The sequence below is a fragment of the Bacillus sp. V3B genome (genome assembly GCF_024494465.1).
Taxonomy (GTDB): domain Bacteria; phylum Bacillota; class Bacilli; order Bacillales; family Cytobacillaceae; genus Bacillus_BD.
This window is the reverse complement of the sequence record NZ_JAETXM010000001.1, coordinates 230687-288357: the sequence shown is the minus strand read 5'-3', so window position 1 is coordinate 288357 and position 57671 is coordinate 230687. Positions and strand designations below refer to the sequence as shown.

General features: G+C 36.8%; 61 protein-coding genes and 1 pseudogene (1 of these 62 cut by a window edge). 8 read left to right on the top strand and 54 right to left on the bottom strand.

Translation table 11 applies throughout. The annotated features are described in order from the left end of the window. Positions 1–272 precede the first annotated feature (272 nt). The 18 genes and pseudogenes from yqfC to gpr all read right to left on the bottom strand — a co-directional run bounded on the left by yqfC (position 273) and on the right by gpr (position 18829). Positions 273–557 (bottom strand): sporulation protein YqfC, encoded by a 285-nt coding sequence (gene yqfC, locus JMM81_RS01415; protein WP_256239721.1) that lies wholly within the window; start codon positions 555–557, stop codon positions 273–275. A 72-nt stretch (positions 558–629) separates the two neighbouring features. Then, the gene (locus tag JMM81_RS01410) at positions 630–1085 is read right to left on the bottom strand and encodes a hypothetical protein (RefSeq protein WP_256239720.1); all 456 of its coding nucleotides are present in this window, start codon (positions 1083–1085) and stop codon (positions 630–632) included. A 35-nt stretch (positions 1086–1120) separates the two neighbouring features. Continuing rightward, positions 1121–2122, bottom strand: a complete 1002-nt coding sequence (gene floA / locus JMM81_RS01405; protein WP_256239719.1) for a flotillin-like protein FloA — start codon at positions 2120–2122, stop codon at positions 1121–1123. Positions 2123–2134: 12 nt separating this feature from the next. After that, positions 2135–2800 (bottom strand): annotated as a pseudogene (locus JMM81_RS01400) (NfeD family protein); the annotation flags it as partial. 321 nt (positions 2801–3121) lie between these two features. Continuing rightward, positions 3122–3565: a GatB/YqeY domain-containing protein gene (locus JMM81_RS01395; protein ID WP_256239717.1), complete on the bottom strand. Its 444-nt coding sequence runs from the start codon at positions 3563–3565 to the stop codon at positions 3122–3124. A 15-nt stretch (positions 3566–3580) separates the two neighbouring features. Further along, positions 3581–3754 (bottom strand): 30S ribosomal protein S21, encoded by a 174-nt coding sequence (gene rpsU / locus JMM81_RS01390; protein ID WP_015595024.1) that lies wholly within the window; start codon positions 3752–3754, stop codon positions 3581–3583. A 250-nt stretch (positions 3755–4004) separates the two neighbouring features. After that, complete coding sequence (mtaB, locus tag JMM81_RS01385) at positions 4005–5354, bottom strand: tRNA (N(6)-L-threonylcarbamoyladenosine(37)-C(2))-methylthiotransferase MtaB (RefSeq protein ID WP_256239716.1); 1350 nt, start codon at positions 5352–5354, stop codon at positions 4005–4007. A gap of 7 nt (positions 5355–5361) precedes the next feature. Further along, positions 5362–6111 (bottom strand): 16S rRNA (uracil(1498)-N(3))-methyltransferase, encoded by a 750-nt coding sequence (locus tag JMM81_RS01380; protein WP_256239715.1) that lies wholly within the window; start codon positions 6109–6111, stop codon positions 5362–5364. Between the two features lie 143 nt (positions 6112–6254). Further along, positions 6255–7193: a 50S ribosomal protein L11 methyltransferase gene (gene prmA, locus JMM81_RS01375; RefSeq protein WP_256240288.1), complete on the bottom strand. Its 939-nt coding sequence runs from the start codon at positions 7191–7193 to the stop codon at positions 6255–6257. Positions 7194–7214: 21 nt separating this feature from the next. Beyond that, on the bottom strand, positions 7215–8339 hold the full coding sequence (gene dnaJ, locus JMM81_RS01370; protein ID WP_256239714.1) for a molecular chaperone DnaJ: 1125 nt from the start codon (positions 8337–8339) through the stop codon (positions 7215–7217). Positions 8340–8797: 458 nt separating this feature from the next. Next, a complete protein-coding gene (dnaK, locus tag JMM81_RS01365) occupies positions 8798–10627 on the bottom strand; it encodes a molecular chaperone DnaK (RefSeq protein ID WP_256239713.1) in 1830 nt (609 codons plus the stop codon). A 27-nt stretch (positions 10628–10654) separates the two neighbouring features. Beyond that, entirely contained in the window at positions 10655–11260 is a 606-nt protein-coding gene (gene grpE, locus JMM81_RS01360; protein WP_256239712.1) for a nucleotide exchange factor GrpE, read from the bottom strand. 113 nt (positions 11261–11373) lie between these two features. Further along, positions 11374–12405: a heat-inducible transcriptional repressor HrcA gene (hrcA, locus tag JMM81_RS01355; protein ID WP_256240287.1), complete on the bottom strand. Its 1032-nt coding sequence runs from the start codon at positions 12403–12405 to the stop codon at positions 11374–11376. A gap of 195 nt (positions 12406–12600) precedes the next feature. Next, positions 12601–13734, bottom strand: coding sequence for a radical SAM family heme chaperone HemW (gene hemW / locus JMM81_RS01350; protein WP_256239711.1), 1134 nt, complete (start codon positions 13732–13734; stop codon positions 12601–12603). Positions 13735–13838: 104 nt separating this feature from the next. Beyond that, entirely contained in the window at positions 13839–15677 is a 1839-nt protein-coding gene (gene lepA, locus JMM81_RS01345; protein WP_256239710.1) for a translation elongation factor 4, read from the bottom strand. A 214-nt stretch (positions 15678–15891) separates the two neighbouring features. Next, positions 15892–16236, bottom strand: a complete 345-nt coding sequence (locus JMM81_RS01340) for a DUF3679 domain-containing protein (protein ID WP_256239709.1) — start codon at positions 16234–16236, stop codon at positions 15892–15894. 17 nt (positions 16237–16253) lie between these two features. Then, positions 16254–17459, bottom strand: a complete 1206-nt coding sequence (gene spoIIP / locus JMM81_RS01335; RefSeq protein WP_256239708.1) for a stage II sporulation protein P — start codon at positions 17457–17459, stop codon at positions 16254–16256. A 245-nt stretch (positions 17460–17704) separates the two neighbouring features. After that, the gene (gene gpr / locus JMM81_RS01330) at positions 17705–18829 is read right to left on the bottom strand and encodes a GPR endopeptidase (protein ID WP_256239707.1); all 1125 of its coding nucleotides are present in this window, start codon (positions 18827–18829) and stop codon (positions 17705–17707) included. A gap of 225 nt (positions 18830–19054) precedes the next feature. Between gpr and rpsT the strand changes: the two genes are divergently transcribed. Then, the gene (gene rpsT / locus JMM81_RS01325; protein ID WP_256239706.1) at positions 19055–19321 is read left to right on the top strand and encodes a 30S ribosomal protein S20; all 267 of its coding nucleotides are present in this window, start codon (positions 19055–19057) and stop codon (positions 19319–19321) included. Positions 19322–19362: 41 nt separating this feature from the next. Here the strand turns inward: rpsT and holA are convergent, their stop codons facing one another. Then, positions 19363–20379, bottom strand: a complete 1017-nt coding sequence (gene holA / locus JMM81_RS01320; RefSeq protein WP_256239705.1) for a DNA polymerase III subunit delta — start codon at positions 20377–20379, stop codon at positions 19363–19365. A gap of 439 nt (positions 20380–20818) precedes the next feature. On the opposite strand from holA, the gene JMM81_RS01315 reads away from it, so the two are divergent. Beyond that, entirely contained in the window at positions 20819–20953 is a 135-nt protein-coding gene (locus JMM81_RS01315) for a YqzM family protein (RefSeq protein WP_256239704.1), read from the top strand. A 175-nt stretch (positions 20954–21128) separates the two neighbouring features. On the opposite strand, the gene JMM81_RS01310 is transcribed toward JMM81_RS01315, so the two are convergent. The 3 genes from JMM81_RS01310 to JMM81_RS01300 form a co-directional block, all read right to left on the bottom strand. Next, on the bottom strand, positions 21129–23456 hold the full coding sequence (locus JMM81_RS01310) for a DNA internalization-related competence protein ComEC/Rec2 (protein ID WP_256239703.1): 2328 nt from the start codon (positions 23454–23456) through the stop codon (positions 21129–21131). 115 nt (positions 23457–23571) lie between these two features. Continuing rightward, positions 23572–23988: a deoxycytidylate deaminase gene (locus tag JMM81_RS01305; RefSeq protein WP_256239702.1), complete on the bottom strand. Its 417-nt coding sequence runs from the start codon at positions 23986–23988 to the stop codon at positions 23572–23574. Positions 23989–24119: 131 nt separating this feature from the next. Continuing rightward, a complete protein-coding gene (locus JMM81_RS01300; RefSeq protein WP_256239701.1) occupies positions 24120–24758 on the bottom strand; it encodes a helix-hairpin-helix domain-containing protein in 639 nt (212 codons plus the stop codon). A 112-nt stretch (positions 24759–24870) separates the two neighbouring features. Here JMM81_RS01300 and comER point away from each other — a divergent pair, with 112 nt between their 5' ends. Next, positions 24871–25695: a late competence protein ComER gene (comER, locus tag JMM81_RS01295; protein WP_256239700.1), complete on the top strand. Its 825-nt coding sequence runs from the start codon at positions 24871–24873 to the stop codon at positions 25693–25695. Positions 25696–25883: 188 nt separating this feature from the next. On the opposite strand, the gene JMM81_RS01290 is transcribed toward comER, so the two are convergent. The 8 genes from JMM81_RS01290 to JMM81_RS01255 all read right to left on the bottom strand — a co-directional run bounded on the left by JMM81_RS01290 (position 25884) and on the right by JMM81_RS01255 (position 31042). Beyond that, the gene (locus JMM81_RS01290; RefSeq protein WP_256239699.1) at positions 25884–26630 is read right to left on the bottom strand and encodes a class I SAM-dependent DNA methyltransferase; all 747 of its coding nucleotides are present in this window, start codon (positions 26628–26630) and stop codon (positions 25884–25886) included. Then, positions 26627–26983: a ribosome silencing factor gene (gene rsfS, locus JMM81_RS01285; RefSeq protein ID WP_256239698.1), complete on the bottom strand. Its 357-nt coding sequence runs from the start codon at positions 26981–26983 to the stop codon at positions 26627–26629. The genes JMM81_RS01290 and rsfS overlap by 4 nt, the downstream gene beginning before the upstream one ends. 14 nt (positions 26984–26997) lie before the next feature. Beyond that, on the bottom strand, positions 26998–27552 hold the full coding sequence (gene yqeK / locus JMM81_RS01280) for a bis(5'-nucleosyl)-tetraphosphatase (symmetrical) YqeK (protein WP_256239697.1): 555 nt from the start codon (positions 27550–27552) through the stop codon (positions 26998–27000). After that, positions 27542–28108 carry a nicotinate-nucleotide adenylyltransferase gene (locus tag JMM81_RS01275; RefSeq protein ID WP_256240286.1) on the bottom strand — a complete coding sequence of 189 codons (567 nt, stop codon included), beginning with the start codon at positions 28106–28108 and terminating at the stop codon, positions 27542–27544. Before JMM81_RS01275 ends, yqeK begins: the two co-directional genes overlap by 11 nt. 54 nt (positions 28109–28162) lie before the next feature. Beyond that, complete coding sequence (gene yhbY, locus JMM81_RS01270) at positions 28163–28453, bottom strand: ribosome assembly RNA-binding protein YhbY (protein ID WP_256239696.1); 291 nt, start codon at positions 28451–28453, stop codon at positions 28163–28165. After that, positions 28447–29286 (bottom strand): shikimate dehydrogenase, encoded by an 840-nt coding sequence (aroE, locus tag JMM81_RS01265; protein ID WP_256239695.1) that lies wholly within the window; start codon positions 29284–29286, stop codon positions 28447–28449. Before aroE ends, yhbY begins: the two co-directional genes overlap by 7 nt. A gap of 132 nt (positions 29287–29418) precedes the next feature. Beyond that, entirely contained in the window at positions 29419–30522 is a 1104-nt protein-coding gene (gene yqeH / locus JMM81_RS01260) for a ribosome biogenesis GTPase YqeH (protein WP_256239694.1), read from the bottom strand. Between the two features lie 4 nt (positions 30523–30526). After that, on the bottom strand, positions 30527–31042 hold the full coding sequence (locus JMM81_RS01255; RefSeq protein WP_256239693.1) for a YqeG family HAD IIIA-type phosphatase: 516 nt from the start codon (positions 31040–31042) through the stop codon (positions 30527–30529). A gap of 524 nt (positions 31043–31566) precedes the next feature. On the opposite strand from JMM81_RS01255, the gene JMM81_RS01250 reads away from it, so the two are divergent. Then, positions 31567–31710, top strand: coding sequence for a sporulation histidine kinase inhibitor Sda (locus JMM81_RS01250; RefSeq protein WP_305367667.1), 144 nt, complete (start codon positions 31567–31569; stop codon positions 31708–31710). A gap of 65 nt (positions 31711–31775) precedes the next feature. Here the strand turns inward: JMM81_RS01250 and JMM81_RS01245 are convergent, their stop codons facing one another. Next, entirely contained in the window at positions 31776–32579 is an 804-nt protein-coding gene (locus JMM81_RS01245; RefSeq protein ID WP_256239691.1) for a phosphatidylserine decarboxylase, read from the bottom strand. Positions 32580–32702: 123 nt separating this feature from the next. Between JMM81_RS01245 and pssA the strand changes: the two genes are divergently transcribed. The 3 genes from pssA (at position 32703) to JMM81_RS01230 (ending at position 34676) form a co-directional block, all read left to right on the top strand. Further along, the gene (gene pssA / locus JMM81_RS01240) at positions 32703–33242 is read left to right on the top strand and encodes a CDP-diacylglycerol--serine O-phosphatidyltransferase (protein WP_256239690.1); all 540 of its coding nucleotides are present in this window, start codon (positions 32703–32705) and stop codon (positions 33240–33242) included. Positions 33243–33510: 268 nt separating this feature from the next. Then, the gene (mtnN, locus tag JMM81_RS01235) at positions 33511–34212 is read left to right on the top strand and encodes a 5'-methylthioadenosine/S-adenosylhomocysteine nucleosidase (RefSeq protein ID WP_256239689.1); all 702 of its coding nucleotides are present in this window, start codon (positions 33511–33513) and stop codon (positions 34210–34212) included. A 206-nt stretch (positions 34213–34418) separates the two neighbouring features. Further along, complete coding sequence (locus JMM81_RS01230; RefSeq protein WP_256239688.1) at positions 34419–34676, top strand: YrhC family protein; 258 nt, start codon at positions 34419–34421, stop codon at positions 34674–34676. A gap of 60 nt (positions 34677–34736) precedes the next feature. Here the strand turns inward: JMM81_RS01230 and sigK are convergent, their stop codons facing one another. Then, positions 34737–35456, bottom strand: coding sequence for an RNA polymerase sporulation sigma factor SigK (gene sigK, locus JMM81_RS01225; RefSeq protein WP_256239687.1), 720 nt, complete (start codon positions 35454–35456; stop codon positions 34737–34739). Between the two features lie 159 nt (positions 35457–35615). Between sigK and JMM81_RS01220 the strand changes: the two genes are divergently transcribed. After that, positions 35616–35819, top strand: a complete 204-nt coding sequence (locus JMM81_RS01220; protein ID WP_256239686.1) for a YrzA family protein — start codon at positions 35616–35618, stop codon at positions 35817–35819. 84 nt (positions 35820–35903) lie between these two features. Here the strand turns inward: JMM81_RS01220 and JMM81_RS01215 are convergent, their stop codons facing one another. The 22 genes from JMM81_RS01215 to JMM81_RS01110 form a co-directional block, all read right to left on the bottom strand. Beyond that, the gene (locus tag JMM81_RS01215; RefSeq protein WP_256239685.1) at positions 35904–36590 is read right to left on the bottom strand and encodes a YrrS family protein; all 687 of its coding nucleotides are present in this window, start codon (positions 36588–36590) and stop codon (positions 35904–35906) included. A 117-nt stretch (positions 36591–36707) separates the two neighbouring features. Beyond that, positions 36708–38477, bottom strand: a complete 1770-nt coding sequence (locus tag JMM81_RS01210; RefSeq protein ID WP_256239684.1) for a peptidoglycan D,D-transpeptidase FtsI family protein — start codon at positions 38475–38477, stop codon at positions 36708–36710. Positions 38478–38537: 60 nt separating this feature from the next. Beyond that, positions 38538–39014 (bottom strand): transcription elongation factor GreA, encoded by a 477-nt coding sequence (gene greA, locus JMM81_RS01205; RefSeq protein ID WP_256239683.1) that lies wholly within the window; start codon positions 39012–39014, stop codon positions 38538–38540. Positions 39015–39316: 302 nt separating this feature from the next. Continuing rightward, entirely contained in the window at positions 39317–40585 is a 1269-nt protein-coding gene (locus JMM81_RS01200) for a peptidase U32 family protein (RefSeq protein WP_256239682.1), read from the bottom strand. 289 nt (positions 40586–40874) lie between these two features. Then, positions 40875–41804 (bottom strand): peptidase U32 family protein, encoded by a 930-nt coding sequence (locus JMM81_RS01195; protein ID WP_256239681.1) that lies wholly within the window; start codon positions 41802–41804, stop codon positions 40875–40877. Between the two features lie 5 nt (positions 41805–41809). Further along, entirely contained in the window at positions 41810–42448 is a 639-nt protein-coding gene (locus tag JMM81_RS01190; RefSeq protein WP_256239680.1) for an O-methyltransferase, read from the bottom strand. Positions 42449–42661: 213 nt separating this feature from the next. Next, entirely contained in the window at positions 42662–43807 is a 1146-nt protein-coding gene (gene mltG, locus JMM81_RS01185; protein WP_256239679.1) for an endolytic transglycosylase MltG, read from the bottom strand. 278 nt (positions 43808–44085) lie between these two features. Beyond that, on the bottom strand, positions 44086–44379 hold the full coding sequence (locus JMM81_RS01180) for a DUF1292 domain-containing protein (protein ID WP_256239678.1): 294 nt from the start codon (positions 44377–44379) through the stop codon (positions 44086–44088). A 14-nt stretch (positions 44380–44393) separates the two neighbouring features. Continuing rightward, on the bottom strand, positions 44394–44810 hold the full coding sequence (gene ruvX, locus JMM81_RS01175) for a Holliday junction resolvase RuvX (RefSeq protein WP_256239677.1): 417 nt from the start codon (positions 44808–44810) through the stop codon (positions 44394–44396). A gap of 309 nt (positions 44811–45119) precedes the next feature. After that, complete coding sequence (locus JMM81_RS01170) at positions 45120–45383, bottom strand: IreB family regulatory phosphoprotein (RefSeq protein ID WP_256240285.1); 264 nt, start codon at positions 45381–45383, stop codon at positions 45120–45122. 128 nt (positions 45384–45511) lie between these two features. Then, positions 45512–48145 carry an alanine--tRNA ligase gene (alaS, locus tag JMM81_RS01165; protein ID WP_256239676.1) on the bottom strand — a complete coding sequence of 878 codons (2634 nt, stop codon included), beginning with the start codon at positions 48143–48145 and terminating at the stop codon, positions 45512–45514. Positions 48146–48610: 465 nt separating this feature from the next. Continuing rightward, positions 48611–49690 (bottom strand): AI-2E family transporter, encoded by a 1080-nt coding sequence (locus JMM81_RS01160; protein WP_256239675.1) that lies wholly within the window; start codon positions 49688–49690, stop codon positions 48611–48613. Positions 49691–49792: 102 nt separating this feature from the next. Further along, the gene (locus tag JMM81_RS01155) at positions 49793–49924 is read right to left on the bottom strand and encodes a YrzQ family protein (protein ID WP_256239674.1); all 132 of its coding nucleotides are present in this window, start codon (positions 49922–49924) and stop codon (positions 49793–49795) included. An 18-nt stretch (positions 49925–49942) separates the two neighbouring features. Further along, positions 49943–50134, bottom strand: coding sequence for a DUF2797 domain-containing protein (locus tag JMM81_RS01150; RefSeq protein WP_256239673.1), 192 nt, complete (start codon positions 50132–50134; stop codon positions 49943–49945). A 15-nt stretch (positions 50135–50149) separates the two neighbouring features. Beyond that, positions 50150–50623 carry a PRC-barrel domain-containing protein gene (locus JMM81_RS01145; RefSeq protein ID WP_256239672.1) on the bottom strand — a complete coding sequence of 158 codons (474 nt, stop codon included), beginning with the start codon at positions 50621–50623 and terminating at the stop codon, positions 50150–50152. A gap of 108 nt (positions 50624–50731) precedes the next feature. Next, entirely contained in the window at positions 50732–53128 is a 2397-nt protein-coding gene (gene recD2, locus JMM81_RS01140; RefSeq protein ID WP_256239671.1) for an SF1B family DNA helicase RecD2, read from the bottom strand. 34 nt (positions 53129–53162) lie between these two features. Next, positions 53163–53831: a tetratricopeptide repeat protein gene (locus JMM81_RS01135; RefSeq protein WP_256239670.1), complete on the bottom strand. Its 669-nt coding sequence runs from the start codon at positions 53829–53831 to the stop codon at positions 53163–53165. Between the two features lie 133 nt (positions 53832–53964). After that, a complete protein-coding gene (gene mnmA, locus JMM81_RS01130) occupies positions 53965–55077 on the bottom strand; it encodes a tRNA 2-thiouridine(34) synthase MnmA (RefSeq protein ID WP_256239669.1) in 1113 nt (370 codons plus the stop codon). A 24-nt stretch (positions 55078–55101) separates the two neighbouring features. After that, complete coding sequence (locus tag JMM81_RS01125) at positions 55102–56250, bottom strand: cysteine desulfurase family protein (RefSeq protein ID WP_256239668.1); 1149 nt, start codon at positions 56248–56250, stop codon at positions 55102–55104. 72 nt (positions 56251–56322) lie between these two features. Beyond that, the gene (gene cymR, locus JMM81_RS01120; RefSeq protein ID WP_256239667.1) at positions 56323–56742 is read right to left on the bottom strand and encodes a cysteine metabolism transcriptional regulator CymR; all 420 of its coding nucleotides are present in this window, start codon (positions 56740–56742) and stop codon (positions 56323–56325) included. Positions 56743–56753: 11 nt separating this feature from the next. Continuing rightward, complete coding sequence (locus JMM81_RS01115; protein ID WP_256239666.1) at positions 56754–57434, bottom strand: YczE/YyaS/YitT family protein; 681 nt, start codon at positions 57432–57434, stop codon at positions 56754–56756. 133 nt (positions 57435–57567) lie between these two features. Further along, positions 57568–57671, bottom strand: the end of a protein-coding gene (locus JMM81_RS01110; RefSeq protein WP_256240284.1) for a replication-associated recombination protein A. It continues 1183 nt past the right edge of the window; only the last 104 of its 1287 coding nucleotides appear in the window; the start codon falls outside the window, past its right edge; it ends in the stop codon at positions 57568–57570.

Genomic DNA, 57671 nt, shown 5'->3' with positions numbered 1-57671 from the left:
CGACTCGCTTTTTTATAGCTTTTAATCTTATCCAGCTTTGCCACCTAGCCGCTCGAGGTCTGAAGTCAATCACTTCTAAAGGCAAAGTTTTCTTCTACTAGTGCTTGTCTTAAGTTAGTCGCACTTGTACAGGCTGTGTGGACGTCGACGTTCGCCATAAGATTTTTCCTTGGACTGTTAAATGTTAGAGCCCTTAGAAAAACCAATCAGGCTCTGCGTGACAGGACGTGGCAGGTTTTAGTCGATGTTCCTCGATTTAGGTCCCAAAGCTTTTATTCTTGAATGTAAATGACTTGGTCTATTTTTCCTTCTAATAAGATTTCTTCCGGCATTATAGCCTTGATGATGAATGCTTTTCCTTTTATTAATAGCTGCCCTTGTTTCAAAAGCAGTCTAAGTTCTTTATCTGAAAAGGTAATCAGTCCACGATGGTTTTCGATATAAATATGTATATGTCCAATCATCGTTATACGGGGTAAGTCCATCATGACATCCTGAGGAAGTTCCATATTTTTTGTTACCCAATTTCGGAGGTAATGTCCCCACTTTTTCGCCATAAAAAAGAACCCCCTTTCATCTCATATGTATGAAATGAAAAGGGGTTCTAGCACCTTTTTTTCTCCACGACCCTAATTTCTATATCTCGATTTCATATAAGGTTTTTTTGCACGTGGGGGGCCTAGAATTTCGGACCAAATAACCGCATCCACTAATTTCGTTTGATCAAGATCAATTTCTTTACTTTCTGGCTTTTCTTGAATAGGCAATGATTGTGGCTCCACTGATTTTAATTGTTTATCAGTAGCCATTTGCTGATATAACTCCTCAGTTTTCTGGTGTACTATTGGCTTCTCTATTTTTCGATCTGAAGAGGTTGTTTCTTCTGAAAATGAACGAGTCACTTCCTTAAATATTTCTTTTACTTCATCAAAAGAACTGATTGGTTTTGTTTGCTTATTTTCCTTAGGATGATAGGTTCTTTCTTTGCTTTCTGTTTTCCCTTTCCTCTTTTTAAATAATGAAGAAAGCACAGCAATCAATATAATGAGTATAAAAGGATTATCGAAGAAGAATTCAAAACCCACTAGAGAACCTCCCTTCTACCTGTTTAACCATAACCTCAATCCCTATTAGGCTTATCGTCTTTAGAGCCTGACATTCTTCCAATGGAATCCCGCATGTCTGTGTCAGCAGTAATATTTTGCAAATTCATATAATCCATCACACCTAGATTTCCTTCTTTAAGTGCTTCAGCCATAGCTAATGGGACAGTTGCTTCTGATTCAACAACTTTAGCTCTCATCTCTTCGACCCGTGCTTTCATTTCTTGTTCTTGTGCTACTGCCATTGCACGACGTTCTTCCGCCTTCGCTTGAGCAATCTTCTTATCAGCTTCAGCCTGTTCTGTTTGTAAATTTGCACCAATATTTTTACCGATATCCACATCTGCAATATCGATCGATAATATTTCAAAAGCAGTACCTGAATCTAAACCTTTAGCAAGGACTGTTTGTGAGATCATATCTGGATTTTCTAATACTTTACTATGATGTGCCGATGAACCAATCGTTGAGATAACACCTTCCCCAACACGAGCTATAATCGTATCTTCTCCTGCACCACCAACAAGTCGATCGATGTTGGCTCTAACCGTTATTCTTGCTTTTGCTTTCACTTCGATCCCATCCATTGCAACACCGGCAATAAACGGAGTCTCAATCACTTTCGGGTTAACACTCATTTGCACCGCTTCTAATACATCTCTACCTGCTAGATCAATAGCAGCACATCTTTCGAAACTCAATTCAATATTTGCACGATGAGCTGCAATTAAAGCATTAACAACTCGGTCAACATTACCACCTGCTAAATAATGACTTTCAAGATGGTTTGTTGTTACATTTAACCCTGCTTTATGCGCTTTAATTAAAGGGTTAATCACACGATTCGGAATAACCCTTCTAAGCCTCATCCCAATTAATGTAAAAATACTTACCCGTACCCCAGCAGCAAGAGCTGAAATCCATAGCATAACAGGGACAAAAGTAAATAAAATAGCCAATAAAATAATTCCTAAAACAATAGCTATTATTAATATTGCTGATCCTGCATTTATGACCATTATAATCCTCCTCTAATCTTTTTTTAAATTCATTACTTCTCGAACAACAATTCTGGAACCTTCCACCTTTACAACCTTTACTGTGGCACCTTTCTTGATAAAGCCACCTTCTGAAACAACATCAACTCTTTCATCCTCTAGAATAATCGTACCAGAGGGACGTAAATCTGTTAAAGCATAACCACTAATGCCAATTAGTTCTGTTCGATTTCGGTTGGACACATATCCACTTTCTGTACTTGTTGAATCTGTTAAAATTAACTTTTTAAAAAACTTCATTTTTTTATCATACACCTTTATCATAACCACTGAGGCTAAAATCGAAATCACAAACGCAATAAGTAAAGAAATGCCAGTATGAACGAAATCCTCAGCCGCAAGAAAAAAGCTAGCTAAAAAAGCCGCAAATCCCAAAATACCAATAATCCCACCTGGTAATACTAATTCTAATAAAATAAGAACAATTCCGACAACAAATAATATGACCGTGTTTAGGTCTGCCAACCCTACAACTAAATGTCCATAGAAAAACAAAAGGAATCCTAAAAGACCAATTATTCCAGGAAGTCCAATCCTTGGGGTAAACAATTCAACGACAAATCCTAAAAAACCGATTGTTAATAAAATAGGGATGACAATTGGATTGGTGATAAACTCAGCAAGTTGATACAGAAAAGTACTGTTTGTTTGTCCATCTCTAATTACCGTAAAAGCGTTAACATAAATTGGATAAGCAAGCAGAAAAACAGCCAATAAACTAGATATAAATGCACGGTATCTTCTTACCATCCATAGTATCCTCCTTTCATTATTTTAACCTAATATACATTACGTTTATAAAATGAAATAGTTTCATTTTTATTAAAATGTTGGTTTTATTAAAAGATCAAGCTTACCTACACAAAAGGCAATTTTCTAAGCGATCATCATTAACACGGTAAAAATGTTAAAAAGACTGCAGTTCCCTGCAGTCTTTTATACTGGTTAATCAAATTTTTTTTATGAAAGGTGTTGTTGTACAAGTTTATTTACAAGCGATCCATCTGCTTTTCCTTTAACCTTTGGCATAATTACTGCCATCACTTTACCCATTTCTGCTTTTGATGAAGCACCTGTTTCTGAAATAGCTTGTTTAACAATTTCAGTCACTTCTTTTTCAGAAAGCTGCTTAGGCATATATAACTCTACGTACTGTAATTCAGTACGAATTTTTTCAACAAGATCTTGTCGACCTGCTTTATCAAATTCGTGGAGGGAGTCCTTGCGCTGTTTGACTTCACGTGAAAGGACAGTTAATTCGTCTTCTTCAGATAACGCTTTGCCAGACTTGATTGCTTCATTTTGAATCGAAGACTTAATCATTCGAATGACAGTAAGCTTATCTTTTTCTTTGTTTTTCATAGCTTGCTTTATATCAGAATTTAAACGTTCGAGAAGACTCATGAATTACACCCTCTCTTAGAACTTACGTTTTCTTGCAGCTTCAGACTTCTTCTTACGTTTTACGCTAGGTTTTTCATAGAATTCGCGCTTTCTAGCTTCTTGTATAGTACCTGATTTAGAAACAGTACGTTTGAAGCGTCGAAGAGCATCTTCAAGCGATTCGTTTTTACGAACGACAGTTTTAGACATTCTCTTTCCCTCCCTCCGAGCACAACACACTTACATCAAACACATGGAATATCATGTACTTTGCAATTATAATATAATAGAGAAACAAGGTCAACTGAAATTCGACCTGCTTCTATGTGTTTTTGACGAAAAGATACATTTTTATTCTATATTTCAATCTCGAGGTCACAAGCCAAGTTCAGAAAACTTATCCATTCTTATATTATAACTAAAACTACAGAACACATCTATTGAAAGAGCATTATTATCACTAAACAGCCTGATCACTTAGTTCACCGTCTTCTAACACTCGAACAAAATGACCCTCACTATAAGGATAACCAGATGTTTCTATTTTTACTTTTACAATTTTACCAATCATTTCTTCTGTCGCTGGAAAGACCACCTTCAAATAATTGTCTGTAAAACCAACAAATAAACCTTTATCTGAACCTTCTTTGTATCTTTCCTCTGGAATCACTTCAAGAACTTCTCCTTCAAACGTTGAAGCATATTCCTTTGCTAACTGATCAGACAAAGAGATTAGACGATGAACACGCTCATTTTTCACTTCTTCATCTACCTGATCATCCATTCTCGCAGCTGGAGTGCCTGTCCTTTTTGAATAAGGGAATACGTGAAGCTCAGAAAATTGATGATCTTTTACAAATTGATATGTTTCCATGAACTCTTCTTCTGTCTCTCCTGGGAAACCAACAATGACATCAGAAGTAACCGCCAAACCTGGAAGAGCCTCTTTCAATCGAGATAGTCTTTCTGCAAAGAACTCCATTGTATATTTTCTTCTCATTCTTTTCAAAACCGTGTTGGAGGCGGATTGAATCGGAATATGCAAATGTCTAACGATTACGTTTGATTGATCGATCACTTCAATTACTTCGTCAGTAATTTGGCTTGCTTCAATTGAAGAAATACGAAGTCTTTTTAGCCCTTTTACCTGTGCCTCCAAATCTTTTAGAAGCCTAGCAAAGTTGTAATCCTTCATATCTTCACCATATCCACCTGTATGAATTCCAGTCAAAACAATCTCTTTGTAGCCTGCATCCACAAGTTGTTGTGCTTGACGAATAACTTCTTTCGGGTCCCGAGAACGCATTAAACCTCTAGCCCATGGAATAATACAGAACGTACAAAAGTTATTACAACCCTCCTGAATTTTCAAGGAAGCTCGAGTTCGATCTGTAAAGGCAGGAACATCTAATTCTTCGTACACACGACTTTTCATAATATTTCCAACGGCATTAATTGGTTGACGTTCTTTTTTGTACTCTTCAATATAGGAAAGCATTTTCATTCGATCTTGAGTTCCGATAACAATATCTACCCCTGGAATTGCCATAATTTCTGCAGGAGAAGTTTGAGCATAACAACCTGTAACACAAACAACTGCATCCGGATTTTTTCTGATTGCTCGACGAATAACTTGGCGACTTTTTTTATCACCAGTATTCGTTACCGTACAAGTATTGATAATATAAACATCTGATCTCGATTCAAATTCAACGCGCTCATAGCCTTCTTGTTTGAAAATTTGCCAGATCGCTTCTGTTTCATAATGATTTACTTTACAACCTAGTGTATGGAATGCAACTGTTTGCATGAATACTTCACCTCAATAATTCTAAATGATAGGAAACAGCGGATAATAAATATAATGGGGCTGTTTCTGTCCGTAAAATTCTTGGCCCTAGTCCACAGGCTTGATAACCGTTTTTTGTCAGTATTTCTACTTCTTCAGAAGTTAAACCACCTTCAGGACCAAAAACGATCAAAAGAGATGAACCGGCTTTGAGTTGCTGCAAGTTTCTAGTGAGAACGGACGTTTCTCCCTCTTTAGCCTTTTCCTCAAAAGCGATCAATTTCACATCATATGGCTCTCCTGCTTTAATAAGGGCCTTCATATTTAAAGGGTGCATAACCTCTGGTACTAAACTTCGATGGGATTGTTCAGCAGCCTCTTTCGCAATTCTTGTCCAACGGTTTACTTTTTTATCTGCTTTTTTTTCATCCCACTTTACGACAGAACGAGCTGCAGTAAAAGGGATAAACTGTGCGGCTCCAAGTTCAGTACCCTTTTGAATAATCCACTCAAGCTTATCCCCTTTAGGCAATCCGCTCACAATGGTTACATGAACAGGTAGCTCGACAGACTCTTCTTTCCATTCTATAACATAAGCCTTAACGAAGTCAGTGGAAATTTCTGCAATCGAACATACAGCCGTTCTTTGTTCTTCACTAACACAAATAATTTGATCCTTTTCCTTCATCCTCATAACTTTAGCGATATGATGACAATCCTCGCCAGTGACTATAAAACAATCATTTTCTGTTGAATAGGAAGCAAAATATCGTTGCATCCCTGCACCGTCCTTATATAAAGTGAAAGCAACTTGTAAAACTGTGATAAACGAAAGACCTTAAGCAACTAGCCGCTGCAACTAACTATTATCGCAAAATAGATAAAAAGGGTGTGTAAAAAAACACAAACCCTTTTTTAAACTTATTTTCTTTTTGCAATAAAAGCGACCCAGTCTTCCATTTGCAATGTTTCTATTATCTCAAAACCAGCGGCTTCAATAGATTCCTTTACTTGCTCTTTTTTCGGTTGGATAATACCAGCTGTAATAAAGTATCCATCCGGCTTAACAAGTTTAGCCGCATCTTCGGTAAAACGTAAAATCACTTCTGCAAGAATATTTGCCACAATGACATCAGCGGTCTCACTAATGCCTTCAAGCAGATTATTTTGTGAAACATCTACAATATCATGTACCTTATTTAGCTTTAAATTTAACTTTGCAGACTGAACAGCCACTTCGTCTAAATCTAATGCTCTAACTTTCTCCGCACCTAACATTGCGGATGCAATACTCAATACTCCTGATCCTGTACCTACATCAATAACAGCATCACCTTTTTTTACGGTTCGCTCCAATGCTTGAATACTCATAACGGTAGTTGGATGAGTCCCAGTGCCAAATGCCATTCCAGGATCTAATTCAATAATAAGTTCATCACTGTTTACTGGTGTATACTCTTCCCAAGTCGGAACAATCGTAAAACGCTCAGAAATTTTTACCGGATGATAATATTTTTTCCAAGCAGTTGCCCACTCTTCTTCATGAACCTCAGAAAGAGATACACTGTTTTTTCCGATATCGATATTATATAGAATCAAATTATTTATAGCTTCTTTGATTTCATCGACCGTTTCACCTAAAAAGCTATTGATAGGCAAATAAGCCTTAACCATAACACCTTCTTCAGGGTAATCTTTTGGATCAAGTTGGTAGATTTCACCGAAACGATCTTCTCTTTCTCTTACAAGTTCAAATGGATCTTCAATCACAACCCCACTAGCACCTGCTTCATGTAAAATATTTGAAATTGGTTCGATTGCTTCAGTTGTCGTATGAATACTAATTTCTGACCATTTCAAAACTACCAACTCCATTCCTAATTATTCACCCTTAAAGGCTCTTTTTACTTTATCAAAAAATCCCTCTTCTTGATCATCCTTAAGAGCTGACCCACTAATTTCAGCAAATTCTTCTAGTAATTGCTTTTGTTTTTCTGTCAGCTTGGTTGGCGTAATCACTTTCACAATGATATGTTGATCACCTTGTCCACGACCTCTGACATTTGGAATTCCTTTTCCTCTTAAACGGAATTTTGTTCCTGTTTGTGTTCCTGAAGGCACTTTCAACTTTATTTTTCCATGTAGGGTTGGGACTTCAATTTCATCTCCAAGTGCAGCCTGTGCAAAGGTGATAGGCATTTCACAATAAACATCTTCACCATCGCGTTCAAAAAATTCATGTGAGCGGATATGAAACACTACATATAAATCTCCTGCTGGTCCCCCGTTAACACCTGGTTCACCTTGACCGCTCATGCGCAACTGCTGTCCATCATCAATACCAGCTGGGATTTTAACAGTAATTTTGCGTCGTTTCTTCACCTTACCTGCTCCACCACATGTAGCACATTTATGCTTAATTTCTTGACCAGTACCATTACAGTAAGTACATACACGTCTGTTGACGATTTTACCAAATGGAGTATTTTGTTCAATATTTAATTGACCACTTCCATTACAATGTGAACATGTCTCTGGCTTGGTTCCTTTTTTTGCACCAGATCCATTACAGGTTTCACATGTTTCCTCACGTGGTATTTCAATTTCTGTTTCTTTACCAAAAACAGCATCCTCGAATGCTAAAGCCATCGTATATTGTAAGTCCGCCCCTTGTCTTGGCGCATTTGGGTCACGATGTCTTCCGCCACCACCACCAAAGAAGGTGCTGAAAATATCCTCAAAACCACCGAAACCACCAAAATCACCGCCACCACCAAAACCTTGATTTGGATCAGTGTGCCCAAATTGATCATAGTGGGAGCGTTTTTGATCATCACTTAATACTTCATATGCTTCTTTTACTTCTTTAAATTTCTCATCAGCATCCGGCTCTTTATTTATATCCGGATGATATTTCTTTGAAAGTTTTCGATATGCTTTTTTTATTTCATCTTTTGAAGCACTATTACTTACGCCAAGTACCTCATAATAATCTCTTTTACTCATAATTGCCACTCCCCGATCATTTCACATAAAAATTATTGTAACATTTCTTTCATCCTTCTTGCAATAAATTCTATATTCCTATGTCTCTAAAAAATAAAAGCCAAAGCCAAGTTAGACCTGACTTTGACTTTTTTAACTGGTTTTGCTTAAGCAAAGCTTTTATTTATCTAGCTACAGCGCCTAGCCGCTCTTATTTCTAGCCAATCCATCATGAAGGTTAAAGAACAATCCTTCATGCCGACTCGTCTTAAGCTTGCGGCCCATAAGATGCGGATCATGCAGACGTTGCCACAGGATGTGGCGGTTTTAGTCTGCGTTCCTCATGGACAAGGCGCTTTCGCGAATTATACGGATGTACGAGTGTCGGCGTTGCAATAAGATTTTTCTTTGGGCTTTAGCCCTTAGAAAAATCAATCAGGCTCTGCATGACAGGACGTTTCGACCTTATCCGACCTTTTCTATTTATCGTCTTTTACTTCTTCGAAGTCTGCATCTACAACATTATCATCTTTTCCGCCAGCTTCACCCTCTGCTCCTCCAGCAGCTTGTGCTTGCTGTGCAGCTTCTTCATAAAGCTTAACAGATAGAGCTTGAACAATTTCTTGTAAAGCATCTTTCTTCGTGCGAATTTCATCAAGCTCATTTTTCTCAATTGCAGCTTTTAGTTCATCTTTCGCATCATTTGCTTTTTGAACTTCTGCTTCGTCTACTTTACCTTCAAGATCTTTCAATGTTTTTTCAGTTGTAAAGATAAGTTGGTCCGCTTCATTTCGAAGTTCTACTTCTTCTTTACGCTTTTGGTCTGCTTCAGCATTAAGTTCTGCTTCTTTCACCATTTTTTCAATCTCTTCATCAGACAAGCCTGTTGAAGATTTAATCGTAATGGTTTGTTCTTTATTCGTACCAAGGTCTTTTGCACGAACATTTACGATACCATTTTTATCAATATCAAACGATACTTCAACTTGTGGAATCCCTCTAGGTGCTGGAGGAATATCACTTAATTGGAAACGACCAAGCGTTTTGTTATCGTTAGCCATTGGACGTTCCCCTTGTAGCACGTGAATATCAACAGCTGTTTGATTATCAGCAGCCGTAGAGAAAACTTGTGATTTTGAAGTAGGGATTGTTGTATTACGCTCAATTAACTTCGTAAATACACCACCCATTGTTTCGATACCTAGTGAAAGCGGAGTTACGTCTAATAGAACAACATCTTTGACGTCACCTGTGATAACGCCACCTTGAATAGCTGCACCCATTGCTACTACTTCGTCAGGGTTTACGCCTTTATGTGGTTCTTTCCCAGTTGCTTTTTTAATCGCTTCTTGTACAGCTGGAATACGAGTAGATCCTCCAACAAGAATAACTTTGTCAATTTCTGAAGTGGACAATCCTGCATCACTTAATGCTTGACGAGTTGGACCCATTGTACGTTCCACAAGTTGTGAAGAAAGCTCTTCAAATTTCGCACGAGATAATGTTACTTCTAAGTGTAATGGACCTGCTTCTCCAGCAGTGATAAATGGTAAGGAAATTTGCGTACTTGTTACACCTGATAGATCTTTTTTCGCTTTTTCAGCTGCATCTTTCAAACGCTGAACAGCCATTTTATCTTTTGAAAGATCAATACCGTTCTCTTTCTTAAATTGATCTACTAAATAATCAATAATGACTTGGTCGAAGTCGTCACCACCAAGTTTATTGTCTCCTGCTGTTGCTTTTACTTCAAATACTCCATCACCAAGTTCAAGGATGGACACATCAAACGTACCGCCTCCAAGATCGTATACAAGGATCGTTTGATCTTCATCTGTTTTATCAAGACCATATGCAAGTGCTGCTGCTGTTGGTTCGTTGATAATACGTTCAACTTCAAGACCAGCAATTTTACCAGCATCTTTTGTTGCTTGGCGCTCAGCGTCATTGAAATAAGCAGGTACTGTAATAACTGCCTTTGTTACAGGTTCTCCAAGATAAGCTTCTGCTGAAGATTTTAGGTTTTGAAGAATAATAGCTGAAATTTCTTGCGGGCTGTATTCTTTCCCTTCTACTTCAACTTTATAACTTGTTCCCATATGACGTTTAACCGACATAATCGTATTAGGGTTAGTAACCGCTTGTCTTTTAGCCACTTCCCCCACTTGACGTTCTCCATTTTTAAATGAAACAACAGAAGGTGTTGTCCGGTTGCCTTCTGGATTTGCAATTACTTTTGGCTCCCCGCCTTCTAAAACAGAAACACAAGAGTTTGTTGTTCCTAAGTCAATACCAATGATTTTACTCATAGTTTTTTCCTCCCAAACAATATGTAATTATTGATTTACTTTGACCATCGCTGGACGAATGATTCGATCCTTTAACATATAGCCTTTTTGTAATTCTTCTACAACAATGTTAGAATCAAAATTTGAATCTTCTACTTGCATAATGGCTTGATGCAAATGAGGATCAAACTCTTTTCCAACTACTTCAAGCTGCTCTGCACCTTCCTTTTTCAAAGCATCTAGTAAGCTGCGATAAACCATTTCCATCCCCTCTAATAAGGATTTAGCCTGGTCATTGTCCGCTTCCATTTTTAATGCTCTTTCAAAATTATCGATTGCAGGCAATAATTCAGTAATTAAGCTTTGTGATTTATATTTTTCAGTCGCTTCAAGATCAAGTCTTGCACGGCGACGGGAATTTTCAAAGTCTGCTTGCATACGAAGAATTCGATTTTCTGCCTCTTCAAGCTTCGCTGCTAACTCTACATTTTGCTTTTTAACTTCTTCTAATTCAACCTGTAACTCTTGATTGCTGTTCTCTTCCTCTGTTGGAAGCTCTCCTTCAGCAAAAACAGCTTCAATTTCTTCTTCTTCTGCTTTTACGCCAGCAGTTTGTATAATTGATTCTTCTTCATTTAAATCTTTTTTTGTCATCCTTGTCACCTCCCTTAAATAAAATGCATAAGCACATAAATATTAAAGTTTTATATGAAAACATATTGAAAGGGATGGAAAGGCAACTTCCACCCTTATCAATATTTCCACGTCTATTCCATTTGATACAGTTTTGTTAAGACCGTTGTTAAATCCTTCGACAAAAAATCCATTAAACTAATGACTCGAGAATATTCCATTCTTGTTGGTCCAAGAATAGCAATGGAACCTAATTGCTCCTTTCCAATCGAGTAAGATGCAGTAATGAAGCTACAATCATCCATCACAGAATTATTATTTTCTCGACCGATCTTCACATGAATGCCACTCGGATTCTTCCGAATAATATCATAAAAACCATCCTCTTGCTCAATTAACTGAAGCAAATTACGTACTTTATCGATATCATGAAACTCCGGTTGGCTAAGCATATTGGTTTTTCCACCGAAGAATAACTTTTCATTATGCGATACCTTTAGGGAATCAGCCATTAGATTCAACATAAGATCATAGTTTTGAATATGCTGACGAAGAAGGACGGCCACTTCCTTGAGCATTTTATCATGCAAATGGTCAAGTGGAACCCCTGCGAGGCGATCATTTAAAATATTGACAAGCTTCTCAATTTCACCTGTATTTATGGATTCTGGCAAATAAAACATCTTATTTTCCACATGACCCGTATCCGTTATAATAATCGCCACTGCTGTCTCTTTATTTAATGGAACAATTTGAATTTTACGTAGCTTATTTTCCCTTCCCTCAGGTCCGAGAACAATAGCTGTATAATTCGTGAGCTCAGATAAAATCATGGCCGACTTTTGGACAATTTTTTCCATCTCATAGATTCGTTCAGCAAAAATCGACTTAATTGTGTGAATCTCATGATGATCTAACTTCTGCGGTGAAAGCAAATGATCAACGTAATATCGATAACCCTTCTCTGATGGGATTCTACCAGAAGAAGTGTGGGTCTTTTCGATAAATCCTAGTTCTTCTAAATCTGCCATTTCATTTCGAATTGTGGCGGAACTGAACGATATCTCATCCTTTTTAGCTAAGCTCCGAGAACCAACCGGCTGGGCAAATTGGATGAAATCATCAACGATCACCTGCAGAATAAGCAATTGACGATCGGTTAACATGTTCATCACCTCTGTTAGCACTCATTACTCCCGAGTGCTAATTCTAATATAAAAATATCAAATATGAGGGTAGGCTGTCAATAAAAATGCGAATTCTAAACCAATCCAAATTATTTTTTCTGTTATAAAGGCTTTGTTAAACAATTGCATTGCTGATTTAAAAGTATTTTTCCACAATCATCATGAACACAACCGTTATAACAGAAATGCTTGAAATGCTTCGTTCCCTAGGAAGCGACCATGCTGTGTTAAAGAAATGTATTTATCACTCACATCAATTAATTTTTTTTCCTTTAGTTGCTCAATCTGACTTTCAAAGATAACAAGCGGACTTTCACCAAATTTTTGTAAGAAATGATTGATTGAAACACCTTTTATTTTTCGTAACCCAAGAAACATTTCTTCTTCCCACATTTCTTTACTTGTTAAAAAATTCTCATCCATTATAGGTAATTGACGATTTTTAATTGGAGTCATATATTTTTTTAACGGACCATAATTTGACCGTCTCACTCCATTTAGATAACTATGAGCACCTGCTCCAAAACCATAATAATAATCATTATTCCAATACGTTAAATTATGACGACTTTCATAACCCTTTTTAGAAAAATTACTGATTTCATATTGCTGATATCCATGCTTATTCATTTGGTCCATTAGCATTTCATACATCGCAGCTTCGTCATCTTCATCAGGAAGTTGTAACCTTCCTTTATTCAACAATTGATAAAAAATGGTTTTCGGTTCGATAATAAGCGAGTACCCTGAAAAATGGGTCGTTTCCAATGAGAAAGAAGTTTCTAACGTTTGTTTAAAATCCTCTAGAGTTTGACCAGGTAAGCTATAAATTAAATCTAGACTAATATTATGAAAACCAATCCTTTTTGCAGCATCAACTGAACGGAATACATCTTCCGCCTTATGGGTTCTACCAATTTTTTTTAGAAGTTCATCGTTAAAGGACTGAACACCAAAACTAAGTCGATTTACACCTGAATCATAAAGAACCCTTAGCTTGTCCGTCGATAGATCACCGGGATTTGCTTCAAACGTAAACTCTACTCTTTCATTGAAAGGTAAATGCCCCCGAATGATCTGACAAAGTTTTTCAAGTTGCGTTACATTCAATGCTGTAGGCGTTCCTCCTCCAACAAAAATAGAATGCAATTCTTTTGTTGGTGTCTCTGCTAGCGTGAGTTTTATTTCCTCTTCAAGTGCTGTTAAATACTCATCTACAGGCTGTCCTTTTAAAAAAATTTTATTAAAATCGCAATAATGGCAGATATGCTCACAAAAAGGAATATGAATATAGGCGGCTTGTACCACATTTAACTCCCCTTGTCATATGAAAAAGAGGTTTAACTGCTTCAATGGTGAAGAACAGCTAACCTCTTTTTCAGTATAGTGCTGTTAATTTTTACGGACCTACATTATTTCTTAGAATTGTTGCTGTCGTCCATTTTTAGTACTGCCATAAAGGCTTCTTGTGGCACTTCAACAGATCCAACCTGCTTCATGCGCTTTTTCCCTTCTTTTTGCTTTTCCAAAAGCTTACGTTTCCGGGAAATATCTCCACCATAACATTTAGCAAGTACATTTTTACCAATTGACTTTATCGTTGTTCTTGCAATGATTTTCTGTCCGATTGCCGCTTGGACTGGCACTTCAAACTGCTGGCGTGGGATTAAGTCCTTCAGCTTCTCAACAATCACCTTACCACGCTCATAAGCAAAATCTCTATGTACGATAAAGCTTAATGCGTCGACCTTTTCACCATTTAATAGAATATCCATTTTTACAAGCTGAGATGTCTTGTATCCAATTAATTCATAGTCAAAAGAAGCATAGCCTTTTGTACTCGATTTTAAGTGATCAAAGAAATCATAAACAATTTCAGAAAGAGGGATTTCATAAATGATACTTACACGAGATTCATCCATGTACTCCATATTCATAAAATTCCCACGCTTACTTTGACAAAGTTCCATAATCGTACCTACATAATCGTTTGGTGCCATCATGGTTGCTTTTACATATGGCTCTTCAACTCTTTCAATTTTTTGCGGATCTGGCATCTCTGAAGGGTTATCTACCTTTACCTCGGTACCATCCGTCATAATTACATCATAAATAACACTTGGAGCAGTTGTGATTAAATCAATTTTAAATTCACGTTCGATCCGTTCTTGAATAATTTCCATATGTAGAAGTCCAAGAAATCCACAACGAAAACCAAAGCCAAGTGCTTGGGACGTTTCCGGTTCGAATTGAAGAGCGGAATCATTTAACTGAAGCCTTTCAAGTGCTTCGCGTAGATCATTAAAACGAGCATTGTCAATTGGATATAAACCACAATACACCATTGGGTTTAATTTTCTATATCCTGGTAATGACTCGGTTGCTCCATTTTTCGCATAGGTAATCGTATCCCCAACTTGGGTATCTCCTACGTGCTTAATTGCAGCTGCCAAATATCCAACATCACCGACTGTTAATTCATCAACAGCACATGCTCTTGGGTTATAAACACCCACCTCTGTTACTTCAAACTCTTTGCCCGTTGCCATCATCCTAATTTTATCGCCAACTTTTATGGTACCGTCAACTACTCGAATGTAGACGACAACACCGCGATACGCATCGTACAAGGAATCAAAAATAAGTGCCTTTAGAGGGGCTTCTGGGTCCCCATTGGGTGCAGGTACTTTTTCTACTATTTGTTCAAGGATTTCTTCAATGCCAATACCCGCTTTTGCAGATGCAAGAACAGCTTCTGAAGCATCTAACCCAATTACGTCCTCAACTTCCTGTCTAACACGCTCAGGATCTGCACTCGGTAAATCAATTTTGTTAATGACCGGAACAATTTCTAAATCATTGTCTAAGGCTAAATATACATTTGCTAATGTTTGAGCCTCAATCCCTTGTGCAGCGTCCACAACAAGGATAGCTCCTTCACATGCAGCCAGACTACGAGATACTTCATACGTAAAATCCACATGTCCTGGAGTATCAATTAAATGGAAAGTATAAGTTTCTCCATCCTTTGCTGTATATTTTAACTGGACGGAATTTAATTTAATCGTAATGCCTCTTTCTCTTTCCAGATCCATTGAATCCAGGAGCTGGTCCTTCATTTCACGTTTTGTTAATGCATTCGTTTTTTCTAAAATCCGATCTGCTAATGTCGATTTTCCATGGTCGATATGAGCGATGATGGAAAAATTACGAATTTTTTCTTGCCTATTTAGTCTAGCTTCTCTGTTCATATCGTTCACTCCTACTAAACTTACACTTTTACACTATTTTTGATTATAACAGCAGGATAATGAAGATTCAATCATGGACTTGCACAGGATGTTGTAACATCGACGTTCGATACAGGAAAAGGAATTCTACAGTAGCATAAACATTCTCGAAAAAAACTACACTTTTTTCGAGAATGTAGCAGTTTTTAGTTGATATTCCTCTACATAAAGGATTTTATTCACCTGTAACAATACCGCTTATGAGTTCAATGGTTTTTTCGGTGATGGTCGATATACCCTCTGCTAGTTTTTTTCCTAGAGAAGAGAAAAAGTTAAAAGTTTTGAGTTCCTCTAACTCTTCTTTTTTCTTTTCTAGCTCATGGCTTGAAATATCATTTCCAAGTATGGATGCCTCCAATTGACCTTCCCCACTTTCTTGCAGGGAAAGTGCCCCTTTAAATTGATCATTTGGGTATCCCTGCATATTGTGTATCCCAAGGGTGGCTTGTTGCATTCCAAACAAGACAGAGACAAACATAATGGCTGCAATCAACATGGATTTTAGCATAAACATCTTCATAACCAGTCACTCACTTTCTACCCTTCATTTGCAGGATCTGTTGCAGGTTGATCCACTTTTTCTGCTTGCCAGTGATATTCACTAATAACATCCGCTAAAGCTTCTGCTGAATGATTTAATTCCTCAAATGTATTGTCTACACCGCCGAATTCAACAAGAATGGCATTTTCTGATAAATCTTGATTGTATTTTCCGTTTGTTCCTGCACCTTGCTTCGTAAAAGTCCCTCTACTTAAACCAGTATATTTTTGTTCAAGCATTTCATGTAACTCATTAGCAAACGCTAGATTTTTTTCATAATTCGCATGTTCTCCACCAACAACAAAGGCTATTTTCGCGTAGGACTTGTCATTAATTACTTTTGTTGTATCTTTCTTTCTTCTCGAATCACGGTGAACATCAATTAAATACGTAAGATCGCGATTACCTGTAACCGCTGCTTCTACGACTCCTCTTGATTCCTGATAAGATTGTGAATATGTTAACCCTTTATTCGTTAAATTTTCCTGAACATCTGTTTTATCAACAACTGTACCCATGCCACGCTTTTCAAACTCCTCTTTAAGCTTATCCCCTATTCTTGTAACATTTAATTTGGAATGATGGGCATGATTTGGATTTGTTACACCTTTTAAGTATGGGAGAAATGACTCACGGTTATGAGTAAAGTACACATAAACTACTTTTCGATCTCCAGTTGTGTTCGGCGGTACTTCTGTTTCATCACTATGTGTCTGGTCATTTAAACCTTCCGTATTCTGCAAAGCCGCTTCCTTCTCTGCCTGTAAAATTTCAAGCGGAGGAGCTGATTCAATTGGCATGTTCGTATAATTTGTCCCTTCTCCTGCTACTAGGATTTCCGTATCAAATAATGAAAAAGCAGGAAGCTCTCTCCCTAGTAAACTTCGCGGGTCGTCTAAGTTGATATTTGTTGAGAGCTTGAATAAATATTGAGTAAGCTCAGGGGTAGGAGTAGAGTCTGGCAATCCTTGCAAAAAGTAATGATTTTCCCAACCGATTAAATGATAGAGCATCTCACCCGTTATATTCGTTGTAGCAGAATGGACAGAAGATGAAGACGGCCTATATTCTGGTTTTAAAGCAGTTAACAAGCCACTTATTGAAAAAACCAATAGAAGAAAAGAAGCAAATCCCACTAGTATTTTCACTAAATTAGTCCCTTTAATTGTTACCATTATCCCGTCTGTTTTAACAGATTTCATGACCCCACCTCTTCTTAGCAAGTCTACTAAATCCTATGTAGATGCTAGAAAAGATAGAACTTAAAAGAAAAGCGCAAGCACCTTGGTCACCCCCGACCAGCTTAAGACAAATTGGCAGAAAGGTTGTTCTTTAACCTTCCTGCCAGCTTGGCTTAATACCTCGAGGAAGTAGATGCTAGAGATAGACAAAAAGAAAAGCAGAAGTTCCTTTATCAACATATCTATATAAGTTAGGAAAACCTTTTCTACCTCGTGTAGAATCCTGCATTTTCTTGATCTATTGATTCGTGAAGACTAGCATTTAATCCATTGGCCAACAAATTAGCCATGTCTTCAATAAACACATCTACCTCTTTTGGCGTAACCATTAAATTATGACCTAGCGGTGCTAATACTTCATAAATTAATTTCCGTTTTTCTTCATCTGGCAAAGTACCAATCATTCCTAAAAACGTTTTTCGATGCTGCTCTTCAGGTAAATCTTCTTCAGTGAGCTTCTTTCGTTTTCCAAATGTCATCCCAGCTGGCGCTAGGGAACGTGACGGTCGGCCTCCTTCACGAAGCTCTTTTCCAAAATGTTTGAGAATAAAATCAATCGTATCACTAGTAATGGAAACAGCATCAACAACGGTAGGTACACCTATAGCAATAACTGGAATCCCTAGTGTTTCTTGACTTAACTCCTTACGTTTGTTCCCAACTCCTGAGCCAGGATGAATTCCAGTGTCCGATATTTGAATGGTAGAGTTAACTCTTTCAATAGACCTTGCAGCTAATGCATCAATCGCAATAACAAAATCAGGCTTCGTTTTTTCAACGACCCCAAATATAATATCGCTCGTCTCAATCCCGGTCAGTCCCATCACGCCTGGTGAAAGTGCGCTTACGGGACGAAATCCTTCATCAACACTCTCAGGTTGAAGTTCGTATAGATGTCTTGTGACTAATAAATTTTCACAAACCTGTGGTCCTAATGCGTCAGGTGTGACATTCCAGTTCCCTAATCCAACTACTAAACAGGAAGCATCTTGCTTGATTCCATTTTGTTTCAAAAAATGGGAAAATTCTGTTGCAAATATTTTTTCTACCTTTTGCTGCAATTCTGTGTCACTTTGTCTAATTCCAACTACTTCAATTGTTAAATACTTCCCTTGTTTTTTCCCAATGGCTTCCTGACCTTCCTTCGTGACCTCAACAAAGGAAATTTTAATATCGTCTTCTTCTTTTTCTTTGATGATCACACCTTCTATGTGAGAAAGATTTTCCTGTTCATTCATATTTTTACTTTTTTCATCCATTGCCATCTCCCTAGCCTCGATAGCAAGATCCGTCCGAACGGAATATTGACTCAAATCAATAGAGTTTTTCAAAATAATCCCCCTTAAAAAATTAAACTGCATATAATTATTCATTATTTTTGCCGTAAAACCTGGAAATCATTCAAAATCAGTGTTTAAATTCCATTTCAAAATCATAACGGAGTATTGCAATATTCGTGGGTATTTGATAAAATATCCTTTGTTGTAATTAACATAGGTTAATGAATGTAAAGTCGAGTTCATATAATCTCGATGCTCTTCTAGGAGGTGAACCGAATGCCAAATATTAAATCTGCAATCAAGCGTGTAAAAACAAACGAAAAGAAAAACGCTCAAAACACTATGATTAAATCTGATATGCGTACTTCTGTGAAAAAAGTAGAAGCTGCTATTGCGACTAACGAAGCAAATACTGCTGCAAACACTTTTACAGTAGCTACACGTAAATTAGACAAAGCTGCTGCTAAAGGTCTTATCCATAAAAATGCCGCTGCTCGAAAAAAATCTCGCTTAGCGAAAAAAATAAATTCTTTAAATGCATAAATGATCTAAAAAAGGCTGCCACAAATGTGACAGCCTTTTTATTATTGATTTAATTTTAATAAAAACAACTCAATGATTAACTCTTTATTCATTGCCCCTGTCTTCATATTATAATCTGCATCTGCTAGCTGCTTTATAATATAAGTTAATTCTTTATCACCAAACTTCTGTGCTTGTCCCGCTGCTAACTTCACACGAAAGGGATGTATTTTCAAATGACTGGCTATTTGTTTTTGGCCATAACCACGTTTTGCCAATTCTTTCACTTGATAAAGAAGGCGAAATTGACCTGTAATAACAGCTAAAATTTTAATAGGTTCTTCATTTAGTTTTAATAGATCATAATAAATACGCAGTGCTTCTTCTATTTTACGAGTAACGATCTTATCAACAAGTGTGAAAATATTTTGCTCTAGTGAACGCGAAACAAGACTTTCTACCGTTTTCACATCGATCGTTAATCCTTTTCCAATATACAGAGCAAGCTTATCTACTTCACTCGTTAACATAAATAAATTTGTCCCTACCAATGTTAGCATTTGTTCAATTGCCGCAGGCTCAATCGTAACTCCATTATAATCAGCTCTCGTACGAATCCAATTTTTGAGTTCCTGCTCGGTTAATTTCTTCGCCTCAAACGTATCCGTATTCTTCTTTAATTCCTTTGTCAATTTCTTTCGTTCATCTAGTTTTTCGTATGGAGCCACAAGTACAACAACCGAATAAGGTGCAGGCTCTTTTATGTACGCTTCCAACCTAGCTAGATTATGCTCTACTTTATCCTTTGTTTTCTCTGCCGTTAAAAAAGAAGCATTGTGTAAAAAAAGTAATTTTCTTTCACCGATAAATGGAAAGGTTTCAGCATCTTCGAGAGCCATTTCTACTGGGGTTTCATTAAGATCAAAACTTGATAAATTAAACTCAATTTCATCCTCTTTCAGTATTTGTTGAATAAGTAATTGCTTTGTTTCGTTAATCAAGAAGGACTCTTTTCCAAATAATAAATACATGGAAGAAATCTCGTTTCTTTTTACTTTTTTCCATAACTCAAAAATCATGATTCCTCGCTCCGTTCAAATCCATCTAGTTTTATCTTTAATCGTAAAGAAGCTGAGGAGGTTTGACAAGTATTACAAAGGAATTGGTACAATCGCTTTTAGTACCAATTCCCAATCTATAATGAACGCCAACCATTTAAGCCCCGGGTAACATAAATGGCGACGGATATACTGTTATCATTATGTTAGCCTGAAAAATATCATATATGAATGACAACTGTTGGTAGCAAGAAAAGCGTAAGGAACCCGCTTATCGCCTTATAACCTCGAGCCGATGGCTTCCTGAACTGAACCGTTATCTTAGTTCAGAAAAATGATACATTCTTATATAGAAAACAAAGCCTTTTACAGAAAAGTGGATTTTTTTTTTACAATCGCTTATACTATTATCAGAATATTACCGTTTATAATTATAATTAGAATATTAGGAGGGAATACAATGAACGAATTTGAACATAATGTACAATGTAACCGTAATGATGCAATCGATGCTGGGGTAGGTTTCGTTGTTTCATTTGGATTTTTTGCAACGTTATTTGTTATCGCAACAGTTATCCAATTTATAGGGTCCTAAATGACATAGGTTGAACTTTGGAGACTACACTTGTAAGTCTCTTTTTTTAGTTTAAAAACGGTCTAACTTCCCGTACAAGTTCCAAGTTGATGATTAACGGCTGCAGTGACATTCGTCTGTGTTCCTTCTTAATGATCAAGGTTCTTGCACTTTTCTCTTTTTAATTTAAGATATTCTATGGCTTATGAACAGAAAAGGTGCCTGCCTCTTTTCTGAATGTATAGGTAATCGCCCCTGAAAAATCTGTTCTCATCACTTTTATTTTTCTTTTTTCTAATCTTTCTAATACTTCTTGATTCGGGTGTCCAAAACGGTTATTCGCTCCTACAGAAATAACAGCTATTTTCGGTGATAGTTGTTCCAATAATGGTTCTGTCGTAGATGTTTTACTTCCATGATGCCCCACCTTTAGAACATCGACCGCTAGCGTAGGATACTTCTCAAGTAAATTTGCTTCTCCATCCGCCTCAAGATCACCTGTAAATAGCCACCTCAAGCCACCTAACTTCGTATAAAGAACAATAGATCCGTCGTTCCTCTCCCTTCGACTATTTTCTTCAGGAGATATCACATAAAAACCATTATCCCCAACCTTCCAGCTATCCCCCACATGGACAAACTGAATAGCTACTTTTTTATTTACAGCCGTCTGAACAAGCTTCTTCTCTAACTCATTCCTATCTTTTCGATCAGGGAGAACAAGTTCTAGTACCTTCAGTTCTTCTAAAATCGCCTCTGCACCTCCTGCGTGATCCATATCACCATGGGTTAAAATAAGCTTATCAATCGTTGTCACACCCTTACTCTTTAAAAAAGAAACAACAGTATCCATTCCTACTTCATACTGATGATCCCTAACCTGCCATGATTCTTTCGCAAATGGTATATTTCCCCCCGTATCAATTACATAACGAGCCTTTCCAAACGGAAGTCTAATATAAATACAATCTCCTTGACCTACATCTAAAAATGTAATCTCTCCTTCTACAGAAAAGTTCATCCATAAGAATTGCCCTATAAAAAGAAAACAAGGAAATAAAAATAGAAGACACTTCTTCCCTATTCCTTTTATTTCCTTTTCCCACATAAAGAAAAACAAGAATAGTCCCCAACCATAAAACAAAATAAGAAGTTCATTTGGTCGACCTAAAATAATTGTATTCCAAGGTAGTGATGCTATTTTTTTCGTTAACATGTTAGTAAAAATGATGATTTCATTTATCGGATAAAGAAAAAAATCCATGAAATTTCCAAAAAGCAAATGAAACACGTAAACGAATAATAAATAGGGTAGTAAAACAAGATTAAAAATAGGAATGTAAAAAAGATTAACAAGGAGAGTAATAATTGAAAACTCAAAAAAGAAATAGAGAAGCAGTGGAGCAGAAGATAACATGGAGAGCAATGAAGTTGACAGTACTAATGAAACAGGATTCTCATACCGTTCGAGTATATAGGGCGAGGAAACAAGCAATGTAGTAGTAACAATAAAAGATAACTGAAAACCGATGTTAAAGATGGCATAAGGTGCACTAAATACATACAAAAGAAAGGTAAGACTTATCACATCGAGAGCGTTGAAATGGTTGCGTTTCCCCCATCTCCTCCCGATAAGCAAGAGCATTGTCATCAACACAGCACGATTTACAGACGGTGAAGCCCCCGTTAAAACGCAATAAATAGGTAAACAAATTAATAACAAAATGATTGACTTTTCCTTCGTCAATCCGATACGTAGAAAAAGATAATAAACAATTGCCACAATAATAGCAATATGAAGACCTGAAATGGCAAGTAAATGCACGATTCCTAGCTCCCGATAATAATCCATTGTTTCTGATGAAATGAAATCACTTGTCCCAAACAGCAAAGCTGCCGCTAACGGCACTGTTTCTGGTGGAAAATGGACCTGTAAATAGCGAATACCATCGGCACGGATTTTTTTTAAATAGGTAAAAATATTAGGGTCCTTTTGGCAATCCGTTAAATTAAATTGATCAGGTGTTAACAGCCAATATATGTGATTTTGTCGCAAATATGTTTTATAATCGAAGGCATTTTCATTTGAGGATATGGACGGCTCATCAAGTTGTCCATCTATTTTGCAGAGGAGTCCAGGGGATAAATATTGTTGAAGATATTCTTTTTCTTCTTCTGATTCTATACGATATTTTATTAGCAGGGACTCAGAACTTTTTCGATCTATTGCCTTAATGGTTAGATGATCACCATCTATTTTACCTATTTCATTAAAAAACAGGTAAAAAGTTTTTTCTTGACCTGACAAGCTTGATCGATTATGAGCAACTTCGATCTCTCCTCTACTAAAAAGGGCTATGAACAAAAGTAAAATAGCCACCATATGTCTCTTATCAAACTTCTTTCTTTTCATTAGAAAGATCAAATACAAACAAAAAATAACGAAAAATAGGATAAAGTTGTGAAATGCAGCTAGTAGCCCAACTAAGCCTGAAACGGCATAAAATATTCCTTTATTTTTCATACTTCACCTCTAACAGTTCCAACAGATTTGGAGTAAAGTCATCCATAAACACCAAATCTGTTTGATAACCAATGAATTCATTTAATCGTGTGATATACGATCTATATTATTCAACTTATTCTTTAGGAAGATGAACAACTTCAACATCTTTCAAAAAATGCTCATTCCATTTATTCGGATAAGCATCTCGATAAACAATCTTTGCGACACCCGACTGTGCCAATGTTTTGGCACATTTTTCACACGGTTCATGCGTGACAAATGCTGTAGCACCTTTTAATAATCCTCTGTCTGCGTGAAGAACAGCATTTTCTTCTGCATGAAGTGTACGAATACACCTTCCTTGTTCATTAATTAAACATCCAACCTCTTCACAATGATCATGACCATGTATAGAACCATTATAACCTGTCGATACAATATGTTTGTCCTTCACAATCACACAGCCTACATGTAACCTTGGACAAGTAGAACGCGTACCCACTTCACTTGCAATATCTAAGAAATAATCATCCCAACTTTTCCTTTTCATAAAAAATAATTCCTTTCATTTTCCTATTTTCTAGTTAACAGCTTCTATCCCCTAGTGTATAACCTTTATCAAAAAGTCGTCAATTCTTCACACTATATCAAACACCCTCACCTATTCGATACCTTTTTACGCTATTTGACCGTTATATCCTCTTTTAACTTTTCAAATGTTTTTTGACCAAAACCACTAATTTCCATTAAATCTTCTATTGTTTTAAAAGGCCCCTTTGTTTCCCGGTAGTCAATAATAGCGTCAGCTTTTGATGGTCCAATGCCTGACAATGTTTCTAAACCTGCTTTTGTTGCTTTATTTAGGTTTACCTTTCCCTCATCTACAGACATGGTCTGGGATAGTCCAACAGTTCCACCTGTCACCTCTTCGTTTTGTTCACCCACTTCCGGAATATACAGCACCATTTCATCAACAACTTTCAAAGCAAAATTAATATTATTTTTATCGGCCGTTTCGAGCAATCCTCCTGCTTTGTTAATAATATCAATGACTCGCTCTTCTGAATTGGCTTCATAGACCCCTGGAGATTTCACAGCTCCTTTTAGATCAATCAAGACTTTTTCTTGCTGCTCACCTGATACAACGATGGATTCCTCTTCGGTTTCCTTTGGTGAGCTTATTGTTTCTGTTTCAATCCATTCATTTTCTTTTCCTGACAGATCGTTTTCAAAAGGTAAGAAATAATAAACTCCAAGAGCTACTATGATCACTACTCCAATAAAAAAATATATTTTATTTACTTTAAGCCAATCAACCATACAAAACATTCCTTTCCTTTAATGATTTTGTCACGATTTCAATTTTGACATAATTCCTTTATAAAAGTCATAGCATGATATGAGAGTAAGTCTGTAAAGGAGGGATGGAACAATGGAAGTCGGGATTATTGGAACAGGAAATATGGGGAGAATCTTAACAGAAGCAATTGTGGATGGAAAGGCTGTTTCCCCTTCCTCCATCATCATAACGAATAGATCTATTTCAAAGGCCATGATGATACAAAAGAACTATCCAGAAATACGTCTAACACAAGATATAGGGGAGATTGGAAACACCGCAGATTTAATTTTTATTTGTGTAAAACCACATGATGTGTATGAAGTGGCCATGAAACTACAACCCGAATTAACAAAAGATAAATGTGTCATTTCCATTACAAGCCCAATTAATGTGAAACAATTAGAATCTGTCCTCCCTTGTTCTGTTGCAAGAGTGATTCCAAGCATTACAAATCGAGCTCTCTCGGGTGTAACTTTACTCTCATTTGGACAGCAATGCAAAGGAACGTGGAAAAAGTCTATCACAGACCTTTTTAATCATATTTCTACACCAGTAGAAATTGACGAGGAAATAACGAGAGTGTCCTCTGACATTGTCAGCTGTGGACCGGCATTTTTCAGTTATTTAACCCAACGGTTTATCCTTGCAGCTGTACATGAAACAAAAATTGATCAAGAGACAGCGACTATTTTTGCAAGTGAAATGTTAATCGGTCTTGGAGAATTATTACGAAAAGGGTACTATACATTGCCAACACTACAAGAAAAGGTTTGTGTAAAAGGAGGTATTACAGGAGAAGGGATTAATGTGCTAGAAAACGAACTCGGTGATATTTTTGAACATCTTTTCCAAGCCACTCATTTGAAATTTGAAGACGATTTAGCAGGCTTAAGGGATCAATACACTAGTAAATAATTCGCCATAAAACGACTATTTCCTCCTATTTGCTAAAACTTTTTTACTTATTATTTTTACTTATTAAAGGAATGCAGCTATCCCTTTGAAAGATCAAATAAACACCTGCGAGATAGGTGTCCTGTATAATGATTTATTTCATAAAACATGACAGCCACCGATCTACGCAGGTGTTTTTTAAAATCGCTTTATTTTTTTCGGGTTGTAAAGAATATTCGTTCAGACTGCTCACCAGGCTTTTCATCACTAAAATCAGCTGTCACACTAAGCAGTTCAAAGCCACTCTCCAATAACCATTTCTCATATTGTTCAATTGGAAACGTGCGTTGCATGTGAAGTTCATCATACCGCTGATATTGATTTGTTGCCTGATCGAGTTTAAAGAACGTTAATTCATGTTCAACACTATGAGGGTATTTACTTTCATAGCACTGCCATATATAACTAATCTCATCACCATTATAGGCATATGTCTGATCGATGAATAAAGTATTCATTTTATAAAGCGAATGAATGTCAAACAGGAATAGTCCGCCTGGCTTTAAATGTAACTGTACCCTTTCAAAGGTTCGAATTATATCTTTTTCAGCAGACACATAATTAAGAGAGTCACAAAAAATACCAATTATGTCATATTCGTCTAATCCTTCAAGCTCTGACATGTCCTGTTCTACTAAAAACAGCGAGTAGCCATTTCTTTCAACTTTGTCTCTCGCCACTGTTAGCATTTCTGTAGAAAGATCCACCCCTGTGACTTCATATCCCTCTTCAACCAATTGAATTGATAATTCTCCTGTACCACATGCTAGATCAAGTAATTTCTTTCCGGAGATCCCATACTCCCTAGCTTGCTTACTAATAAACTGTACCCATTGTTCATATGGGACATCTTTCATCAATTCATCGTAGAGATATGCAAACTTCTCATAGGTCATTTGTTAAGCTCACTAGATACATTCTCATGTGGAGCATCTCCCCATAATCTCTCTAAGTTATAGTAGCTTCTTTCATCCTTATGAAAAATATGAGCAACTACATCACCAAGATCAACTAGAACCCATTTGGCTTCATCAAAGCCTTCCATTCGTTTGATTTGAATGTCATTCTCCGACATTTTTTCTTTCAGCTCTCTAGCAATTGCCTGCACTTGTTTATCCGAATTCCCATGGCAAATGATAAAGTAGTCTGCAACTAACGAAATTCCTTTCATATTTAAAATAACAATGTCCTCAGCTCTTTTATCATCCGCTGCTTTAACTGCTGTTAGTAATAATTGACGATCATCCATCTATACAGTCCTCCTTATTTGACTAAATCATTATACGTATGAAATGTAAGAGGAAATATCCGTTGATTTTTTTTCATTAAAAAAAAGATCGTGTTTTGGATGGATTGGATTAAAGCTCTATCCAAATCCTTCTCCGCTATTTCTCTTACTTCCCCTACACCAGGAAAATGCCTGCCTGGTTCAATATAATCAGCCAAATAAATAATTTTTTCTAAAAGTGTCATTTTGGGACGCCCTGATGTATGATACCGAATCGCATCAAGAACTTCAGGATCTGTAATCCCTGCTTCTTTTTGTACTAAATAAGCCCCTACAGGAGCGTGCCAAAGCTCAGTATTATATTCAAGCAACTCTTTATTCATTTGTTGCTCAATTATGATTGAATGCATTTCTTCCTTATCACGGAATTTTGCATAATCATGAAAAATAGCCGCAAGCTCTGCTTTTCTCTCATCAGCCCCGTATTTATGAGCTAAAGTAACAGCCGTTTCCATAACACCCACTGTATGTTGATAACGATGAGCAGTGAGCTGTTTTTTGACGATTTCAAGTGCATCTTCACGTTTCATATAACCGGTTCTCCTCAATATATTCGATCACCGTATTTGGAACAAAGTAACGAATATTTTTCCCCTCTTTTACTCTTTCCCTAATCATACGAGAGGAAATTCCTATATTTGGTACATCCACATGAATGATCGGATAGTCTGAATGTTGGTCGTATTGGGGTCGATTGACTCCAACAAATGTTACTAATTGAATTAACTCTTCAATTTTATACCACTTTGGTAAGTACTCAACCATATCCGCACCGATAATAAAATAAAACTCATGATCATACTTTTCAGTTAAAAGCTTCATTGTTTCCAGCGTATAAGACCTACCAGATCGTTCAAGCTCAATGGATTGAATTTTAAAGAGCGAGTTGTCAGCAATTGCTCTTTCCACCATTTTAAGTCTATGCAGGCTATTCACTGCAGTTGTATTGTCTTTATGCGGTGGTTCTTGATTGGGCATAAACCATATTTCATCAAAATTGAAATGGGTTTGTACTTCATTCGCAATAATCAAATGTCCTAAATGCGGAGGATTAAAAGTACCTCCCAAGATGCCGACCTTTTTCAGAGTCACTCACTCCCGTCCCATCTTTATTGATAAATAAAGTGTAGATTACAAGTTTTAAGGAAGGACAATCTGCTTATTTTCCTTTGACTCCTTATAAAGGACAATGATATTCCCAATGATTTGAACAAGTTCAGCACCAGCACCCTTTGAAATATCCTTTGCTACTTGATCTTTATCTTCATCACAATTTTGCAATACACTGATTTTCAATAATTCTCGTACCTCTAATGCTTCACTAATTTGCTTGATCATATTCTCATTCACTCCACCCTTTCCTACTTGAAAGATTGGATTTAAATGGTGAGCCTTTGACCGCAATAATCGTTTCTGTTTTCCTGTTAACATGTCTTTCCTCCTAATTGTTGCAATACAACAGACTGCATTCTTTCGGTATCCGGAAAAATACCTGTCCATTTTTCAAACGCAAGGGCACCTTGATAAACAAACATTGGTATACCATTTTGCGTACGCGCTCCGTTACCTTTAGCATCTCGTAATAATTTCGTTTCAAGCGGAGTATAAATAATATCTCCTACAAAAATATCTTTCTTGATTCCATCAAGACAAAGCGGTGATTCATCAACATTCGGTTCCATCCCAATAGAAGTCGTTTGGACAATTAAATCATATTTTGACAATTGTTTTTCTGCTTCCGCCAATGCTAATACTTCAGAATGAGTAGGATATGGACAGTGTTCTATTAATATTTCTGCTGCCTCTAATGTTCGATTCGTAATATCAAGATGCTCCACTCCCATACTGGCCAGTGTATAGTAAATAGCTCGTGCTGCACCTCCAGCACCAATTAATAGCATCTTCTTGCCCTCTAGAGAATTGATTTCCTTTAATATCCCTTTTATATATCCCGTTCCATCTGTATTATACCCAATAAAACGGCCATCTTCATTTACAACCGTATTTACCGCACCGATGGCTTCTGCAAGGGGATCAATGTCATCTAGAAAAGGCATAATCGCTGTTTTATGTGGAACTGTTATATTAAAGCCTGCTAAATTAATCGCCTTAAACCCTTTTACAGCATCCTGTAAACTTTCCCTTTTTATGTGAAAAGGAAACATAGCAGCATCTATTTCATAACGTTGAAATAAATCATTATGCATTACTGGTGACATAGAATGAGCAATAGGATCTCCGATTACACCATATAATTTTTTCACAAACTTCACTCTCCCCATCCTATATTACAGAGCTTAACGAAATGAATCTCTCTGTTGTATATGTACTACAATAGGGTTTATTATACTTCCTATTTTCTGATGGTCATCCGATTAAGAACATGTAAAACTTCTTTATATTAATGATTTCCTAATAAGTGCATGAACTCCTTTTGGAACATACGCTGCCACAATGGCACCTGGCTCATGAACGGTAATCCAACCAAGCCCAGAAAAAACAATATCTGTTTTCCCTTCCTTAATCGTAAATTGATGCTTCACTAGTTCAGGAAAAGTATCCACCTCTTCTTTCCTAGGCGGTGTTAACATTTCCCCTACGTGTTTTTCATATAGCTCATCTGCATTTTCCATTTTTGTTCGATGGATCATTAATTCATTTGAAAAATGACAGGAAAAAGATCTACGACCACCCTTTATATAATCAAACCGTCCTAGTCCGCCAAAGTACAAGGTTTGTCCTTCATTAAGCTGAAAAACTTTTGGTTTGATTTCCTTTTTCGGTGTGATAAATTTCAGATCACGCTTATCAACAAAATGAGCCATTTGATGATGATTGATAATTCCTGGTGTATCGACTAACACCTGTCCATCTGAAAGTGGAATTTCAATAATATCTAAAGTTGTTCCCGGAAAATGCGAGGTGGTAATAACGTCACCCTCCCCAGTCACTTCTTTTAATATACGGTTGATAAAAGTGGATTTTCCGACATTTGTACAGCCTACAATATAGACATCCTTGCCTTCCCTGTATTCTTCAATTGCTGCTGCAACCTCTTTTATAAAATTCCCTTTTGCAGCACTAACTAAGAATACATCCGCTGGTTTTAAACCAAGCTGCTTTGCCTCATATTTCATCCAGTTAATTAATTTGTTTGACTTCACTGCTTTCGGAATGAGATCCACTTTATTCCCAACTAAAATCACTTTATTTTTGCCTATAAAGCGATGCAGTCCTGGTAACCAACTTCCATTAAAATCAAAAATATCAACGATTTTAACGATTAAAGCATCACTTTTACCAATTTCATTTAAAATCCGTAAGAAATCATCGTCTGTTAAATTGACATCTTGTATGTCATTATAATGCTTCAAGCGAAAACATCGTTGACAAATAATAGATTCCTTTTGTAAGGCGGATGTAGGAGCATAGCCTATTTCCTCTGGATTTTCTGTTTGTATTTGGACTCCACAGCCAATACATGAATACTGTTCACTCAAATGATTAATCCTCCCATTGTAACATGCCTTTTTTTCTAAACCAATTCAATAATCTTCTTTCGACCATTCGATTAAATTTCGTAGCTACTCCATCCGTTTGAGCTACTGGTACAACTAAAATGGTTTGAAAGCCACCACGGTTTCCACCAAGAACATCTGTTAGGAGTTGGTCACCAATCACAACCGTTTCCTCTTTTTTGACATTCATTTGTTTTGCCGCTTTATGAAAAGCGTGTGACAGCGGCTTTCTTGCCCGGTAGATGAACGCAATGTTAAGAGGATCCGAAAATGCCTTGACTCTTGTTTCATTATTGTTTGAGACAATGGTTATTTTTATATGATGTTTTTTCATTTCTTCAAACCATTTAATGACTCTCGGCGTCGCTTGTGGACGATCCCATTCAACAAGCGTATTATCAAGGTCGGTAATAATTCCTTTTATTCCTTTTTCCTGTAAGTCCTTTGGATCAATGTCCAGAATACTTTTTACGTGCTGATTAGGCAGAAATTGCTTTAACACTTTAATTACACCCCATTATCCATTACACATTTAACCATTAATCATTTATTTAGAAATATTTCATTCTAAAGTATTTCGCTTTTTCACCGTAACCATCATAACCAATTTTAAACTTTTGTTCAAAATAAAATCATTTTATCTTTTCATAAAAGATGTTTTAAGCAACAACCTGATGGTTTAAAAACTCCCAATAAATAGGAAAAGTTTTCGACAGCATTCAACAGTTAGTTTTTTGTGGATAACTTTATGCACAAAATTAACAGCGGGTTCATTGTTTAATTTACACTTACAAACAGGTTACCCACAAGTTATCCACTATATTTTGTGGATAACAGAACGATTGTTCCAAACATAAATTTCTGATAAAGTATGTATACAAGCAACACAAACCTATACTATATGATCTTATAGAAAAAATAGAACTTGCTATGAGAATATTTATCCTCACTATTTCAATGAGTAGACGTAATTAGTAACCAACTATTATCTATTTCATTTGTATGAAAATGGAGGTGAATTTTGACATGCTGAAATTGTCAGATGAGCTATTGATTGAATCCTATCATAAAGCGATAGAATTAAAGCTAAGCCCAGACTTTATTCGCTTAATCAAAGCAGAAATTCACCGACGATCCCTATCATCACATAAAATGAAAGTTTCTTCATGACTTATTCTTCCCCCTGATAAAAGGGGTTTTTTCTTTTTATCCATTTTCATGCTAGATAACCCTTTTCACTCAACTAAAGTTTTACTTTCTGCATTGATATACCCTATGCATTCACCTACTTTAATTGGACATGGAAGACTTTTTGAAACTGTTGGTGTAAAAGAGCCTCCCTCAAAAAAAAGGACAACAGATGAGCCAAATGAAAAATAGGCAATTTCATCCCCTTTTTCTAATTCATCCTCTCTACCTAGTAACTCTATTGAGTTAATAAACATCGCTCCGACTTTTACAATAGCTATTGAAGCATTATTATAATACATTTCAGTTACCATGCGATAATTTTTTGAAAATGGTTTTTTTCCGTATTTCAAACCATACTTATTCACAGGATATGATTTTGTCCCCATTACCCATTGCTCCGTCACTTTTCCTGAAATAGGACTATGGATTCGATGATAATTACTAGGGCTTAAGTAAAAGAGCATATAAGTTCCATTCAGGTATTTCTCTACTTTCCTATCATCTCCAAGGATTTCTGAAATCGTATATTCTTTACCTTTCACTGTCATTGTGTAATTTGACGAAACCGTTCCAATCTCTTCAATCGTTGCATCAACTGGACTGACAACTGACATTGAATCCTGATAAACGATACGGGACCCTTTTTTCAATTTTCTTGTAAAAAACTCATGTAATGTGGCATATTCATCTATTGGCTTTTCCATTTCTGCTTGATTAATTTTATAGACTTTAGAAAATGAAGGGATCAGCATGCGGCTTATTTTCGATTTTGTAAATTTTGCAAGCATAAGTGATGTACTTTTTCTATTTGTTAACTCAATAAATAACCGATAAATAGTCTGAATCATTCATTAACCTCCAAAACGATTCCATTTGCCCTTTACTAACAGGCATAAAAACTTTAAAATTATATATTATTATATAATACACTAGAGGAGTTATTCCCTTTTCCCACTTAAGGAGTGAAGAGATTGTTTTTATCCCATGTTTTTGATCAAACAATTAAAAAGTTAAAAGCCCAGACAGCCAATTTATTAACTTTAGGAAATTTATCATTGGGCGGCTTTGCCATCATTAACTCAATAAAAGGTGAACTGACTTTAAGTCTCTTGCTTATTTTTATCGCTGCTCTTCTGGACCGTTTCGATGGAATGACAGCAAGAAAATTAAATATCGAGTCAGAGCTTGGAAAACAGTTAGATTCTATGAGTGATATTATATCATTTGGTGTCGCTCCTGCACTATTATTATATCAAGGCATTTTATTTGAGTTTGGTGCCCCTGGTGCATTCTTTACTGTTTTTTATATTTCCTGCGGAGCGTTTAGGCTTGCTCGTTTTAATATCTCTGACCATATCGGCTACTTTTCAGGATTGCCGATTACTGCTGCAGGTTGCTTAGCAACGTTTAGCTTTTTAAGTATTCCTTATTTACCGCCACAATTCTTTCTCTTTCTCATCATAGTCCTTTCCTTTCTCATGATCAGTACTTTCCGTTTAAAAAAGGTTTAAATCATCAAAAACAATTTCTTGCTTAGGGAACCGAGCCCATACCATGATAATGTATGGGCTTATTTCTTTTGAATAGGCTGTGTTAAACAATCGTGTTGATGCTCCAATGGCCTTTCAATAAATAATAAATTCATGTAAAGATTATACTATTTATTAAATTAAGAAGAAGCAAATGTTATTATCTCCTATAGTAATCTCCTTCCCTCTAGTGGTAGAATAGTTTTTGCGAATACGATGATAAAAAGATAAGAAAGAGGTACTTATACGAATGAAAATAGCCATTATCGGAGCAATGGAAGAAGAAGTAACGATATTAAGAGATCGAATTGAAGACAAAACAGTTGAAATGATTGCGGGATGTGAATTTACATTCGGTAAGATGGACGGAGTTGAAATTGTACTCCTTCGTTCAGGGATCGGAAAAGTAAATGCAGCCATGTCCACAACCATTTTACTTGAAAAATATACACCAGACTATGTTATAAATACGGGATCCGCTGGTGGCTATGACCCTAGTCTAAACATCGGTGATCTTGTCATTTCATCAGAAGTTCGTCATCATGATGTAGATGTAACCGTGTTTGGATATGAATATGGTCAAGTCCCACAACTTCCACCCGCTTTTCTTGCCGACAAAGAACTAATCAAAGCGGCAGAAGAAGGGGCAAAGGAAATCAGTGAGATTCAGACTACTCAAGGATTAATTGCGACTGGCGATTCATTTATGAATGACCCTGTTCGAGTGGATTATATCCGCGATAAGTTTTCCGATTTAAAAGCGGTTGAAATGGAAGCAGCAGCAGTTGCTCAAGTGGCCCATCAATTTCAGGTGCCATTTGTAATCATTCGCTCTCTGTCGGATATTGCTGGCAAGGAATCCGAGCTTTCCTTTGATCAGTTTCTTGAGAAGGCTGCCCTTCATTCAGCGAGTCTTGTCATAAAAATGGTAGCTTTATTAAAGAACCGTTAAGAAGCATTGGAAAAGAGATAGAAGCCATTCCAGTTAGTATAAAAAAGCCTAACCTATAAGGGGGATTACACCCCTTATAGGTTAGGCTTTTTTATTGTTACTAATATTTACATCATTTCTACCTTATCTTTTTGTGCTATAATAGTTTCATAGTTAACAAGATTGATTATATTTATTTTGACTAAACATATTAAGTAGGTGATGTCATGAAAAAAGCAAAACAATACTATGAAAAAATGACCGATTTCAAACAATATGCGCGAGTCATGCTTGCGATTAGTGCCTTTTTCTATTTAGGTGTGGTGATACCTACAATTGAAAAGAGTGAAGCTGATTTAATGTTGATGATGGGTGTTACAGCTATTTTTCTCGCTGGCTCTATTCTTTTCTTACTCCAGTCCAAAATCTATTATAAAAAACTTCTTGAGATGGACGAAGGTCAGGATTACTTAATAAAAAAGTAAAAGATCGATTGAATAAATCAAAAAGGCGTTAACCACTGATATGGTTAATGCCTTTTTGATTTATTCAATCTCCTTACGCTTTTCTTTTTCTGCACGGTAGAATTCATGGAACATTTTCATAAGTGCTCTTTTTTCGATCCTTGACACATAACTTCTTGAGATGCCGAGTTCTTTTGCAATTTCCCTTTGTGTTTTTTCCTTTTGTAAGTCGAGTCCAAAACGACCGATAATCACTTCTTTTTCACGTTTATCCAAAACATCAATATATTGCTTTACTTTTTCTAACTCCATGTTGAGTTGGATCGTATCAATCACATCTTCTGACTCCGATTTCAAAACATCAATGAGCGATATTTCATTCCCTTCTTTATCCTGTCCAATTGGATCATGGAGAGAGACATCCTTTTTTGTCTTCTTTAAAGCACGTAAATGCATAAGAATTTCATTTTCAATACATCTTGCAGCATAGGTGGCAAGCTTTGTACCCTTTCCTTCAGAATAGCTTTCAATCGCTTTTATCAACCCGATTGTTCCAATTGAAATCAAATCCTCTGGATCCTCACCAGTATTTTCAAATTTTTTAACGATATGGGCAACAAGTCGTAAATTATGCTCAATAAGCATATTGCGGGCGTTTGTATCACCTTCTGCCATCAATTGCAAATACTTACGTTCATCTGAAGCAGAAAGTGGTTGGGGAAAAGCATTGTTTTTCACATATGACACAAGAAAGACAATTTCTTTTATTAAATAACCAAGTGCGGTCACAATACTAGACAAAAGTGCCACCTCCGCTAATTTAGCTGATTAGACTGACTAACACCTTAACTCATTCTTATGTAAAATATTAGAGTTATTTGTCTGTCCAACTGAAATTAATTTAGGCTATTGAAAAGAATCAGTTTCCTATGTATTGTTAGATTGAAAGGATTGATGAATATGAATTTTCAATTTGATTTAATCGAGGATAAAGTAGAGTTCTTTGAGGCAAGCGATATTAAAGCTCTAGAGAAAAAGATAAATGAACAAATCGAGATTAATAAAGCCATTCTCCTCACGGTTCACTCTATTTCCCACCAAATGCATATAGATGAAAATGGAAGAACCTTCTATTCAGCAGTTGTCCATTTTAAAGTAAAGTAAAGCAAACAACATATAAGGACTATAAAAAACAGGAGGCAAAAAGACGATTAAATCATCTTTTTGTCTCCTGTTACATTCCATACTTTAATTTACTAGTTCTTCTACTAGAGTCGGTTTCCAGCCTTTTTCATCCACCCACTCAATGTATACCCGAAATTTCTGTCCGGTATCCTTTTGTACAATTGTTCCAACAGATTTATTTGGTCCATTATTCCCTAGAAATAGAATCGTCATATTGCTTTCTTCAATCCCAGTCCCATATGTAATGGCCTGAACCTGTTCATCCCAATCAACTCCACTATAGGCATTGAAATGTTGCCCTTCTTGAGAAGTCCCTACAGGCTCCCACACAGGGTTGATAATCGATTTCTTCACTCCTGGGTCACTTCCCCCTTCAGTGACTATTTCTTGATCCTCTTCGCCCTCTTGATCATTCTGGTTACTATCTTCATTGTTTAGATCATCTGTTTTTTCACCATCATCACTTGCTGATTCTTTATCCTGACTATTTGTTTTATTCTCTTTATTCGTATCTGTCTCTTTATCACCTACTGTTTCTGCATCCTTTTCCGCCAAACCATTTGCTGTTTTTACAAGGCTAGTATCAGCATGATCATTTTGATCATTTCCAAAAAAAATCTTTGAGGATACGATCACAATTAATAATAAAACAATGACAATTAAACTATTCAAAATAATATTTGTTTTTCGCCTACTCGATCTTAATTTTGAACGAGATTTTTCATTTAAAGGTTGTCTATTGTTTCTCAAACTAATTCTCCTCCTAAAAGAATAGCTGTCATACATTAAGCATATAACACTCCCCAACAATCTAAAAACGTCTTAAACTATATCATAGGATTAGACTGAAAAAAAGGTCCAAAGGTTTCACTCTCTATTATTTTGATCAAACCCATAGATCATTTTTACCATATCTGCAAAAAGAGGATTGACTCCCCCTTCGTTTGCTAGTACATCAAGATTAACCACTACGAGAGCATATTTAGGGTTATGATAAGGGAAATAACCAGCAAACCACTTATTATGGAGCTGTTGATCGGCAACGTATTTTCCCGTCTCACTAGTACCTGATTTTCCAGCAACATCATAAGGTAATGTTTGAAATAGTTTTCCAGTTCCTCCACTATTTGTTACCACTTCACGCAAGAGCCTCTGAAGCCTTGTTACTGTATAGGGTCTAATCGTGTCACCATCTATTTCCTTCTCTTTAAAGGAGAGTAAAGATGCTCCATTTTTATATTCAATAGCAGATGCAATACGCACCGACTCCTTTTTACCTCCCCTGGCAATCGTTGCCATCATGTTTGCCACCGCAAGTGGTGTTGCTCGAACTTCATGCTGACCAATACCGGTGAGTGCGACAAAATTTCGATCATTCTTCGCCTCTTCAGATAGGAATACTCGTCCATTATCTTCGTCTAGAAGTTGCTTGAAATTTTCATAATGATAGATATCCCCTTCCCATCCGGAAGGACCAATCAATGCGAGCTTTTTTGCATACTCTTCAAGTATATTCGGATCTATATCCTTTAATTCCTTTGCTAGTGATGCAAACGCATTATTACAGCTTTTAGCGAAGCTTTCTGTAAAATTAAGATTGCCATGCTGATATTTCAGATCAGGATCACCATTAATTTTTCTACTGCAATCAAATAACCTTGTCGAATCCTCTAGTTGATTTTCAATCGCAGCCGCTGCCACAACGGTTTTAAAAACAGACCCTATAATTTGCTGCTTTAGCATCAGATTTTGGATCCCACCCTTTTTTTCATTAAATGGATCACTACGATTAATCTCAGGGCGCGATACCATGGAAAGAACTGAATTTGTTTCAATATCAATCAAAACAAGCCCTCCCTTTTTGATTCTATGCTTCTCTACTAACTCTTCTGCTTTTTGCTGTAATTCTGAATCAACGGTTGATCGAATATTGATTGGATAAAAAGGGTTGGCAGGCTCGACATATTTAACATTGATACCAAATAAAGGACCGCCACTTGCATCTACATGGTATACAAGCTTTGCTTCACCTTCTGGTAATAGAAATTCGTCAAAGCTCTTCTCCATTCCTGTTAAGCCTATATCCGTTTTTTCAGATATTTTCTTATCTGGATACCGAGATCTTAAAACCTTTTCATTTTCACCTGTTATTCCAATTAAATGCTCAGCAGGATTTTTTTGCAAGTCAAATTTTTTCTCAACGGCAAATACACCTGGAATTTGAAGTTTATTTATGGCTTCCATTTGTTGTTTCGTTAAACGCATAGGGTTTGGAGTTCCATAAGCAAAAGGACCCTTTGCTTCATTCACAGCCTGAATAAGGACATTTGTTGAAACATTGATCGTATCGGCTACTTTTTGAACATCCCACTCTGTTTTTTTTAAGAAAGGGAATAAAATAAGTACAGGTATATTTTGATGGGTTAACGGCTCACCATTCCGATCAAGGAATCCTCCTCTACCACTATCAATCACAATCTCCTGAGATCTTTGGGAAACACTTTCCTCTAATAAATTAATTTGATGTTTTGAAAAACTCTCTGTTTCAAAAAGCTGCAATTGCATTAACCTTCCCACTAATAATGCTAAACAAGCTATGAAAAGACAAACCATAATAATCGCTCTTTTTCTCCACATAAATAAACACCTCGTCAAAAGTGTTGACGAGGTGTGGTCATTATAAACAATCTTTCAGAATTATTTAATGGTAACAATCTTTACTTTCATTTCTCCACCTGGAGTCTGAACAGTGACTTGATCTCCTACTTTCTTCCCTAGCAAACTTTTTGCAATCGGTGAATCATTGGAGATTTTCCCTTCAAATGGATCTGCTTCAGCACTACCAACGATCGTATATGTTTCTTCATCTCCATTGGGAAGCTCAACAAAAGTAACCGATCTTCCTAATGAAACGCTATCACTACTCATTTCATCTTCACCGATGATTTTAGCATTACGAATCATATTTTCAATCGTTGTAATACGCCCTTCAACAAATGCCTGTTCTTCTTTTGCTGAATCATATTCGGAATTCTCGGATAAATCACCAAAACTACGAGCAATTTTAATCCGTTCTACTACTTCTTTACGTTTAACCGTTTTCAATTGTTCTAATTCTTGTTCAAGCTTTTCTTTTCCAGCTTGTGTCATTGGAAAGACCTTTTCTATTGCCAAAACCATTCACTCCTTCTAGTGTTCACAACCCCCATTAGATTGTGCTTTATAAATTAAATAAGTGCAAATACCTCTTACTAGATTACATATTATACATGCGCGTCCTCTTATAGAACGCGCATTTTTTAGCATCTAGTAATAGGTAATGATTGGATAATACCTAAGCTTTTCAATTTTGTCTAGTATTAAAACCATATTTCTAATCGTTGTCTGTTTCACTTTTTATGATTTAGGCTATTGTTGCATAAAAATAATGATTATGCAATTGATGGTTTATTTTTTATGATCAATTTAGCTTTAGATCATAATTCCTTACGCATCATATTATAACGATACACAGGCTTATCTACTTTAAATTGAACAATTTGCAAGGGGTGACGGGCTGCATCAAGTTCCTGCCCTTCCTCATCCCATATTTTCTCGATTACTTGTGTAAAATTATCAATTTCAGGTCCAAAAAATTCAACTTCTTGCCCTGGTTTAAAATGATTTCGTTGTTGTAATGTTACGATGCTTGTTTCAGGATTGTAATCAAGCACAAGTCCAACAAAATCAAAACTTGTCTTTTTGCTATGATTACCAAACATTTGCTCCTTATACCCAGGTACTCCTTCAAAAAAGGCTGGTGCAGTTGCACGGTTTGCACATTTATCCAATTCTTCAAGCCATTCTTTTTGGATGACAAAATGATCTGGATCCGCACAATAAGCATCAATAACTTTGCGATATACACTAACAACAGTCGCAATATAATGAATAGATTTCATGCGTCCTTCTATTTTTAGACTATCAATGCCCATTTCACACATTTTTGGTATGGATTCAATTAACTTTAAGTCTTTAGGACTCATGGCAAAATGAGAATCATTTTCGTCAAATAATGGTACTTCGTTATTCTCATTCAATTGATAAAGGTCATAATCCCATCGACATGATTGACAGCATCCACCTCGGTTAGAATCTCGAGCTGTCATATGATTACTCAATGTACAACGACCTGAATAAGCAATACACATGGCACCATGTACAAATATTTCAATTTCAATGTCTACCTTTTCTTTCATTTCACGAATCTCTTCTCCACTTGTTTCACGAGCAAGAACGACGCGTTCCGCACCTTCTTCTTTCCAGAATTGTGCCGCTTTCCAGTTCGTTAACGATTGCTGTGTGCTTAAATGGACCTCAATTTCAGGAGCAATACGGCGACATGTTTCAATAATTAGCGGATCTGCAACAATAATCCCATATACTCCAGCTTCCTTTAAACCCATCAAATATTCTTCTAAGCCGTCAATATTCTCGTTATGAGCAATAATATTTGTTGTTACATAGATTTTCGCTCCATACTTTTTAGCAAACTCTACACCTTCTTTCATTTCCTCAAAGGTGAAATTATCTGCATTAGATCGGAGGCCATATTCCTGTCCACCAATAAAAACCGCGTCGGCACCATACCGAACCGCAATTTTTAACTTTTCAAGATTACCGGCCGGTGCTAATAGTTCTGGTTTTTTTACGATCACTCGCTTACCATTCACGATTTGTGAAATAGGTTCTTTTACGCTTTCCATTATGATCTCCTTTCGTGTCGCACAGGATGTGCAAATGCCGGTTTTGCAATAAGGTTTTTCTTTGGGCTTCAGCCCTTAGAAAAACCAATCAGACCCTGCGTGCAGGACGTTGCGCTTCTAACCAGCCTTTTCTTTGTCCAGCTACAGTCGCTAGGGGCTCGAGGTCTTAAGATGTCTTGATGTGAGGGTTATAGGACAACCTTCACCCCGAGCCATCTTAAGCCTGTCGTACTTGCACAGGACCTGGCGAACGTTGATGTTCCTCTAACGAGCCGCTTCCGCTTTTCTATTAATAAACGGTTTCTTTAAAGAAAAATCCTGTATCTAGTGGTCGGTGTTCTGGTTGAATTTCATCTATTTTCTCTAATAATTCGCTTTTTATATCTTCATACGCATCTGGATCTTCTGAACAAACATCGATTGCTTGGCGGTAGAGCTTTGTCACAGCTAAAATATATTCTGGACTTTGTAGCACACCATCAATCTTGAAGGAATCTACTCCTGCTTCAATCATGTCCTGAAGCTCGTCAATCATACACATATCATTCGGACTCATAATATGGGTTCCATTTTCATCTTCAAAAATGGGATATTTATTTTCTCGTTCTTTGTCATGTAAGAACATATTCTTTTCCTGTTTACGATTTTCGACTTCCATTACTTTTCCTTGATATTCGAAGTAATGACCAAGCAAAGAACGTTTCGACTGGAACATCGTAATCATTCCATGGACCTGAACTTCTATTTCTACTTCCGCATTTTCCTTTATCTCAAGAATCGCATCAAGATTGATTTCCCGAGCAAGAACCGACCGCTTTGCACCTTTACGTCCCCAATAGTTACACGTATACCAGTTTGTCCCTAGTGTTTCCGTGTTCCAGTGCAGCTTCAAATCAGGTGCCACTTCTCGTGCCGCCATTAATACAGCTGGATCACCAAAGATCACAGCATCTGCTCCCGCTTTTTGTAAAAACTGAAGATAGTCTGAAAGCTCTGCTACTTTTTCATTGTGAAACAAGGCATTCATCGCTACATACACTTTTTTCCCTTTTGAGTGAGCGATTTCTATCGTCTGCTGTATATGCTCACGGGTAAATTCTCCTACTAAACGTAATCCATAATGCTGTTCACCTACAACAAAGGCATCTGCTCCCGCCTCAATTAATGGAAGAATATCACTTACAGTTACTGGAGTTACAAGTAATTCTGGTTTTTTCACTTTCTTCACCTCTTCTTACTTATCGCTACCCCGTCACCAACGGGTAAAATGATCGTATCATAATCAGTATGGCTCATAAGCCAAACATTAAATTGCTTTATTTTCTTAACAAGCTGAGCCGTTCGTTTATGTTCAAGCTTTTCTTCCGCAACAAGACCTTTAAACAAAACATTATCTGTCACAATAATGCCTTCGTCTGTTAAATACTGAGAATAAAGTTCGAAAAATCGCTTATATTGTCCTTTTGCAGCATCAATGAAAATAACATCATACGGTGCATGGACCGCAACTTGATCTTCCGTTTCAAGTGCATCTCCCTTGATTAGATGAATTTGCTTTTCTAAGCCAAACTGCTGAAAATGTTTTTCGGCTAAATGAGCGCGTTCCTCGTCCCTTTCAATCGTTACAATCATTGCATTTGGAAGAGCATGAGCCATTCTTAATGCAGAGTAGCCTATGGCTGTACCTACCTCAAGAATTTTCTCAGGTTGCTTAATTCGAAGGAACTGGATCATCGTCTCCATTCCGGTTATTTCCATAATTGGCACTTTATTTTCAGCTGCGTATGCTTCCATCTCTATAAAAAATTCCGGACGTTCCGGAATTAAGCCTTCTATATATACCTGTAGCTTATCATTATTCAAATTGTAACCACCTTTATCTGCGAAACATGAAAAAATAGCGTTTCACAGAAAAGACGTTAATAAAGAAGGATCCTCATTAACGACTGCAAGATTAAATCTGCACACTGTGTTTACGCTACTCAAACTTTATTAGTTATAAAATACTTTATCCATTTTAACATAAATGAATAGAGAATGCTACTTATCTACATTCCAAAGCCATTACTTCCTAACTTATTCACTACCTGAAATATGTTTTGCTTTTCTCTCGTTATGCTCATCGAGGGTCACTGAGAATAATACTTCTCCCTCTGGCGTTGCTAAGAAATAGAAGAATTCAGTATCTGCTGGCATCAAGGCTGCCTCAATTGAAGATGTCCCTGCGTTTGCAATCGGTCCTGGTGTTAACCCTTTATTCTTATACGTATTGTATGGATCATCTATTTCTAGATCTTTGTAATAGACTCGTTCCTGATGCTCTCCTTTTGCATATAGGACGGTCGGATCTGTTTGTAAGGGCATCCCCGATTCCATTCGATTATAAAATACACTCGCAATCTGATCACGGTCCACTTTTCCAGTAGCTTCTTCTTCAATTAAAGAGGCCATTGTCAATAGTTTATGCACAGTTAGTTCTTGCTCATCCATTTGAATACGATATTCATCTACTACTGTTTTTGTTTTATCAAGCATATCCATTATAATTGTATCAATCGTTGGCTTCTCTTCATAAAATGAATAAGTTGCCGGGAATAAATATCCTTCCAATGGATATTTAATGCTTGGATCTAAGATTTCATCTGTTAATAGATCATTATACTGGTTAATCAACAAATCAATAAATTTGGGATCCTTTACCTTATTTAATACGTCTTCTTTACTATAATCCGTTTTCTCAGCAATAATCCCTGCAATTTTATCAAGGTTATTTCCTTCTGGAATTGTTAGTTTAAATACCGCTTCCTTCACCATTTTTCCAGTCTTCAAACCATCAATAATTTCTGGAAGTGTCATCGAAGGATTCATGACATATTCACCAGCCATGAAACCAGACTCGTTTTTAAATTTTACATAGTATTTAAAGATACGAGCATTTTTAATAACTCCACTACCCTCTAAAATTTGTGAGATCGTAGAGACACCAGAACCAATTGGTATTTCCACTATTTTCTCTTCTTTACTTTGTGGGTCCACTGGCTTCAAAGCGGAGTTAATATAAAGATAACCACCACCCAGAATAAGAACGACCATCAAAAAAATAGAAAGTGCAATGATAGCCACTATTTTACGAACAACCTTGGCTTCATTTTGTCGTTCAATTAACTTTTCCAAGAAAACGGATTTTTTATCATTTTTGTCATTTTTCTCTTCTGTTCGCATTTATTCCGCTCCATTCAACATGGTTTTACATATTTCTCGAATCATTATACTATATTTTTATAGTTGCGTAAAAAAGGATTTGCTCGAGTAAACTTATTAAAAAATGGCTTTGTTAAACAATCGTGTAGCTGCCTTATAGGCCTTTGATGTATACGTCCATTACATTATTCATGCTGAATAAAACACATGGCCACATACACCAAAGGCCATTTATTAACAATAATCATTAACGTAGCTAAAAAAATAAAAAAACTGACCATTACGGTCAGTCCTTTGAATTAAGCTTCATCTTCTTCCTGCTCATCGAGGAAAGTATTAAGCATTTCCTCGACTAAATCCCACTCTTCATCTGTTTCAATCGGCATTAGTTCACCGTCTGAATTGTTTTCACTAGGCATAAAAGAGGAAGCATGAATTTCAATTTCCTCATCATCATCTTCTTCAGCACCCATCGGATAATAAAGAACATATGATTTTCCAAATTGTTCAGAGTCAAATGTGAAAAGCACTTCACATAATTGCTCGTTTCCTTCTTCATCCACTACTGTAATATTATTTTCACCATGGTTCATAATTATTCACCTCATTAATTTTGACTATCTAAATATCCTTGAAGGATCATTGCTGCTGCCATTTTATCGATTACTTTTTTTCTTTTTTTTCGACTAACATCTGCTTCGAGTAATATTCTCTCTGCTGCGACAGTTGTTAACCTTTCATCCCAGAGGATTACTGGGATACCAAACCTTTGATTAATTTCATCTGCATAAAATTGGCTTGCTTCACCACGTGGACCGATCGTTCCATTCATATTTTTCGGCAAACCAATGACCATCTTACTGACTTCATATTCTTTAATTAGTTTTTCCACTTCGTTAAAGCCAAATTCCCCTTTAGCCTCATTAATTTCAATTGTCTTTAAACCTTGTGCCGTCCATCCAAAAGCATCACTTAATGCAACTCCAACCGTTTTAGAACCGACATCCAAGCCCATAATCCGCATACAAGACTCCTCATATTATTGATGCACTATTTTTTCTTGTGTCTATGTTAAATAATCGTGTTGATATTCTAATGGCCTTTGGTGTACGTATCCATTAAGTTATTTACGCTGAATAAAACCACATGGCCGCATACACTAAAGGCCATTTATCAACAACCATCATTAACATAGCTTTTCTTTTAAAACATAAATGATACATTGTAAATACTAAACGCTTTATGATAAACCCATGATGACGCATATATACTAGTCTTCTTATAAAATAAAGAGTCTTTTACAAACAAAGAGTGCTTGTCTCTTTTTTACTAGCTATGCTTTGTTGTCTTTTAAATAGGATCTCATCAATTCTTCAATGATTTCATCACGTTCAAGTTTACGAATTAAATTACGTGCATCTCGATGTCTCGGGATATAAGCCGGATCACCAGATAATAGATAACCAACGATTTGGTTAATTGGGTTATATCCTTTTTCCTGTAAAGCCTCATATACTTGGAGCAGGACTTCTTTCACATTATGTTCAATAGGGTCTTCAGGAAAATTGAATCTCATTGTTTGATCAAACGAGCTCATCATGTACACCTCACTTTTTGTAGAGGATAAACGTTACTAAAAAAATGTCCGACAGAAAATGACTCTTTTAGTCATTTTCTGTCAATCACTATCTACTAACTTACATTTTACACTACTTTATAACAATATCAAACGGATTTAACCCATTCTTCTACATATTCTAATGCTACATCAAGTTTTTCAGGGTCTTTTCCGCCTGCCTGTGCCATATCTGGACGACCACCTCCGCCTCCACCGCATCGTGTGGCTACTTCCTTAATGATCTTTCCAGCATGGAAACCCTTTTCCATTAGGTCCTTCGTTACTCCAGCAATTAAATTCACTTTCCCTTCAACTGGACTACCTAGAACAACGATTCCTGAACCAAGCTTTTGTTTTAAGTCATCAGCCATATTACGAAGATTGTTCATGTCCGTGCCCTGAACTTTTGCTACTAATACTGGGACACCGTTAATATCCTTCACTTTTGAAACAAGGCTACCTGCTTCAATATTACCCAATTTTGTCGTTAAAGATTCATTTTCACGGTGAAGTTGTTTAATTTCATTCTGTAAAACATCAATTCTTTGTGGAACATCTTTCATATTTGTTTTTAATTTAGCAGCCGCTTCCTTTAAAATATTAAGTTGACCATTCATTAGGCTGTATGCGGCTTCTCCTGTCGCTGCTTCAATTCTTCGTACCCCAGCACCAATTCCACTTTCAGAAACAATTTTAAATAACCCAATAATAGAAGTATTTGGAACATGACAGCCTCCACAAAGCTCAAGACTGAAATCACCCACTTTTACAACTCGAACAATGCTACCATATTTTTCTCCAAATAGAGCCATTGCTCCCATTTCTTTTGCTTCATTAATATCTTTTTGAGAGATGTCAACGGTGATACTTTTCCATATTTGCTCATTCACAATTTCTTCGATTTGTTCCAATTCATCGCTTTGTATTTGTCCAAAATGAGAAAAGTCGAATCGTAAACGATCAGGTCCTACTAATGATCCAGCTTGATTCACATGATTCCCTAGTACATCTTTCAATGCTTGATGAAGGAGATGTGTAGCCGTATGATTTTTAATTACTTTTGCTCTGTTGCTCTTATCAACCGCTGCTGTTACTTTCGTATTCACCTTCAGTAAGCCTTCAGTAACAATCGCACGATGAAGATGCTGACTATTTGGTGCCTTTTGTACATCTTTAATATCAACCTTAATACCTTCCGCAATCAAGGCTCCACTATCAGCAATCTGTCCACCACTTTCTGCGTAGAAAGGTGTTTGGTCAAGCATGAACTGAATCTCTTCTCCTTGAGAAGCCTCCGTAATAAGCTGACCATCCTTTAATAAAATAATGACATTTGCTTCTGTTTGAAGTTGATCGTACCCAACAAATGTACTTTCATTTTTAATTTCACTTAGTACACTACTTTGTACCTGCATAGAATCAACATCAAGACGTGCATTACGAGCACGTTCACGTTGTTGTTCCATTTCTTTTTCGAAACCTTCATGATCAACGGACATGCCTTCTTCTTCCGCATATTCTTCTGTAAGTTCAACAGGAAAACCATAAGTATCATATAAGCGAAAAACATCTGCCCCTTGGATCATGTTCTTGCCTTTTTCTTTCTCTTTTTTAATGACATCAAATAAAATCGTTAAACCTTCATGAAGCGTTTCATGAAAGCGTTCTTCTTCATTTTTAATGACCTTTTCAATAAAGGCACGTTTTTCTTTCACTTCAGGGTAGAAATCAACCATAATTTCGCTCACTACTGAAACAAGTTCATACATAAATGGACGATTAATGTCAATTTGTTTTGCATAACGAACAGCTCTTCTCAATAAGCGCCGCAATACATATCCACGACCCTCATTAGACGGAATCGCTCCATCCCCAATAGCAAATGCAACCGTTCTAACATGGTCAGCAATGACTTTAAAAGCAACATCTTTTTCTTTTTCTTTTCCATATTCAGCACCTGAAATTTCCTCTGTCGCTCGAATAATTGGAATAAATAGGTCCGTGTCAAAGTTTGTTTCTACATCTTGCACGACGGAAGTCATACGTTCGAGGCCCATCCCTGTATCAATATTTTTCTTTGGAAGCGGTGTATACGTACCATCCGGATTATGATTGAATTCGGAAAAGACTAAATTCCAGATTTCCAAATAGCGGTCATTTTCACCACCAGGATACAACTCAGGATCTGATTGATCATTCCCATATTCTAGACCACGATCATAAAAAATTTCAGTATTTGGACCACTTGGACCTTCCCCAATATCCCAAAAATTCCCTTCTAAGCGAATGATTCTTTCTTCCGGTACCCCCACTTTATGGCGCCAAATCTCATATGCCTCTTCATCTTCCGGATGAATGGTGACCGAAAGCTTTTCGGGGTCAAACCCAATCCATTTTTCGTCAGTCAAAAACTCCCATGCCCATTCGATGACTTCTTCTTTAAAGTAATCACCAATTGAAAAGTTGCCAAGCATTTCAAAAAAAGTATGATGACGTGCCGTTTTTCCTACATTTTCAATATCATTTGTGCGAATAGATTTTTGGGCATTGGTCAAGCGAGGGTTTTCTGGAACCACTCGGCCATCAAAATATTTCTTCAATGTTGCTACGCCACTGTTGATCCACAATAATGAAGGGTCTTCATGCGGAACAAGTGAGGCACTGGGTTCCACTGCATGACCTTTTTCTTTAAAAAATTCGAGAAACATTCGACGAATTTGCGAACCTGTAAGTTTTTCCATTTATATAACCTCCTATTTAAGTCACAATGATTCAAATACCTTTTCTTGCGCACAAAAAAAGCCCTCTTCCCTAGACAGGGACGAGAAGCTACTCGCGGTACCACCCTGATTATGAATGCCACAACAAATACACTCATCTCTCAAAATAGCCTTAACGCGGCATACGGCAGGGATTAGCTGCACTCAGGATTAGCTATTCTGTTATTCTTCATCTAGAGCTTCTCTCAGCCTTGAAAGCTCCTCTCTTTTGTGATTAATCACGACAGATGGGCTATAACATACTTGTTCCTTCTTCATGTTACATATGTATTTGTCAGTATATAACGCATTATAGCGATTTTCGCAAAAGCTTGTCAATGTTTGAATAGTATATAATCTTATTTTAATCAGCTTCTATTATTTTTAAACCATATCACATAGCAAAATGTTCTTGTTCATCTAAATTCCAGTACCAAGCAATAAGACTTAAGATTTAAAATCAGCTGGATGTTTTTTGCTGAAATGCTTTTTTGTATGAAGTAAAGCAACCTTTATAATAGCTAAAATAGGCACAGACAGGATCATCCCCAATATGCCACCTATTTCTCCACCCGCAAAAAGAGCTAACATAATGACAAGTGGATGCATATGCAAGCTTTTCCCAACGATCAGTGGCGACAAAATATTCCCCTCTAAAAATTGCATAACAAAAATAATACTAACCGTAATAATGATCATCTTTACGGATAAAGTGGAAGCAATAATGACTACTGGTACCGCACCGATTACCGGTCCAAAATAAGGGATGATATTCGTAATTCCAATAATCAAGCCGAGTAAAAGAGGATATTTCATATGAAATATCCAAAAAAGCGTTGCAGAAAGTGTACCAACTACCGTACAAACAAGAATTTGCCCTCTTATATAACTACCAAGTGATTTATCGATATCTCTTAGTAAAAGAATCCCCCCTTTCCTCCACTTCCTTGGTGTCAAATACCAAACGACCTTTTTAATTGTTGTATAATCCTTTAACATGTAAAAAGAAATAAAAGGGATGATGGCAATCATAAAAAAAGAACCGACAATTTCCATAATGGAATCTAATACGTTTGTGAGCATCTGCGCTAATCCTTGTTCAACCGAAACAATTCCCTCACTCACTCTTTCTTGAATACCATCAGGCCAAGCCTCTGTTTTATTTTGAATCGTATCCACAAAGCCCATGTATTGGTTCGCAAGTTCTGGGATACTTTCCGCCAATTCTCTTAGTTGTTTGATCATTTCTGGAAGACCTTTATAAACAGCAAACCCAATGCCTCCAAAGAAAAGAAAATAAATAATAAAAACAGCAAGTCCTCTATGTAAACCACCTTCATGAATTTTTTCCACAATCGGATGAAGTAGATATGTAATAAATCCAGCAATCACAAAGGGTAATAATATCGTAATCGTCATGTCTACTATAGGAAACCATATCGGCTGTAGCTTAATAAAAATAAATAATACAACCATAAAAAGGAGTAGAAAACCAAGTCGATAATACCATTTTAAACGGATATCCAAAGCGTTTCGCCTCCTTATCTTTATTGTGAAGGCTATGAATATTTTTATACATAAAATATTGAAATAAAAGAGAGATAACCCCAAAGGCTATCTCCCTATTCCTTAAAAGATTGACTTCATTCCTCTTCTCAATCTCCTTTTTTGTCGACCCGAAATGAGGTTATTTTTTTGCACATAGTTATAAGCGGCTACCCCAGCACCAATAGCAAGCATGGAAGTCATCATTTTATTCATACTTTTCACCTCAATGAATTATAGGATAAACCGGCGCTCATCTTCTCCAAACAAATCATCAAGCGAGCTTAATGATCCATCTTCTTCAACCTGATGGGTTAGTATGAGATCATTGGAAATAGTCAATTCAATAAAACAATTCCAACAATAATATTGATTTATTCCAATTTTCCCGATATCTTTACCCTGACAATTAGGACACTTTAACATAAGAACACCTCACAGTTATTTTACATTTACTATGATGGCATCCTTCCCAATCGCAGGCGGTTCATCGGTTTTTACAACACGTTTTCCTTCCATGATATCCGAAAAGAAGCCATCCGATAATTCGTACCCTACAATCGTTCCCGCTTCTTCCAGAAAATATACATCCTCAAGCATTCCAAGACGCTCTCCTTCGTTTGTCATCATCATTCTTCCAAACAAACGATCTCTTCGATTTTCAAATGTAAATTCCTTATGTTCTGTTAAAGGTTTTAATACTTCACGGTCTTCTATCATTACCCCATCAAATCCAAAAGAGGATACATTCTTCACATTGATGACATATGTTTTTTTAAAGAAAACGCCTTTTTTTACAAGTAACCCTCTGACCAGACCGTTATTGGATATGTTTAAGTCACATACTTCTCCAATTTTCGAACCCGTTTTCAATTCAAATATAGGCAGTCCTTTCAATAATGAAAACGTTCGCAAAGATTATCCCCACCTCCCGAACATTTATAGTATTTACTTAGGCTTACAAATCATTAGAAGAAGCATTTTCCATGGAAAAAAGAGCATCTGAATGAATGCTCTTTTCCTTTACATAAATTGATATGGTGTCACATCTTCCATTCCAATCATTGGATCAATGCTCATCATCATTTCTTCATAAGTCTTAGGATCATCATCTTCTTGCACGATTGATTTCGTTTTCTGTTCAAGGAGACTCTTCAATTTTTCGGCTAAGGTCGTTTGACGCAATTGTTCGTCCGCACGCTCGACACCCATACGCAAGGCCTCTTCTTCCCCACAAAGAATCAAAAATTGCTTACTTCTCGTGATCGCTGTATAAATAAGATTTCTTCGCAACATTCGATAATAGCTTTTCACAACCGGTAAAATGACAATTGGAAATTCGCTTCCTTGTGATTTATGAATCGAACAACAATAAGCCAGCGTAATTTGAGTTAAATCCTGTCTCGTATAAGTGACCTCTACCCCATCAAACGAAACAACGACCATATCTTGTTTTTCCGTATTCTCCTTCGCATAGAAAATAGAAACAACTTCACCCATATCCCCATTAAAAACATGACTTTCCGGCTGGTTCACTAATTGGAGAACTTTATCACCCACGCGATACTTTGTATCACCAAAAGCTAACTCTTTACGTGATCCAGTCGGATTTCCATTTAGGATTTCTTGTAGCATTTGATTAAGACGATCAATTCCAGCAGCCCCTTTATACATCGGAGCTAACACTTGAATATCTCGTGGAGAGTACCCTTTTTTTGCTGCATTGAGAACAACCTTCTTAATTACGTCAGCCATTTGTCCAGTGTTACATTGAATAAAAGAGCGATCTGCTTGTTGCTTAGAAATATTTGTAGGTAACTTCCCTTTTTTAATTTCATGGGCAAGCTCAATAATGGAAGATCCCTCTGCCTGACGATAGATATCCGTTAAACGGATCGTCGGAATGACATGAGATTGAAGCAAGTCTTTTAATACCTGTCCTGGTCCAACAGATGGAAGTTGATCTTCATCACCGACCAAGATCACTTGGATATGTTCTGGTAATGCTTTAAATAAGCGGTTCGCCAACCAAATATCAACCATCGATGTCTCATCAACAATGAGAATTTTTCCTTCCAGTGGGTTTTCTTCATCATGATCAAAACCTTCACTACCATTCCACCCTAACAAACGATGAATGGTTACAGCCGGAAGTCCTGTCGATTCAGTCATTCTTTTTGCCGCTCTTCCCGTAGGGGCAGCAAGAAGAAATGGAAAGGGTTCTTCTTTTTTATAATCCTTTGGATCTAACGAACAACCATGAAGTTCCGCATAAAGTTCCACAATCCCTTTAATGACCGTTGTTTTCCCAGTCCCAGGTCCCCCTGTTAAAATTAATAAAGGGGACATAAGAGCTGTTTGAATCCCTTCTTTTTGGCTTGGGGCATATTGAACACCGAGACGATCCTCTAGATTGCCAAGCGCAAGTAAAAACTCAGATTCCGGAAATTGTTCCTCGTATTCCGTTTGCTCAAGAAGCTTCTGGATACTTGTTACTAACCCCTTCTCAGAAAAATAAAGAGATGACAAATAAAATCTTTTGTCTTCTACTACTATTTTCCCTTCTCCTTCAAGCTTTAATAATTCACGTGTTATATCTGTAAATTCTATTTGATCCCGTTTATTTTCTTCTAAAAGTTTTTGCACGTTTAATAAAAGATTTTCAGCATCCACAAAAACATGTCCAGTTTGTAAACACTCTGCTTCTAAAATATAAAGACAACCGGCTTTTATTCGGTCGGAGTGGTTGCCTGTGATTCCAAGATGGAAGCCGAGTTCATCGGCGCGAGCAAAGCCGATTCCTTGTACATCCTCAACTAATTTATATGGATTGCTTTGAATGATATCAAGCGTCATTTCCTTATATGCTTGATAAATTTTCATCGATAATTGAGGTCCAAAGCCATATTGATTTAAAGCAATCATCGCCTGTTCCAAACCTTGATGCTCCATCAACGTGTCATATAAATCTTTTGCTTTATCAGGTGGAAGCTTAGGAACTTGATCTAATAAAGAAGGCTGATTTAAAATTCTTGATATCGCATTCTCACCAAGTGTCTCTACAATTTTCTCAGCTGTTCTCTTCCCAATCCCTTTAAACAATTGACTGGAAAGATAGCTAACAACACCCTGTTTTGTTTGCGGAATATCTTTCCGAAAGTGAGTAGAATGAAACTGAGCTCCAAACTTTGGATGTTCTTTCAACTCTCCATAAAAAATATAATTTTCTTGTTCGTGTATTTTCGGAAAATAACCGGTAATGACAGCTTCTTTATCTTCATAATGTTCATTTGTTTCTTCAATCCTAATCCGCAATACCGTATACAAATTTTGCTCATTATGAAAAATCGTTACGATATGCTTACCCTTCATAAATTTTCCTTGTTCAGCATATAAATCAAGCGAATCCTGCTTTTCCATCAAGGGCACCCCCTTTATGCATTATGCGTTTCGATTATGACTCCGTATCTTCAGTTCCCATTTCGATCAATTTCTTTCCATGACCTGCTAATAAATGATCTGGTTGAACCTGTAAAGCCTTTTCAAACATTTGTAATGCCTTTTCTCCATCTTCTTTGTATCCGTAGGCCACACCCAAATTATAAAAAGCATCCGCGTGATGAGAATCTATACTAATGCATTTTTCCAATTGAACGATCGCTTCATCTATGTATTCTTGATTCGCTAAGCAAAGCCCATATTGAAAAAAGGCTTCCGCGTCTTCTCCATTCAGTTCTGTACATCTTTGAAAATAAGGAAGCGCTAGTCTTGGCTGCTCAAGCGCTACGAGGGACATGCCAAGCATAAAGAAATTATCGGCTGATTCTAATCCTTTTTTCAATGCCGTTTCAAACATATTTTTTGCTTGCTGAAATTGCTCATTTTCATAAAATAAATTACCTGCACTATAATAGGCGGCAGCTGCATTTTCATCTAAAGTGATTGCTTTTTGAAAAAAGTCCAATGCCTTTTTTGTTTCTCCAACAGCAGTTAAGACATTACCGAAATTTATGTATGAAATAGCCTCATTGGGAGATTCCTCGATGGCTTCCATGAAAGCCTTTGCTGCTTCTTCCCATTTACCTTCTTGCATATATTTAATGCCTATTTGATTTTTATCCACGTTCCTTCACTCCGATCATATAGTAAGCCCTGTACGTTATTCTAACTAAAAAGTATAGCATATGAAGTATCATTTATGTATGAAAGATGCTAAAGAAAAACACCCTGACTCCAACGGGAATCAGGGGTGTTCATTAGCCAACGTATGTGAGTTGTTCATCATTCTTAAATACTTTATCGATTGTACCGCCACCAAGACATTCATCTCCATTATAAAAAACAACAGCTTGTCCAGGTGTGATAGCCCGAATTGGCTCATGAAAAATAACTTTCACTTTTTGGTCTTCTAACATTTCGACCTTCACCTTACTATCGGATTGACGATATCTGAATTTTGCTGTGCATTCAAAACTTCCTGGCTTCTCCAAATTTGATACCCAGCTAATATCCGTAGCAGTAATTGACGTAGAATAGAGTTTTTCATTATGGAAACCTTGCCCAACATAAAGAATATTCCGTTTCAAATCTTTACCAATCGCAAACCAAGGCTCACCAGCACCACCAATTCCAAGACCATGGCGCTGCCCGATCGTATAGTACATCAGACCATCATGTTTTCCTACTACTTCACCATCAAAAGTTTCCATGTTTCCTGGTTGAGCAGGTAAATATTGACTTAGGAAGGTTTTGAAATTCCTTTCACCAATAAAACAAATTCCCGTACTATCTTTTTTAGTAGCCGTCGCTAATCCTGCTTCCATCGCGATTTCTCTCACTTTTGGCTTTTCAATGCCACCTATCGGAAACATGACTTTAGAAAGCTGGTCTTGTGTTAACTGATTTAAAAAATACGTTTGATCTTTATTTTCATCAATACCACGCAGCATTTTATACTCGCCATCTCGGAATTCTACTTGGGCATAATGACCGGTTGCTAAATAATCAGCACCAAGATTTACGGCATGCTCTAAGAACGCTTTAAACTTAATTTCTTTATTACACATCACATCTGGGTTTGGTGTTCTTCCTGCTTTATACTCCTCAAGAAAGTACGTAAACACTTTATCCCAATATTGTTTTTCAAAGTTAACGGCATAATAAGGAATCCCGATTTGATTACAAACCCGGATTACATCATTATAATCTTCTGTTGCGGTACAAACACCAAACTCGTCCGTGTCATCCCAGTTCTTCATGAAAATACCAATCACATCGTAGCCTTGCTGTTTTAATAATAGTGCTGCTACAGAAGAATCTACTCCCCCTGACATACCAACAACCACACGTATATCTTTCGGTTCTTTCATTTTCCTCCTCCTTTCTGTTCCATCCTATCTATTGATTAAACGCTGAATAATTTTTGCTAACTCGTCCCCGACTTTCTCGATTTGCTCTACCGTGTTTGTCATCCCAAAGCTAAATCGAATAGAGTTTGTTAGTCGATCAGATTCTGCTTCTCCAAACATAGCAACAAGAACATGTGATGGTTCAACGGTCCCTGCCGTACAGGCGGATCCGCTAGATACTGCTATGCCAGCTAAATCTAAATTCACTAATAATGCCTCTACATTTGTACCAGGAAAGCTTATATTTAATACATGAGGCAAGGCAGTTTCAAGTGTTCCATTTATATGAAACTCAATATTTCTTGTTTTTAATATTTTGCGTAACGTTTCCTTATATAAAATATACTGTTGTTTTCTTTTCTCTTGGTCCATCCCGCTAATCTTAACAGCTTCTAGAAAACCGGCAATAGCAGGAACATTTTCTGTACCCGCTCGTCTTTTTCTTTCCTGCTCTCCTCCAAAAGAGTGCGGAGACAGTTTTACACCGTTTTTGATATAAAGAAAACCGATTCCTTTTGGACCATTAATTTTATGAGCAGACGTACTTAATAAGTCCACTTTCAACTCGCTCACATCAATCCTCTCTATTCCATACGCCTGAACAGCATCTGTATGGAATACAGCTTGATGACCTAAAAGAAGCTGACCAATTTGAGCAATAGGCTGAATGGAGCCCACCTCATTATTGCCATACATAATTGTCACAAGAATCGTATCATCTCTTAATGCATCCTGAAAATCTGTCATGGAGATCCTACCTGTTTCATCAACAGGTAAGTACGTGACATCAAATCCTCGTTTTTCTAATTCTTGACAAGCATGTAAGACAGCATGATGCTCAATGACTGTCGTAATAATATGGTTACCCTTTTCTTTAGATGCCCCAGCTACACCTAAAATGGCATAGTTATCTGCTTCCGTTCCACCACTTGTAAAAATAATTTCTGTTTCATGTGCACCAATACTCCTCGCAATACCAAAACGTGCTTCGTCTACGATTTTCCTTGCATCACGTCCAAAGAAATGGATGCTTGACGGATTGCCAAATTGATCCCTCATCGTTTCTGTCATTTTTTCGACTACTACCGGGTGCATAGGAGTTGTTGCCGCATGATCGACATAGATACGTTCCAAATCATTCACCTTCTTAAGTTGAAACTCTATATTTGGCTATATTAATAAATCATTATTCATACAGCCTATTTTTTAAATATAAAACATATAGGAATCAATTTCACCTTCGTCTTTATGGTTTGCTAGGTCTTCAATGGTTGTATTATCTAAAACATCTTTAACAGCGTCCCTTATCCTTATCCATAATGCCCTTTTAACCGGTTCTTCATCCTCAATTCCTTCAACAGGAGTAATCGGTCCCTCCAGCACACGAATAATATCGCCTGATGTAATTTTTGAAGGTTCATCGGCTAATACATAACCACCGTATGCCCCACGAACACTTCTCACTAGTCCAGCATTTCGAAGGGGAGCAATTAATTGCTCTAAATAATGTTCGGATAGATCATTTGCTTGTGCAATTGATTTTAATGAAATTGGACCTTCACCATATCTTTTTGCTAATTCAATCATAATTGTTAGACCATAACGACCTTTTGTAGAAATTTTCATATCCTAACACCTCAATTCATTTCTTTATAAGTTTGATACATCTCTGGATGGGGTTCTTTTTGCAACTTCCTTAATAGCATGTCTGTTAAGTTTTGACATTGCGGGATGCTGTAACCGGCAAACACCCCAATCAATATTCCATAAACGATGGTGCCCCAAAAAATGGGTCCACCTAACTGCCAGCCTATCGTAAAAGCAAGAACTTCTATCACGCTACGAACCCTTCCTACTTTCCAACCTGTTTTCGAAGTAATGGCAAGCATTAAACTGTCTCTTGGACCGGCACCAAGTTGGGCAGATATATACAGCCCCATTCCATAGCAATTTATAAGAAGACCACCTGCAAACATCAACGTTTTTCCGAAAAAGGAAGTGGGTGTTTGCAAAAATGGAATCATCAAAAACATATCAATAAATAAACCAACGAGAATCATATTTATGAAGGCTCCACTTTGTGGAATCGATTTTGAAAGAAGGGCAGATATAATCAAAATAATGAGTCCGACAATAATACTCCAGCTTCCAATCGTTAATCCGACACGATAGTAAAGACCCACATGAAGTACATCCCATGGTGATGGACCAAGATCCGCTAAAATAATGAGAACAATGCCTAATGACATGACAAGTAAACCTAACAAATAAATGATAAATCGTGGACCCGTTTGACTTCTGTTCTTTCTAGAATGCATGATTTCTCCTCGATTTTTTTAGATATATATAAAACATAGTATAGAGATAGACTTTCAATATTATATCATAATCTTGTTCAATTCTACATGGTTTTGAGTAGAAGAAAGGCAACAGCGGAAAAGGTAAATAAGCTTATTTACCTTTTTTAAATTTTTCTAATTTATGATAAATAGCAGCGAGCCGCTTTTCTTCTCCTGCTTCAAGTGGATGATAATATTGCGTTTCTTTTAAGTTAT

What these genes read in the sequence shown, in the direction of transcription:
- yqfC (WP_256239721.1), bottom strand. Translation starts at nt 557, where the DNA reads ATGGCGAAAAAGTGGGGACATTACCTCCGAAATTGGGTAACAAAAAAT.
- floA (WP_256239719.1), bottom strand. Translation starts at nt 2,122, where the DNA reads ATGGTCATAAATGCAGGATCAGCAATATTAATAATAGCTATTGTTTTA.
- JMM81_RS01395 (WP_256239717.1), bottom strand. Translation starts at nt 3,565, where the DNA reads ATGAGTCTTCTCGAACGTTTAAATTCTGATATAAAGCAAGCTATGAAA.
- rpsU (WP_015595024.1), bottom strand. Translation starts at nt 3,754, where the DNA reads ATGTCTAAAACTGTCGTTCGTAAAAACGAATCGCTTGAAGATGCTCTT.
- mtaB (WP_256239716.1), bottom strand. Translation starts at nt 5,354, where the DNA reads ATGCAAACAGTTGCATTCCATACACTAGGTTGTAAAGTAAATCATTAT.
- JMM81_RS01380 (WP_256239715.1), bottom strand. Translation starts at nt 6,111, where the DNA reads ATGCAACGATATTTTGCTTCCTATTCAACAGAAAATGATTGTTTTATA.
- dnaJ (WP_256239714.1), bottom strand. Translation starts at nt 8,339, where the DNA reads ATGAGTAAAAGAGATTATTATGAGGTACTTGGCGTAAGTAATAGTGCT.
- dnaK (WP_256239713.1), bottom strand. Translation starts at nt 10,627, where the DNA reads ATGAGTAAAATCATTGGTATTGACTTAGGAACAACAAACTCTTGTGTT.
- grpE (WP_256239712.1), bottom strand. Translation starts at nt 11,260, where the DNA reads ATGACAAAAAAAGATTTAAATGAAGAAGAATCAATTATACAAACTGCT.
- hrcA (WP_256240287.1), bottom strand. Translation starts at nt 12,405, where the DNA reads ATGTTAACCGATCGTCAATTGCTTATTCTGCAGGTGATCGTTGATGAT.
- lepA (WP_256239710.1), bottom strand. Translation starts at nt 15,677, where the DNA reads ATGAACAGAGAAGCTAGACTAAATAGGCAAGAAAAAATTCGTAATTTT.
- JMM81_RS01340 (WP_256239709.1), bottom strand. Translation starts at nt 16,236, where the DNA reads ATGAAGATGTTTATGCTAAAATCCATGTTGATTGCAGCCATTATGTTT.
- spoIIP (WP_256239708.1), bottom strand. Translation starts at nt 17,459, where the DNA reads ATGAAATCTGTTAAAACAGACGGGATAATGGTAACAATTAAAGGGACT.
- rpsT (WP_256239706.1), top strand. Translation starts at nt 19,055, where the DNA reads ATGCCAAATATTAAATCTGCAATCAAGCGTGTAAAAACAAACGAAAAG.
- holA (WP_256239705.1), bottom strand. Translation starts at nt 20,379, where the DNA reads ATGATTTTTGAGTTATGGAAAAAAGTAAAAAGAAACGAGATTTCTTCC.
- JMM81_RS01315 (WP_256239704.1), top strand. Translation starts at nt 20,819, where the DNA reads ATGAACGAATTTGAACATAATGTACAATGTAACCGTAATGATGCAATC.
- JMM81_RS01310 (WP_256239703.1), bottom strand. Translation starts at nt 23,456, where the DNA reads ATGAAAAATAAAGGAATATTTTATGCCGTTTCAGGCTTAGTTGGGCTA.
- JMM81_RS01305 (WP_256239702.1), bottom strand. Translation starts at nt 23,988, where the DNA reads ATGAAAAGGAAAAGTTGGGATGATTATTTCTTAGATATTGCAAGTGAA.
- JMM81_RS01300 (WP_256239701.1), bottom strand. Translation starts at nt 24,758, where the DNA reads ATGGTTGATTGGCTTAAAGTAAATAAAATATATTTTTTTATTGGAGTA.
- comER (WP_256239700.1), top strand. Translation starts at nt 24,871, where the DNA reads ATGGAAGTCGGGATTATTGGAACAGGAAATATGGGGAGAATCTTAACA.
- JMM81_RS01290 (WP_256239699.1), bottom strand. Translation starts at nt 26,630, where the DNA reads ATGACCTATGAGAAGTTTGCATATCTCTACGATGAATTGATGAAAGAT.
- rsfS (WP_256239698.1), bottom strand. Translation starts at nt 26,983, where the DNA reads ATGGATGATCGTCAATTATTACTAACAGCAGTTAAAGCAGCGGATGAT.
- yqeK (WP_256239697.1), bottom strand. Translation starts at nt 27,552, where the DNA reads ATGAAACGTGAAGATGCACTTGAAATCGTCAAAAAACAGCTCACTGCT.
- yhbY (WP_256239696.1), bottom strand. Translation starts at nt 28,453, where the DNA reads ATGTTAACAGGAAAACAGAAACGATTATTGCGGTCAAAGGCTCACCAT.
- JMM81_RS01250 (WP_305367667.1), top strand. Translation starts at nt 31,567, where the DNA reads ATGCTGAAATTGTCAGATGAGCTATTGATTGAATCCTATCATAAAGCG.
- JMM81_RS01245 (WP_256239691.1), bottom strand. Translation starts at nt 32,579, where the DNA reads ATGATTCAGACTATTTATCGGTTATTTATTGAGTTAACAAATAGAAAA.
- mtnN (WP_256239689.1), top strand. Translation starts at nt 33,511, where the DNA reads ATGAAAATAGCCATTATCGGAGCAATGGAAGAAGAAGTAACGATATTA.
- JMM81_RS01230 (WP_256239688.1), top strand. Translation starts at nt 34,419, where the DNA reads ATGAAAAAAGCAAAACAATACTATGAAAAAATGACCGATTTCAAACAA.
- JMM81_RS01220 (WP_256239686.1), top strand. Translation starts at nt 35,616, where the DNA reads ATGAATTTTCAATTTGATTTAATCGAGGATAAAGTAGAGTTCTTTGAG.
- JMM81_RS01210 (WP_256239684.1), bottom strand. Translation starts at nt 38,477, where the DNA reads ATGTGGAGAAAAAGAGCGATTATTATGGTTTGTCTTTTCATAGCTTGT.
- JMM81_RS01200 (WP_256239682.1), bottom strand. Translation starts at nt 40,585, where the DNA reads ATGGAAAGCGTAAAAGAACCTATTTCACAAATCGTGAATGGTAAGCGA.
- mltG (WP_256239679.1), bottom strand. Translation starts at nt 43,807, where the DNA reads ATGCGAACAGAAGAGAAAAATGACAAAAATGATAAAAAATCCGTTTTC.
- JMM81_RS01180 (WP_256239678.1), bottom strand. Translation starts at nt 44,379, where the DNA reads ATGAACCATGGTGAAAATAATATTACAGTAGTGGATGAAGAAGGAAAC.
- ruvX (WP_256239677.1), bottom strand. Translation starts at nt 44,810, where the DNA reads ATGCGGATTATGGGCTTGGATGTCGGTTCTAAAACGGTTGGAGTTGCA.
- JMM81_RS01170 (WP_256240285.1), bottom strand. Translation starts at nt 45,383, where the DNA reads ATGAGCTCGTTTGATCAAACAATGAGATTCAATTTTCCTGAAGACCCT.
- alaS (WP_256239676.1), bottom strand. Translation starts at nt 48,145, where the DNA reads ATGGAAAAACTTACAGGTTCGCAAATTCGTCGAATGTTTCTCGAATTT.
- JMM81_RS01155 (WP_256239674.1), bottom strand. Translation starts at nt 49,924, where the DNA reads ATGAATAAAATGATGACTTCCATGCTTGCTATTGGTGCTGGGGTAGCC.
- JMM81_RS01150 (WP_256239673.1), bottom strand. Translation starts at nt 50,134, where the DNA reads ATGTTAAAGTGTCCTAATTGTCAGGGTAAAGATATCGGGAAAATTGGA.
- recD2 (WP_256239671.1), bottom strand. Translation starts at nt 53,128, where the DNA reads ATGGAAAAGCAGGATTCGCTTGATTTATATGCTGAACAAGGAAAATTT.
- mnmA (WP_256239669.1), bottom strand. Translation starts at nt 55,077, where the DNA reads ATGAAAGAACCGAAAGATATACGTGTGGTTGTTGGTATGTCAGGGGGA.
- cymR (WP_256239667.1), bottom strand. Translation starts at nt 56,742, where the DNA reads ATGAAAATTTCTACAAAAGGTCGTTATGGTCTAACAATTATGATTGAA.
- JMM81_RS01115 (WP_256239666.1), bottom strand. Translation starts at nt 57,434, where the DNA reads ATGCATTCTAGAAAGAACAGAAGTCAAACGGGTCCACGATTTATCATT.